Raw genomic sequence first — 48,162 nt, forward strand, 5'->3', positions numbered from 1 at the left:
GTCTCGCTGGCGGTCTGCGGTTCCGGGTCGGGACTCATCGGGACCTACAGGGGCGTCACGTAGTGGCCGCTGATGCCGCCGTCGACCAGGAAGCTCGACGCGGTGATGAAGGAGGCGTCGTCGCTGGCGAGGAACGCCACCGCGGCGGCCAGTTCCTCGGGTTCGGCGAACCGTCCGACCGGAACGTGCACCAGCCGCCGTGCCGCGCGTTCGGGGTCCTTGGCGAACAACTCCTGCAGCAGCGGGGTGTTCACCGGCCCGGGGCACAGCGCGTTGACCCGGATGCCCTGCCGGGCGTACTGCACGCCGAGTTCGCGCGACATCGCCAGCACCCCGCCCTTGGAGGCGGTGTAGGAGACCTGCGACGTCGCCGAGCCCATCACCGCGACGAACGACGCGGTGTTGACGATCGACCCCTTCTGCGCGGGCACCATGTGGCGCAGTGCGGCCTTGCAGCAGAAGAACACCGACTTGAGGTTGATGTCCTGCACCCGCTGCCACGCGTCGATGCCGGTGTTCTCGATCAGGTCGTCCTCGGGCGGGCTGATGCCCGCGTTGTTGAAGGCGATGTCCACCGAACCGTGGGTCTCGGCGGCGGTGTCGAAGAGGGCGTCGACGGCCACCTGGTCGGACACGTCCACCTGGACGAAGGTCCCGTTGAGATCGTCGGCGACGGTCTTGCCCGTTGCGGGGTCGATGTCGCCGATGACGATGGTGGCACCCTCGGCCCGCATGCGTTTGGCGGTGGCGAGCCCGATGCCGCTGGCGCCACCGGTGATGACGGCGACCTTGCCGGCCAGTCGCTGGGTCAGGTCCATCTAGCTTTCCTCCGATACGGCGTAGAAGACGTTCTTGGTCTCGGTGAACGACAGCGGGGCGTCGGGGCCGAGTTCGCGGCCCAGCCCCGATTGCTTGAAGCCGCCGAAGGGGGTGTTGTACCGGACCGAGGAATGCGAATTGACCGACAGGTTCCCCGCTTCCAGTGCGCGCGACACCCGCACCGCCCGCGACAGGTTCTCGGTCCAGATGGAGCCCGACAACCCGTAGGGGGTGTCGTTGGCGAGTGCGATCGCGTCGGCCTCGTCGTCGAACGGCAGGACGGTCACCACCGGCCCGAAGATCTCCTCGGTGACGGTGCGGTCGGTGCGCTGCGGGGTGAGCACCGTCGGCGCGAACCAGTATCCGCGGCCTTCGGGCGCCGCCCCGCGGAAGGCGACCGGCGCGTCGTCGGAGACGTAGGACGCCACCGATTCCCAGTGCTTCTTGCTCACCAGGGGGCCCATCTCGGTGTCCCGCGACGCCGGATCGCCGACCCGCACACCCTTGACCGCGGGTTCGAGCAGTTCCATGAACCGGTCGTAGACGTTGCGCTGCACCAGGATCCGGCTGCGCGCGCAGCAATCCTGACCGGCGTTGTCGAAGACTCCGTACGGCGCGGTGGCGGCAGCCTTCTCCAGATCGCAGTCGTCGAAGACGATGTTGGCGCTCTTCCCGCCCAACTCGAGCGTGACGCGCTTGACCTGGGCGGCCGCCCCGGCCATCACCCGGGTGCCCACCTCGGTGGAGCCGGTGAACACGATCTTGCGGACGTCGGGATGGGTGACGAACCGCTCGCCGACCACCGAACCGCGGCCGGGCAGAACCTGGAACAGGTCGGCGGGCAGCCCCGCCTCGACCGCGAGTTGCCCCAGCCGGATCGATGTCAGCGGCGTCCACTCGGCGGGTTTGAGCACCACGGCGTTGCCCGCGGCGAGCGCCGGCGCGAAACCCCACGCCGCGATGGTCATCGGGAAGTTCCACGGGGTGATCACGCCGACCACGCCGAGCGGCTCGTTGAACGTGACGTCGAGACCACCGGCGACCGGGATCTGCTTGCCCGACAAGCGTTCCGGGCTCGCCGAGTAGAACTGCAGGACGTCGCGGACGTGCCCGGCCTCCCATTCGGCGCTGCCGACGGGATGGCCGGAGTTCGCCACCTCGAGCGCGGCCAGCTCGTCGATGTGCGCGTCGACCACCGAGGCGAACGCGCGCAGCGCGGCCGCGCGTTCGGCCGGCGCGAGCCGCGCCCACCCCCGCTGCGCCGACTTCGCCCGCGCCACCGCATCGTCGACGCCGTCGACGTCGAGCAGGTCGACGGTCCGCAGCACCTCCTCGGTCGCCGGGTTGATCACCTCACTGGAGGTCACGTTCTCACCCTTTCCATCGCATAGTGGCTTGCCGCCTCCACCACGGCGGCGAACAGCCGCAGATCGTCGAGCCGCTCCTCGGGATGCCACTGCACCGCCACCACCCACCGGTCGGGATGGCGGTTGCGGTCGAGTTCGACCGCTTCGATCACCCCGTCGTCGTCCCGGGCGCTGACGATCAGGCCGTCGCCGACCCGGTCGATCGCCTGGTGGTGATAGCACTGCGCATCCGAGGTCTTCCCGATGAGATCCGCCAGCCGGGTGCCGGGTTCGGTCCACACCGCCGAAGTGCCGAACACCGCGTTGCCCTTCTGGTGGTGCGTGTGACCGATCACGTCGGGCAGGTGCTGGAACAGCGTCCCGCCCAGCGCGACGTTGAGCACTTGCGCGCCACGGCAGATCCCCAGCACCGGCAGACCACGCCGCAGCGCCTCGTCGAGCAGCGCGAACTCCCACGCGTCGCGGACCCGGTCGGGTTCGTCGGTGGTGGGATGGGGCTGGTGGCCGTAGCGGGCGGGGTCGACGTCCTTGCCGCCGGTGAGGATCAGCCCGTCGAGTCCGTCGAGAACGCGGGCCGCCGCGCCTGAGTCGGCCGGCTGCGGGGGCAGCAGCACCGCGACGCCCCCGGCGAGGTTCACGCCCTGGAAGTAGATCGCGGGCAGGAAACTCGCGTGCACGTCCCAGACACCGGTCTGCGCCTGCTGTAGATAGGTGGTCATCCCCAGCACCGGGCTGCGGAAATCAGAGCCGCTCAAAACCGCGCACCCTCTCCCAGTCGGTCACCGCGGCGTTGAAGGCGTTCATCTCCACGCGCGCGTAGTTCAGGTAGTGGTCGACGACGTCGTCCCCGAACGCCGCGCGGGCGATCTCGGAGCGGTCGAACAGGTCGGCGGCCTCTGCCAGCGTCGTGGGCAGGCGTTCGGCGCCGCTGGTATAGGCGTTGCCCGCCACCGGATCCGACAGTTCGAGCTCGTTCTCGATGCCGTAGAGGCCGCCGGCGATGAGGGCCGACACCGCCAGATACTGGTTGACGTCACCGCCGGGTGCGCGGTTCTCCATCCGCATGCCCGCGCCGTGCCCGACGACGCGCAGCGCGCAGGTGCGGTTGTCGAAGCCCCAGGCGATCGCCGTGGGCGCGAAGCTCCCTTCGGCGAACCGCTTGTAGGAGTTGATGTTCGGCGCATAGCACAGTGAGAATTCGCGCATCGTCGCGAGCTGGCCGGCGAGGAAGCTGCGGAACAGTGGCGACATACCGTCCTCGGCGTCGTCGTCGGCGAAGACGGTGCTCCCGTCGCTGCCCCGCAGGGAGATGTGAATGTGGCAGCTGTTGCCCTCGCGCTCATCAAATTTCGCCATGAACGTCAGGCTCTTGCCGTGCTGGTCGGCGATCTCCTTGGCGCCGTTCTTGTAGATCGTGTGGTTGTCGCACGTCACGCGCGCATGGTCGTAGCGGAAACCGATCTCCTGCTGACCGAGGTTGCACTCGCCCTTGACGCCTTCGCAGTACATCCCGGCGCCCTCCATGCCGAGCCGGATGTCGCGCAGCAGCGGCTCCATCCGGGTGGAGGCCAGCATCGCGTAGTCGATGTTGTAGTCCGTGGCCGCCTTGAGGCCCCGGTATCCCGCCGCCCACGCCGCGCGGAAGGAATCGTCGAACACCATGAACTCGAGTTCGGTACTGGCGTAGGGCACCAGGTCCCGCTGTGCGAGCCGGTCGATCTGGCGGTTGAGGATGCTGCGCGGCGCCTGCGTCACCGGGCGCCCGTCCGTCCAGGACAGGTCGGCCATCACCAGCGCGGTGCCCGGCAGCCACGGGATCAGGCGCAGCGTGTCGAAGTCCGGCGTCATCACCATGTCGCCGTAGCCGGTCTCCCAACTGGAGATCGCGTACCCGCCGACGGTGTTGTTGTCGACGTCGACGGCCAGCAGGTAGTTGCAGCACTCCGCGCCGTGCGCGGCGACGTCGTCGACGAACAACCGCGCCGAGATCCGTTTGCCGGTGAGCCGGCCCTGCATATCGGTGAAGGCGACGATGACGGTGTCGAGCTCCCGCTCGGACACCATGCGTTCGAGGTCGGCCTGCGCCAACATGCCGGTCTGGGTCCCCATGTGCGCACCTTTCCCATGGGCTCCGCTCGCGACGCGGAGCCGACCTTCGGCCAGCGATGTGCCGGATGTTCCCCATGAGGTCTACACGATCGCCACTCGTAAAGGTAGGACATCAGACCTTTGGAATCCTATGCGCCGTTCCGCGGCGCGCGCTGCCCGCCCCCGTCCCGTCGCGCGACCGGGTGTGAGTTGGGCCTCTATCACCGCATACCGGGACGCGATGGGGGTATGTACGCAGCCGTGAAGACGATGGTCACGGCACGGACGCGGTTTCGCTTCCGTCGAACACTGCAAGTCCGGTCGCGGTAGGGTCTAAGCGATGTGTGGAGCCACCGGCGAGGTACGCCTCGACGGCAGAAACCCAGACCTAGCCGCCGTCTCGGCGATGGCCGAGACGCTGACACCTCGCGGCCCGGACGGTGCCGGCGCCTGGTCGCAGGGCCGGGTCGCGCTGGGGCACCGCCGCCTCAAGATCATCGACCTGTCCGAGGCGGGCGCCCAACCGATGGTCGACTCCGACCTCGGCCTGGCCATCGCCTGGAACGGCTGCATCTACAACTACCAGCAGCTCCGCGACGAACTCCGGGGCCACGGATACCGGTTCTTCTCGACCAGTGACACCGAGGTCCTGCTCAAGGCGTACCACCACTGGGGCGACCGGTTCGTCGACCGTCTCTTCGGGATGTTCGCGTTCGCGATCGTCGAACGGGACAGCGGGCGGGTGTTGCTGGGCCGCGACCGGCTGGGCATCAAACCGCTCTACATCTCCGAGGACGCGCACCGGATCCGCTTCGCCTCGTCACTGCCCGCCCTGGTCGCCGGCGGCGGGGTGGACACCCGTATCGACCCGGTCGCGCTGCATCACTACCTGTCGTTCCACTCCGTGGTGCCGCCACCGCTGACGATCCTGCGCGGCGTCAAGAAGGTGCCGCCGGCGTCGCTGGTCGCCATCGAACCCGACGGCACCCGTACCACCACGACCTACTGGACCCCGTCGTTCACCCGCCACGACGACCGCGCCGACTGGTCCGAGAAGGACTGGGAGGACGCGGTGCTGGCCGCGCTGCGGCGTGCCGTCGAACGCCGGCTGGTCGCCGACGTGCCGGTGGGCTGCCTGCTCTCCGGCGGCGTTGACTCCAGCTTGATCGTCGGCCTGCTCGCAGAGGCGGGTCAGACCGGCCTGCAGACGTTCTCGATCGGCTTCGAGTCGGTCAACGGCGTGGCCGGTGACGAGTTCAAGTACTCCGACATCGTCGCGCAGCGCTTCGGCACCGACCACCACCAGATCCGCATCGACACCGCGCGCATGCTGCCCGCGCTCGACGGTGCGATCGGGGCGATGAGCGAACCGATGGTCAGCCACGACTGTGTGGCCTTCTACCTGCTCAGCCAGGAGGTGGCCAAGTACGTCAAGGTGGTGCAGTCGGGCCAGGGCGCCGACGAGGTGTTCGCCGGTTACCACTGGTATCCGCCGATGGCCGAACCGGGCGCCGCCTCGGTGGACGGTTCGGTGGCCAGTTACCGGGCGGCGTTCTTCGACCGCGACCCGGACGCCCTCGACAAGCTCGTCACCCCGCCGTACTTCGCCGACGGCGATCCCAGCGGCCGGTTCGTCACCGAGCACTTCGCGCGCGAGGGCGCCACGACCGGCGTGGACCGGGCGCTGCGCCTCGACAGCATGGTGATGCTGGTCGACGACCCGGTGAAACGCGTCGACAACATGACGATGGCCTGGGGTCTGGAGGGCCGCGTGCCGTTCCTCGACCACGAGCTGGTCGAGCTGGCCGCCACCTGTCCCCCGGAGTACAAGACCGCCCAGGGCGGTAAGGGGGTGCTCAAGGAGGCGGCGCGCCGGGTGATCCCCGCCGACGTCATCGACCGGCCCAAGGGGTACTTCCCGGTCCCGGCGCTCACCCACCTCGAGGGTCCCTACCTCGATCTGGTCCGCGACGCCCTGTCCGCGCCCGCCGCCAAGGAACGCGACCTGTTCCGGCCCGAGGCGGTCGACCGGCTGCTGGCCGACCCGAACGGCCGGCTCACCCCGCTGCGCGGCAACGAGTTGTGGCAGATCGCGCTGCTGGAGTTGTGGTTGCAGCGGCACGGGATCACGGGGCCGGCCGCATGACCGACCTCGGGTCCCACCTCGACCCCGACGCCGAGCACACCGAGGCGATCACCCTCGGGCTGCACGACGCGTCCCCGCAGCATCTGGTGGACGCGATGACCGACGACGTCGTGCTCGAACTCGGGTGGGGCCGGCTGATCTTCGGGCAGACCTTCGCCGACCCGGAGAAGCTGGCCAAGGTGCTGCAGCACGAGGGTCCGGGCCGGCGCGACATCTGCATCTACGCCCGCGAATCGCACGTGCTGGTGGCGCGCTCGCCCTCGGAACTGTTCATCGACCCGAGCCACACCTACCGGTTGCGCTTCACCGAGGGCGAGGAGACACCGGCCCCCACCCCGACGGGTTTCACGGTGCGGCCGTTGCGGAAGCCCTCCGACGCCGACGCGATGAACCGCGTGTACGTGCAGTGCGGGATGGTCCCCGCCCCGACCGACATCATCTGGGAGAACAACAGCGACGTCGAGGCGGTCGTCTACCTGGTCGCGGTGCGCGACGACGACGGTAGCGTCGTCGGCACGGTGACCGGCGTGGACCACAAACAGTTGTTCAACGACCCCGAAGACGGATCGAGCCTGTGGACGCTCGCGGTCGACCCGACGTCCAGCCTGCCGGGGGTGGGCGCCGCGCTCACCCGCGCGCTGGCCGGGTTGTTCCGCGAGCGCGGGCGCGCGTACATGGACCTGTCGGTGGCCCACGACAACTCCGCGGCGATCGCGCTGTACGAGAAGCTGGGCTTCCACCGCGTCCCGGTGCTGGCGGTCAAGCGCAAGAACGCGATCAACGAACCGCTGTTCACGCACTCCCCCGAGACCGTCGACGATCTCAACCCGTATGCGCGCATCATCGCCGACGAGGCGATCCGCCGCGGGATCTGGGTGGAGGTCCTCGACGCCGGCGCCGGAGAGATGCGGCTGAGTCACGGCGGGCGCAGCGTCATCACCCGGGAATCGTTGTCGGAGTTCACCTCCGCGGTCGCGATGGCGCGTTGCGACGACAAACGCCAGACCCGGCGCATCGTCTCGGAGGCCGGGATCACGGTGCCGAAGGGGCGGCTCGCGACATTCGACCAGCAGGACCACGACTTCCTCACCGAGGTCGGCGACGTCGTGGTCAAACCCACGCGCGGAGAGCAGGGCAAGGGGATCACGGTCGGCGTCGAGAGCCGGGAGGAACTCGACGCGGCACTGGCCCGCGCCCGTGAACAGCACCCGGAAGTACTGATCGAACAACGCGCGCCGGGCGACGATCTGCGCCTGGTGGTCATCGACGGCAAGGTGGTCGCGGCGGCGTTGCGGATGCCCGCGGAGATCGTCGGCACCGGCAAGCACACGATCCGAGAGCTCATCGAGACCCAGAGTCGGCGGCGGGCGGCCGCGACCGGCGGTGAATCGCGGATCCCCATGGACAAAGTCACCGAGGGCACGGTGCGGGAGGCGGGCTGGTCGTTGGACGACGTGCTGCCCGAAGGGGAACGGCTCCGGGTCCGCCGGACGGCCAACCTCCACCAGGGCGGCACCATCCACGACGTCACCGCGGACGTGAACCCGGAGCTGTGCCGGGTGGCGGTGGCCGCCGCGCAGGCCATCGGCATCCCCGTCACCGGGATCGACCTGTTGGTGCCCGACGTCACCGGTGTCGACTACGTGTTCGTCGAAGCCAACGAACGCCCAGGGCTGGCGAACCACGAACCACAGCCCACCGCAGCGGCTTTCGTGGATTTTCTGTTCCCCATGCAACCAGGTCTGCCGCAGGCGTGGACCCCGGAGGAAACGCCCTCCTAGTCACCAGGTGCTGGTGCGCAGCACAATCTCGGCGGCCAGCTGCGCCGTCGAGTCCGCCGCGTTGCGCCGGCCCAGCAGGTCGACCATCCGGTAGTCGCCGTAGACGAAACGCTGGCTGGCCTTGGCCACCGACCGCGAGGCCGGTGTGCTCACCAGTGCCGTGGTGTTCATCTCCACCGGCGGGCAGTGTTCGTCGCGCACCACGCCGGCCGGATCAGGGACGCGCGGATGGCCACGGTCGATCACCACCAGCCCGATGAAGCGGTCCAGGCGGGTGGCGGCCAGCTCCCATGCGAGTTCGCCGCCGTGCCGGTCGCCCACCAGCAGCGCCCACCGGACGTCGATGGCGTCGAGGATGCCGACGACGGCCTTGGCGGTGAGCCGGGGATCGGCGCCGATCACCACGGTGCGCAACGACGCGGTGTGCAGGCGCTGGCAGATCCCGTCGTAGGCCGCCGGCGAGTGCTGGGCCGCACCGAGCAGCACCACCGCCGAACCCTTCTCCGGGCCTGCCACGTCCACCGGCACGGGGAAGCCGTCGACGGTGACCATGGAGGAGAGCACTCGGCCACGCTACCGGCTCCGCCGACCCGGCGGGTGTGATTCTCCGTGTTGCGCCGGTCTCAGGCGGCGGCGACGCGCTCGGCCTGACGGGTGGCGATGTCGAGGAACGTCTCGGGGAGCGTGCCGTCGACCGGGATCTCTGGATTCGGTGTGGGAAAAGCGATTCCGAACACCGCCATCGTGCCGATGTTGTCGAAGCCGAAGTACACGCTGCTGTCGACACCGGCAAGTGTCATCGTCTGCCGATATACCAACGCGTCGGGCCGCGCGCCGTCGATCCGGGTGGTGGTCATCGGGATGCCCGCGTCGGTCAGGTCGAAGAAGGTCTCGAACTCCGCGCACCGCTGTGCGGTCTCGGCGAGGCGGTCGAGGTCGAGCCGCCAGGTGAGCACCGTCATCACGACGCGCGCACCGTCATAGGCGGCCACGTACTTCGCCGCACTGCCCGGGCCGCGCTGCGCAGTGCGCTCGATCACCCGGGTCAGCCCGTCGGAGCATCCCTCGGGGCGCGAGAGCATCGGCGGCGGACCGTCGGCCGCGCCCGCCTGACCGGGTTGGTCGACGATCCGGTCGTACTGCACGCCCGGCGGGAAGTCGGCCTCCGTCAGGAGCACCTTCTCCAGGCGGGCGCCGGGCCAGGTCGGGCTGCCCGCCACCGTGGTGGTGCAGCCGGTGAGCGCGCCGAGCAGCAGCAGCGCACCCGCCGCCGCACGCCACCCGGTCATCAGCTCAGGCTAGCCCCGTCGAGATGGTCGGGCGTGGCGGCGGTCCGGCATCGGCGAGGGCGAGGACGGCGTCGACGTCGAGGTGGTTCTCCAACAGATCGGCCATCACGTCGAATTGGGCGTCGCGACGCGCGGACACGTCGACGTCGCCGGCCACGACGAACCCGGACCGACCGGCCGCCGCGGCGGCGTGGGTGAGCCAGGCCCGCCGGAACTCGTCATTGTCGAACAGGCCGTGCCAGTGGGTGCCGTACACCGCGCCGCGCCGGACGCCGACTCCGGCCCAGTCGTCGGCGCCGGAGCGGGTGACCTGTCCGTGGTGGATCTCGTAGCCCCGCAGCGGTGTCGTCCAGTGCCGCAACGTCTTCTCGGCGGCGAAGGCGATGTCGGCGTCGAGCAGGCCGAGGCCGCTCACCCGCCCGGCCCGCGATTCGACGGGATCGTCGATGTGACGGCACAGCATCTGGAATCCGCCGCAGATCCCCAGCACCGGCCGGCCCGCCCGGGCGTGGGCGGCGATCGACTCCGCCACCCCGCCGGCGCGCAACCACTCCAGGTCCGCGACGGTGGCCTTGGTACCCGGCAGCACCACGACATCCGCACCGGCCACGTCGGCCGGATCGCTCACCCATCGCACCACCACCCCGGGTTCGCAGGCCAGCGCCTCGATGTCGGTCGAGTTCGAGATCCGTGGCAGCCGCACCGCCGCCACGTGGAGCACCTCGGTGCCGTGCGGCGGCGTCGGGCGCCCGATGGTGCGGCCCGCGACGACCGACACCGAATCCTCGGTGTCCATCCACAGTTCGTCGCTGTACGGGATCACCCCGTAGGTCGGGCGGCCCGTCAGCGCGCGCAGTTGGTCGAGACCGGGAGTGAGCAGCGTCGGGTCGCCGCGGAACTTGTTGACCACGAAGCCCGCGATCAGTGCCTGGTCGTCGGGATGGAGCACCGCGACGGTGCCGAAGAGGTGGGCCAGCACCCCGCCGCGGTCGATGTCGCCCACCACGACGACCGGCAGGTGGGCGCGCCGCGCGAGCCCCATGTTGGCCAGGTCGGTTCCGCGCAGGTTGATCTCGGCGGGCGATCCCGCGCCCTCGCAGAGCACGACGTCGAATTCCGTTCGCAGAGCGGCGAGTTCGTCTGCGACCACGTCGGCGAGCCGGTCGCGGTGGGTGATGTAGTCCTTCGCGCCGACGGTGCCGGCCACCCTCCCGCGCACGACCAGTTGCGAGGTGCGGTCGCTGCCCGGTTTGAGCAGGACCGGGTTGAACCGCACACTCGGGTCCAGGCCCGCGGCGCGCGCCTGCACGGCCTGCGCACGGCCGATCTCGCCGCCTTCGACGGTGACCGCGGAATTGTTGGACATGTTCTGGGCCTTGAACGGCGCGACCCGCACGCCCTTGCGGGCCAGCAGCCGGCACAGCCCGGCCACCACCATGGATTTCCCGGCGTCCGACGTGGTGCCGGCGACGAGCAGCGCCCCGTTCATCGCGTCGAGCGTGCGCTCACTGCGAGAATCCGGCCGAAAGATCGCGCTGGACGCACGCTCGCCGTAACGCTCACAGCTGGGTGAGGATCTCGGCGCCCGTGTCGGTGACCACCAGCGTGTGCTCGAACTGGGCGGTCCACTTGCGGTCCTTGGTGGCGACGGTCCAGCCGTCGTCCCAGATCTCGTAGTCCAGACCGCCGAGGTTGATCATCGGTTCGATGGTGAACGTCATCCCGGGTTCGATGACGGTCTCGACGCTGGGCTGGTCGTAGTGCAGCACCACCAGTCCGTTGTGGAACGTCGTGCCGATGCCGTGTCCGGTGAAGTCGCGAACGACGTTGTAGCCGAACCGGTTCGCGTAGGCCTCGATGACCCGGCCGACCACCGACAGCGCGCGGCCGGGTTTGACCGCCTTGATCGCCCGCATGGTCGCCTCGCGGGTGCGCTCGACGAGCAGACGGTGCTCCTCGGCGACGTCGCCGGCCAGGAACGTGGCGTTGGTGTCACCGTGGACGCCGTCGATGTAGGCGGTGACGTCGATGTTGACGATGTCGCCGTCCTCGATCACGGTCGAGTCGGGGATGCCGTGGCAGATGACCTCGTTGAGTGACGTGCAGCAGGATTTGGGGAAGCCCTTGTAGCCCAGCGTCGACGGGTACGCGCCGTGGTCGACCATGTACTCGTGGGCGATGCGGTCCAGTTCGTCGGTGGTGACACCGGGTGCGACGGCCTTGCCCGCCTCCGCGAGCGCGCCTGCGGCGATCCGGCCGGCGACGCGCATCTTCTCGATCACCTCGGGTGTCTGCACCCACGGTTCGTCGCCCTCGGCGGCGGTCGGGCGCCACGCGTACTCCGGGCGCGCGATCGACTTGGGTACCGGCAGCGTGGGTGACAGCTCGCCGGGACGGAGGGCGGTGCGCACAGACATGGACCCAGGATAGCCAGGAGAACGTCACTCTCCCGGAGTGAGAATGCTAAATTCTTAGCCATGCTCAGCGAGTCGACCCCGATGCGAACCACTCCTGACCACCTGCTCGGTCAGTTGGGCATCCACGACGTGCTCGAGAGCGACGAGCGGTTCGTCCTCGAGATGGAGAACCGGCCTGACCTCGCCAACACCCGCGGCGCCCTCCAGGGCGGGCTGGTGGCCACCCTCATCGACATCGCGGCGGGCCGCCTGGCCGAACGGCACGTCGCCGCCGGGCAGAGCGTGACGACGGCGGACATGACCGTGCACTTCCTCGCCCCCGTCGTGGTGGGGCCGGCCCGGGCCGAGGCGACCGTCGTGCGCGCGGGCAAGCGCATGATCGTGACGGCCGTCGACGTCATCGACGTGGGACGCGACCGGCTCGCGGCGCGTTCCACGCTGAGCTTCGCGGTCCTGGACCCCCGGTAGTCAGCCGCGTTCGCCGAGGAACCGCGGCCGCCGCAACCAGCCGGTCTGCGGGCCGCGGATGTCGACCGAACCCCACACCACCTTGCCGGTCAGCACCACGTGTGGCCGCCCCTCGGCCGGGACGTCCCTGCGGTGGTCGGTCGCGCTGCCGACGATCACCTCGACGTCGTCGATCGAGGCACTGGCCCCGTCGGGCAGCCGCAGGTCGAGCCCGCCGAACTTGAGATCCAGTTCGATGACGACCATCGGTCCGGCGAACCGCGCGCGGGTCAGATCGAGGTCGATCGACCCCATCCGGCGGTGCAGCGCCAGCCGCGTCGGCACGATCCACTCCCCCTGGCGCTTGAGGGATCCGAACACCCCGCGCAGTTCGACCCGGTCGGTCGCGGAGGTGACGATCGCCCCGGGTCCGGGGAGGTCGGTGACCAGCGCGTCGAGATCGGAGCGCAGCCGCGCCTGGGAGACGAGCGCCGAGCGTTCCTCGAACTCCTCGATGTCGATGAGGCCGAGCGCGACCGCGTTGTGCAGGCGCCGCAGTGTGCCGTTGCGGTCGGCGTCCGAGATGCGCATCGGCATCGGGCCGGATTGGGCGTCACCGTTGTGGGCCGGGGTCGTCATAGCCCCTCCAGGCTACTCAGGCGAGGTAGTCGGCGGGCAGTCCGTCGAGCATCCCGCGCAGCATCCGCACCGCGTACTCCGAACTGCCTCCGCCCACGATGAGCGCGGCGAAGGCGAGGTCACCGCGGTACCCGGCGAACCAGGAGTGCGAACCGCCGGCGAACTCGGCCTCACCGGTCTTACCGCGAACATCCCCGGAGCCGGCGAGATCCTCGGCTGTGCCGTTGGTCACCACCAGGCGCATCATCGGCCGCAGAGCCTCGACGACGTCGGGCCGCACGGGTCCGTGCTGACCGGTGACGACCGTGTCGCGCCCCTCGATCAGCCGCGGCACCGGGGTCTGGCCGGCGGCGACGGTCGCGGCGACGAGCGCCATCCCGAACGGGCTCACCACCACCTTGCCCTGGCCGAACCCGTCCTCGGTGCGCTCGGCGAGGTTGACCGTCGGGGGCACCGACCCGGAGACGGTGGGGATGCCCTCGACCACGTAATCGGGACCGATGCCGTACTGGGCGGCCGCGTTGGTCAGCCCGCGCGGCGGCATACGGCTGGCCAGTTCGGCGAACGTCGTGTTGCACGAGCTGGCGAACGCCCGTGACAGCGGCACGGTACCCAGATCGAATCCGCCGTAGTTCGGCACCGTGCGGTGGCCGATGTCCATGTGCCCGGGGCAGCCGAGCAGCGTGTTCGGGGTGGCCATGTCCCGTTCGATCGCCGCGCCCGCGGTGACGATCTTGAACGTCGACCCGGGCGGATACAGACCCATCGTGGCCAGCGGGCCCTCGGCGTCGGCGGCGGCGTTCTGCGCGACGGCCAGGATCTCGCCGGTCGAGGCCTTGAGCGCGACGATCATCGCCTGTTTGCCGGTGAAGTTCACCGCGTTCTGCGCGGCGGTCTGCACGGCACGGTCGAGGCTGATGGTCACCGACGGGGCGGGGTCTCCGGGCACCTCGTTGAGGACGTCGACGTCGACGCCGTTCTGGTTGACGGTGACCACCCGCCATCCCGCACGGCCGTCGAGTTCGTCGGAGACCTCCTTCTTCACCTCGTTGATGATCGCCGGGGCGAACCGGTCGTCGGTGGGCAGCATGTCGGGCTGGGGTGTGATCACCACGCCCGGTCGCGGGCCGAGGAGACCCGCCACCCGGTCGTGGTCGGCCTGGTTGAGCATGATCAGGCTCATCGGCTCGGCCATCGACGACGCCTGCTCGGCCAGGCGCTGCGCGTCGATCGCCGGAATGAACGGGCGCAGCGCGTCGGCGACCACCCGGGAGGTGGCCATCAGTTCGGCACCGGCCGCCTCGGCATCGAGCGCGAGGTGGTACCGGTACCCGGGTACCAGTACCTCGGTGCCGCCCCGTTCGTTGACCGAGGCCCGCGGCGGCGGGTCGGCGCGCAGCGCGAACGACTGGTTCTCGCCCAGTCGCGGGTGCAGACCCGTTGTGGCCCAACGCACTTCCCAGCGACCCTCATCGCGCACCATGTTGAGCCGGCCGTCGTAGGTCCAGGTGCGGTCCTTCGGCAGATGCCAGGTGTAGCGGTAGGTGACGCTGCCGGTGTCCTCGGCGTACTTGGACCCGATGATCTGGGCGTCGAGGTGGGTGGCCTGCAGACCGGCCCATGCCTCGTTCAGGGCGGCGCGCGCGGCGGCGGGGCGGTCGGCGAGTTCGGCGGCCGCCTCGGTGTCGCCGGTGGACAGCGCGGCGAAGAACTCCTCGGCCGCGGGCTCGGGACCGTTGGGCTTGGGGGTGCAACCACTGAGACCGAGGCTGCCGAGAACCGTGGCCACCGTGAGCAGACAGGTGACCCTTGTTGCTGCTGAGGTTTTAGTTGCCATTGAGGCAGATGTTAGGGAAGTGGTGAACGCTTACCGCGGAGGCGCACCGTGACACGGCCGTGATCTCGTCGCGATCGCGACCGTCACAGACCCAGGCCGCGCAGCAGGATCTCGAATCCGCGGCCGAACTCCTCCTCCGGCGGCACGTCCGCCGCCTGCGTCGCGGTCTGCCTCAGCAGCGGATACTCGTCCAACTGCGCGAGGATCCGAGTTCCCTCCCCCGCGAGCGGACCGTAGTGGTCGACTTCGAGCGCACCGAACACGTACGCCAGCACCGCCCGGAACGCGAGGACTCGCCGCCGGCCCGTGACACCCGCGTCGGTCAGCACACCGAGGACGGTCTCACCCCAGTCGAGGGACGCGGGGACCCGGTGCCGATGGACCAGAAGCAGGGGTACGGCCGCCGGATGACGGGCGGCCGCCGACCGGACCCGTTCGGCCAGCACGGCCAGGCGCCTTCCCGCGGAACCCCGCGGCAGACCGGTGTCCAGACCGCTCAGGACCTGGTTCACCACCAGTTCCTCGAGTTGTGCGCGGTCGCTGACGTAGCGGTAGAGCGACATGGTCCCGACACCGAGACGACGGGCGACGGTGCGCATCGACAGCGAGGGCAGCCCCTCGTCGTCGATCAGCGCGAGGGCCGCCTCGGCGACCTGGGTGGACGACAGCGACCGTGGGCGTGGCATGGCGTTGACAGCGTACACCGTACGACTACACTCGGTTGGCGTACACCGCACTCCTACCGAGGGAACCGTCGTGACACCATCGCGCGTCCCCGCCAGGCAACTGCACACCGTCACCGGTGACGCCGTTACACTGCCGGATCCGAATACGTTGACCCACCTTCAGTTTCGCCGCTTCGCGGGCTGCCCGATCTGCAACCTCCACCTGCAGTCGTTCGCCCATCGCCACGAGGAGATCAAGGCCGCGGGCATAAACGAGGTGGTGGTCTTCCACTCCCCTGCCGACGAACTCCGCCTGCACACCGACGCAATGCCGTTCGCCGTGATCGCCGACCCCGACAAACGCCTCTACCGGGAGTTCGGCGTCGAGTCCGGCCCGCGCGCACTGCTCGATCCACGCGCCTGGGGTGCCATCGTGCGCGGTGTCGCCGCGACGCTGCGCGGCAGGCTCCGGCCCCCGGCCGCGCGACCGACGGGCGGACGGCTCGGGCTGCCGGCCGACTTCCTGATCGGTGCCGACGGCGTGGTGCTCGCCGCGAAGTTCGCCCGCCACGCCGACGACCAGTGGTCGGTCGACGATCTGCTGGCTCAGGCCGCTCAGGCCCCGGCGGCGGGGGCCCGCACGACCAGGGGGACCGCGGGGAAGTAGGCGGCCATCTCCGATCGCGAGGCCCGCAGCGCCGCGGTGCCGTATCCGCGTTTGCGGTGCTCCGGGTGGATCCAGATGCGCACGCTCACCTCGCCGCCGGACAGTTCGCCGAACACCATGCCGATCTTGTCGGCGCCGACCGTGGCGACCAGCCAGACCGCTTCTTCGGCGTTCACCCGGCCGACGGCCGCGCTGATCTCGTCGTCCAGCGCGCCGGCGGGCGCACCGGAACCGTCCCCGGCGGCGCGCACGTCCGCGGTGCGCGCGGCGAAGACGTCGCGATCGTCGGTCGCCGAGAACGGCCGCAGCACAACCCGTTCCACGCGACGTGGCGACTGCTCGCCCATCGTGAAGCTGAGCTGGTTGTTGAGATCCTCGAGTTCGGCGGCGATGCGCCGCCGCGAGACCTTGGTCAACCGGTCGAACGACAGCCGCAGGACCGCCTCACCACCGATGGCCGACGTCCCGAGCAGCGCGGCGATCTCCTCGATCGCGGCGTCGTAGTCCTCTGAGGCCACGATCACGTCGAGCACCTCGTGGCGGCGTTCCAGGGCCCGCATCAGCGCGTCGGCGATCTCCCGGCGGACCACGCGGCGGTCACCGACGGCCTCGCTGTCGTGCCCGGGGTCGGCATCGGTCATGGCCGTCAGCGTAGCCGTCGCGGTCAGTCGAGCAGCACGGTGGCGAAGGTGCCGACCTGACGGAAGCCGATGCGCGCGTAGGTCGCCCGGGCCACCGTGTTGTAGCTGTTGACGTAGAGGCTCGCGATCCGCCCGCCGCGCACGACCGCGGCGGCCAGCGCCGCTGTGCCCGCGGTGCCCAGGCCGTGGCCCCGCCAGTCGGGATGAACCCACACCCCCTGGATCTGGCCGACGGCGGGCGACTGCGAACCGACCTCCGCCTTGAACACCACCTTGCCCTGCTCGAACCGGGCCCAGGCGCGGCCGGAGGCGATCAGCCCGGCGACCCGTCGCCGGTAGCCGCGGCCGCCGTCGCCGGCCCGGGGGTCGATCCCGACCTCACCGATGAACATGTCGATGGCCGCCACCAGGTAGGCGTCGAGTTCCTCGATCCGCACCGGACGCACCGCCGGGTCGACGGGACTCTGTGGTGCGGTGTCGAGGGCCATCAGCGGTTGGTGGTCGCGGACGTCGCGGGCGGGGCCCCAGGCCCGTTCCAGCCGCCGCCACATCGGCATCACGAGTTCGGTGCGGCCCACCAGCGACGAGCAGCGCCTGGCGCTACTGGTGGCCTTGTCGGCGAAGGCGTGCATGTCGGCGGGTTCGCCGCGCAGTGGGATGAGGTTCGCCCCGGCGTAGCAGAGCGAATCGGTGGCGCGCCTGCGGGTCCACAGTTCGCCGCCGATCGCGCTGGGTTCGACACCGTGATCCGCCACCCGCGACGCCACCATGCAGGCGCCGACCGGGTCGTCGTCGAGCACACGCTGGACCGCCGCGACGTCGCGCACCACCGAGACTCGACGGTCGTCGGCGAGGCGGAATAGCGGCGGAGCCGACATCGCGAAGCTGCTTTCTGCTGGACCGAGGCGGTGACACCACTCACCGCGTCGGTGTTCAGCTTACGGTCACAACCGGTGAACCGCTGGCACTTCCCTCGGTGCTGTCGCCGATCTCGGCCGCGATGCGCATGGCCTCCTCGATCAGCGTCTCGACGATCTGCGCCTCGGGCACGGTCTTGATGACCTCACCCTTGACGAAGATCTGGCCCTTGCCGTTGCCGGAGGCCACGCCGAGATCGGCTTCGCGCGCTTCGCCCGGACCGTTGACGACGCAGCCCATGACCGCGACGCGCAACGGCACGTCCATACCCTCGAGGCCCGCGGTGACCTCGTTGGCCAGGGTGTACACGTCGACCTGCGCGCGACCGCACGACGGGCACGACACGATCTCCAGACCGCGCGGCCGCAGGTTGAGCGACTCGAGGATCTGGTTGCCGACCTTGACCTCCTCGGCGGGCGGCGCCGACAGCGAGACCCGGATGGTGTCGCCGATGCCCTTGGACAGCAACGCGCCGAAGGCGACCGCGGACTTGATGGTGCCCTGGAAGGCGGGGCCGGCCTCCGTGACGCCCAGGTGCAGCGGATAGTCGCTCTGGGCGGCCAGCAACTCGTAGGCCGCGACCATCACGACGGGATCGTTGTGCTTGACGCTGATCTTGATGTCGCCGAAGCCGTGCTCCTCGAACAGCGAGGCCTCCCACAGTGCCGACTCGACGAGCGCCTCGGGCGTGGCCTTGCCGTACTTCTGCAGGAAGCGCTTGTCCAGCGATCCGGCGTTGACGCCGATCCGGATCGGGATGCCGGCGTCGCCCGCGGCCTTGGCGACCTCCTTGACCCGGCCGTCGAACTCCTTGATGTTGCCGGGGTTGACGCGCACCGCGGCGCAGCCGGCGTCGATCGCGGCGAAGATGTACTTCGGCTGGAAGTGGATGTCGGCGATCACCGGGATCTTGGACTTCTTGGCGATGACGGGCAGCGCGTCGGCATCCTCCTGCCGCGGGCACGCGACCCGGACGATGTCGCAGCCCGACGCCGTGAGCTCGGCGATCTGCTGCAGCGTCGAGTTGATGTCGTGGGTCTTGGTGGTGCACATCGACTGGACCGAGATCGGATGGTCACTGCCCACGCCGACGTCGCGCACCATCAGCTGGCGGGTCCTGCGCCGAGGCGCCAGCACCGGTGGCGGTGCGGGCGGCATACCAAGCCCGATGACGGGGCCGGAAGTCATGTGTTCTCCTATTGGAACAACCTGATCGGGTTGACCAGGTCAGCGGTCACGGTCAGCAGCATGTAGCCGACCACCACCACCAACACTACGTAGGTGGCGGGCATGAGCTTGAGATAGTTCACCGGCGCCGCGGCCACCATGCCGCGCGCCGACCGGATCATGTTGCGGATCTTCTCGAACACGGCGATCGCGATGTGCCCGCCGTCGAACGGCAGCAGCGGCACCAGGTTCACCGCGCCGAGGACGAAGTTCAGCTGGGCCAGGAAGAACCAGAACGCCACCCACAGCCCAGCGTCGACGGTGTCGCCGCCGATGATGCTGGCGCCCACCACGCTGATCGGCGTCTCGGGATCGCGCTCACCACCGCCGATCGACTCCACCAGTGCGCCCACCTTGGTGGGGATCTTGGCCAGCGACTTGCCCAGTTCGACGGCGAGGTCGCCGGTGAAGGCGAACGTGGCGGGCACCGCCGACAGCGCGTTGTGCTGAGTGGGCCCGAACTGCGCGGCGGCGATGCCGATGGCGCCGACCGTCGTCGGCTGGTCGCCCTCGCCGGTGAAGCGCTGGGTCTGGGTGACGTCGACCACCTTGGTGAGCTCTTCGCCGTCCCGCTCGATCACGATCGGAGTCGGGCCGGAGGACTTCTGCAGCGTCACCCTGGCCTCGTCGAAGGTGGCGACGTCGGTGTCACCGACCCGGACGATCACATCGCCGGCCCGGATGCCGGCCTCCGCCGCGGGTCCGAGACCCGTGCACTCACCCAGCTCGTCCTTGCTCAGCTGGGATGCGACACAGCCGGTTTCGCCGACGATGGCGGAGGTCGGGGGGTTCAGGTTCGGCAGTCCCCAGATCACCGCGATGGCGTAGATCAACACCAGGCCGATGACGAAGTTCATCCCCGGACCGGCGAACAGCACGGCGACGCGCTTCCACACCTTCTGGCGGTACATCGCGTACGGCCGGTCCTCCGGAGCGAGTTCCTCGACCGAGGTCATCCCGGCGATGTCGCAGAACCCGCCGAGCGGCACGGCCTTGACGCCGTACTCGGTGCTGCCGAGCCGGTTGGGCCTGCGGGTCGACCACAGGGTGGGACCGAACCCGACGAAATACCGCCGCACCTTCATCCCGGTGGCCCGCGCCACCCACATGTGGCCGCATTCGTGCAGGGCGACCGACACCAGGATGGCCAGTGCGAAGAGCACGATGCCGAGAGCAAACATCATCTGGTGACTAACCCTTTATTCGGAGGTATGGCGGCCTGCTCGACGACTCGCCCGGCGCGGTCCCGAGCCCAGCGCTGCGCATCGAGGACCTCTTCCACGGTAGCGGGTTCGGCGGCCCACTGGTCGGCAGCGCGCAGGACCTCGGCGACGGTCTCGACGATGCGCGGGAACCGGATGCGGCCGTCGAGGAATGCGGCGGCCGCCTCCTCGTTGGCGGCGTTGTAGACGGCGGTGAGGCTGCCGCCGCGCCGGCCGGCGTCGGCGGCCAGCTGCACCGCCGGGAACACCTCGTCGTCGAGCGGGAGGAATTCCCAGGTCGAGGCGGTGGTGAAGTCGCAGGCGAGGGCGGCACCGGGGATCCGGTCGGGCCAGCCCAGCGCGAGCGCGATGGGCAGCTTCATATCCGGTGGGCTGGCCTGGGCCAGCGTCGACCCGTCGGTGAAGGTGGCCATCGAGTGCACGATCGACTGTGGGTGCACCACGACCTCGATGCGGTCGTAGTCGATGCCGAACAGCAGATGCGTCTCGATGAGCTCGAGGCCCTTGTTCACCAGGGTCGCCGAGTTCAGCGTGTTCATCGGCCCCATGGACCAGGTCGGGTGTTTACCCGCCTGTTCCGGCGTGACGGACTGCAGGTCTGCCGCGGACCACCCGAGGAACGGTCCTCCGGAGGCGGTGAGCACGAGTTTGGCGACCTCGTCGGCGGTGCCGCCGCGCAGGCACTGGGCCATCGCCGAGTGTTCGGAGTCCACCGGCACGATCTGCCCGGGCGCGGCGGCCCGCAACACCAGTGGCCCGCCGGCGACCAGCGACTCCTTGTTGGCCAGGGCCAGACGCGCGCCGGTGGCCAGCGCGGCCAGCGTGGGTTCCAGGCCGAGCGCCCCGACGAGCGCGTTGAGGACCACGTCCGCCTCGGTGTTCTCGACCAGCCGGGTCACCGCATCGGGTCCGGTGTGGGTGACATCGCCGATCCGCTCGGCCGCAGCGGGGTCGGTGACCGCGACCGCGGTCGCACCGGTCTCGGCGCGCTGACGGGCCAGCAGATCCGGGTTCGCCCCGCCCGCGGCGAGTCCGACGACCTCGAAGCGGTCGGGATTCGCGGCGATCACGTCCAGCGCCTGGGTGCCGATCGATCCGGTGCTGCCCAGGATCAGCACCCGAAGTCTTGTGCCCACCGGGCCATTGTGCCGCCTGCTGCCCCGACGGCCCTAGTCGCGCGACGGATGTGACGTGAATCTGACACATCGCCCCGGCGGCCATCCGGGGGTGGGGCGCGCCCGAATCACCCGCGTCAGACGTCGAGGCGGCCCCACCGCTTCGAGCACGGCGGCACTCGGCCGCACCGGATGAAGGAGACAGTGTCGATGAAGACAACGTTCACGAGCAGGACCATGGCCGCCGCGGGCCTGAGCGCCCTGGCGATCTTCGGCGTTGCGGCGTGTTCGAGCGAAGAGGCAGGCGACACCGCCACGTCCGCGTCGAGCTCCGCGTCGTCGGCCGTGGAGTCGGCCACCACGTCGGCGCCGACGTCGAGTGCGGCCGCCGACCCGGCCGCCAACCTCGTCGGTTCGGGCTGCGCGGCCTACGCCGAGCAGGTGCCCAGCGGGCCGGGGTCGGTCGCCGGCATGGCACAGGAACCCGTGACCGTGGCGGCCTCGAACAACCCGATGCTCAAGACGCTGACCCAGGCGCTGTCCGGCCAGCTGAACCCGAACGTCAACCTGGTCTCCACCCTCGACGGCGGTGAGTTCACCGTGTTCGCCCCCACCGACGACGCGTTCGCCAAGCTCGACCCGGCCACCATCGAGACCCTGAAGACCGACTCGGACCTGCTCACCAGCATCCTGACCTACCACGTGGTGCCGGGACAGGCCGCGCCCGATCAGGTGCCCGGTGACCACAAGACCGTCCAGGGCGCCAACGTCACCGTCTCCGGCGAGGGCGAGGCGCTGAAGGTCAACGAGGCCGGGCTGGTCTGCGGCGGTGTGCAGACCGCCAAGGCCACGGTCTACATGATCGACACCGTCCTGATGCCGCCGCCGGCGAACTGACCCACACCTCCCCCACGAGCAGAAATCCCAACCCACACACAAGGAGTGAGAACCGATGACCGTCAACATCAATCGCGTACTGGGTGCAGGCTTCGCCGCGGTCGCCGCCGCCGGGTTGTCCCTCGGAGCCGCCGCCACCGCCCAGGCACAGCCGGCGGCTTCGCTGGTCGGCCCCGGGTGCGCCGCGTACGCCCAGCAGGTGCCACAGGGCCCGGGCTCGGTCGCGGGCATGGCGATGGACCCGGTCGCGACGGCCGCGTCCAACAACCCGCTGCTGACCACGCTCACGAAAGCCGTTTCGGGACAACTGAATCCGCAGGTGAACCTGGTCGACACCCTCAACGGGGGCCAGTTCACGGTGTTCGCGCCCACCGATGAGGCGTTCGCGAAGATCGATCCGGCCACCATCGAACGGCTCAAGACCGATGCACCGCTGCTGACCAGCATCCTCACCTACCACGTGGTGCCGGGCCAGGCGGGGCCCGACGCCGTCGTCGGGACGCACAAGACGGTCCAGGGCGCGGACGTCAACGTCACCGGTCACGGTGCGGAACTGAAGGTCAACGACGCCTCGGTGGTGTGTGGTGGCGTCAAGACGGCCAACGCCACGGTGTACCTCATCGACACCGTGCTGATGCCGCCCGCCAACTGAGAACAGAACCGCCCCGAGAGCAGCCCGTCCGGCACACCGGACGGGCTGTTCCGGTTCTCAGCGGGGTGGGAAACGCTCGACCCAGTGCCGCGCGATGTCGACCCGCCGGGTGATCCACACCCTGTCGTGCGACTGCACGTGGTCGAGGAAGCGCTCCAGGGCCGCGGTGCGGGCGGGACGGCCGACCAGCCGGCAGTGCAGCCCGACCGACAGCATCTTGGGGCTGCCCGCCGCCCCCTCGGCGTAGAGCACGTCGAAGGCGTCACGCAGATGCGTGAAGAACTCGGTGCCGCTGGGGAATCCGCCCGGTACGGCGAACCGCATGTCGTTGGTGTCCAACGTGTAGGGCACCACGAGATGATCGTGTCCGGCCACCGCCACCCAGTACGGCAGATCGTCGGCGTACGAGTCGGAGTCGTAGAGGAACCCGCCGTGCTCGACCACCAGCCTGCGGGTCTGCGGTGAGTCTCGACCGGTGTACCAGCCCACCGGCGCGCTGCCGGTCAGCTCGGTCAGCAGCGCGACCGCCTCGGCCATGTGCGCCCGCTCGACGTCCGGATCGGCGAGTTGGTAACTGATCCAGCGCAGCCCGTGGCAGGCGACCTCGTCACCGCGCTCGATGAACGCGGCGACCGCCTCGGGGTTGCGCGCCAGTGCGAGCGCCACCCCGAACACCGTCAGCGGCAGCCCCCGGCGCTCGAAGACCCGCAGCACCCGCCACAGGCCCGCCCGGGACCCGTACTCGTAGAGCGATTCCATGCTCATGTGCCGGTTCGGAAACGGCTGCGCCCCACTGATCTCCGACAGGAACGTCTCCGACGACGGGTCGCCGTGCAGGACCGAGTTCTCCGCGCCTTCCTCGTAGTTGAGCACGAACTGCACCGCGATGCGGGCGTCGCCGGGCCACCGCGGATCCGGCGGACGGGCACCGTAGCCGACCATGTCGCGCGGATAGTCTTCGGCGCCGGCAACCATGGGTGGGATTGTGGCAGGCGGTCCGCGGGTGTGCCGGTCATGGTTCCGTCACCGGTACGGGGTTTGCCGACACGGGCATCCGGGCAGATCCACCGTCATGCCCACGGTGCTGTGGTTCCGCCGCGATCTGCGGCTGCGTGATCTGCCTGCCCTCGTCGATGCGGCGCAGGGTGACGGCGAGGTGCTCGCCTGCTACGTCCTCGATCCGCGGCTGCACAGGTCGGCGGGCCCGCGGCGGCTGCAGTACCTGCACGACGCGCTGCGCGACCTGCGCGAGCAACTCGACGGCCGGCTGCTGGTGACCCGGGGCCGCCCGGAGGAGCGGATCCCCGCGCTCGCCAGGCGCGTCGACGCATCGGCGGTGTACGTCTCCGACGACTTCACCCCGTTCGGGCGGCGACGGGACGACGCGGTCCGCGAAGCGCTCGGCGACGTCGCCCTGGAGGCGTCGGGTTCGCCGTACCTGGTGTCGCCGGGCCGGGTGACCAAAGGGGACGGCACCCCGTACAAGGTGTTCAGCCCGTTCTACGACGCGTGGCGCAAACACGGGTGGCGCGCACCCGCCCGGAGCGGACCACGATCGGCCGCGTGGCTCGACCCGGAGGACGTGGACGGCCGCGATCTGCGGGCCGAGATCCCGGACGACGGCGCCACCCTCGACATCCCCGCCGGCGAGCGGGCCGCGGTGCAGCACTGGCGGGACTTCGTCGAGGACGGCCTCGACGGGTACGCCGACGACCGCAACCGGCCGGACCTCGACGTGACCAGCCGGATGTCGGCGCACCTCAAATTCGGCACCATCCACCCCCGCACGATGGCCGTCGACCTCGGGCGCGGCAAGGGCGCCCAGGCCTACCTGCGGGAGCTGGCGTTCCGCGACTTCTACGCCGCGGTGCTCTACGAGTGGCCCCGCAGCGTGTGGTGGAACTGGAACACCGGGTTCGACGGCATCCGCGTCGACGAGGATGCGGCCGCCGAGCAGCGCTTCGACGCCTGGAAACGCGGCCGGACCGGGTTCCCGATCGTCGACGCCGGGATGCGCCAACTCGCCGAGATCGGGTGGATGCACAACCGGGTGCGGATGATCGTGGCGTCGTTCCTGGTCAAGGACCTGCACCTGCCGTGGCAGTGGGGGGCGCGCTGGTTCCTCGAGCAGTTGGTGGACGGCGACATGGCCAACAACCAGCACGGGTGGCAGTGGACGGCGGGTTGCGGCACGGACGCCGCACCCTTCTTCCGGGTGTTCAACCCGTCGACACAGGGGGCGAAGTTCGATCCGGACGGGACGTACGTGCGGCGGTGGGTGCCCGAACTGGAGGGGGTGGCCGACGTGCACACGATGGGTGACGAGCGCCCAGCGGACTACCCCGCCCCGATCGTGGACCACGCCGCCGAGCGGGCCGAGGCGCTGCGCCGCTACGCCGAGATCTCCTAGGGCACGCCCGTTACGACACACCGTCGTATGCCAGAATGACGGCAGTTGCGGTTCGACTGTGAGGAGCACTCTGTGGCCAACACCGAGGTGGAACGACACACCGGCGTCGACGTCGAGGACGTGCCGTCCGCGCAGTGGGGCTGGAGCAGGGAGAACCCCCGGGTCATCCACATCTCACTGCTGCTGGGCGCCGTGTTCCTGCTGACGATGCTTCGCGGCAACCACGTGGGCCACGTCGAGGACGCCTTCGTCATCGGCTTCGCCGCGCTGCTGATCGGCTGGGTCGCGCGCGACTGGTGGATGCGCCGGCGCGGCTGGACCCGCTAGCGCCCCGCGGTCATCAGGTCGGAGTCGACGGGGCGGTAACCGCCGCACACCAGCGACTCCGTCGCGTCCACCCGGATCTGCGGACAGTCCGCAGCCAACAGCGCATGCCTCTTGAAGGTCCGGGCGGCCGCGCTGAGCCGGTATCGGACCGGTTCGGCCCGCCCACCCAACACCTCGGACCGGCGCCCGCCCCACAGCACCACCTCGGCGCGTCCCGCCGTCATCACGCTGCGCACCTCGTCGCGGACACGTCCGTCCGACTCCGCCAGGTCCGCCGACACCGCCAGTCCGCCGAGGAGTTCGTCACCGGTTCTGCCGATGCCGGCTTCGAGCCGGTGACCCCGCACGCCCAGCACCTGCAGCGGGCGCAGATCGTCCGCGTCCAGCAACCAGGCCTCGACCCGCCAACCGGCCATCGCCCGGTCGAACATCCACCCGCCGGCGAACCTCACCAGATCGGCGACATCGGTGCCCAGAACGTCGAGGCGGTACTCCAGGCGGGTCGCCGTCGCGCCGGCCACGCGTGCCGGGCGGTTGGATTCGTCGAGCGGAAGGGACTGGGTCACCACGGGCAGCTCCGTTCACCGTCGGATGATTGCCCCAGCGTGACATTATGAAGCGGATCTGTAAAGTCTCGATTCAGTTGCCGAACAGCACGGCGGGGTTGAGGTAGCCCGTCGGGTCGAGTGCGGACTTGATGGCGCGCATGGTCGCGATGTCGACCTCGGTGCGGGACATCGCGAGGAAGTCACGCTTGCGGGTGCCCACCCCGTGTTCGGAACTGACGTTGCCGCCCCGATCGTCGATCAGCGCCATCATCGCCGCGTAGAGATCGCGTTCGGCCTCGGGTGTACAGCGCAGGACGTTCAGGTGCAGATTGCCCTCGCCGACGTGGCCGAACAGCACGGGGACGGCGTCCGCAGCGTGTCGCCGCACCAGTGCCGCAGCGTCGCCGGCGAACGCGTTGATCTGGGAAAGCGGAAGCGAGACATCGAATTTGAGCGGAGGTCCGAACAGGCCGACGACGTCGGCGACCGCCTCGCGCACCTGCCACAACCGGCCGGCCGCGGCGGCATCCACCCCCACCGCGGGCTCGCCGCACAGCGGGGCGTCGGCCAGCGCGTCGGCCAGCATCTCGGTCGGATCGACGTCGGCGGCCAGTTCCACCAGCAGCAGCCACTCGCCCTCGACCGGCACCGGGGTGTCGAGGTGGTGGGCGGCCAGCGCGGCGGCACGGGCGTCGACGAGTTCGAGGGCGGCGATTCCCGACATGTCGCGGAAGGTACGGCCGGCCGACGCCAGCGCGTCGAGGTCGGAGAAACCGCAGAGCGCGGTGACGCGGTGGCGTGCGGGGGGATGCAGCCGCAGCTCCACCTCGGTGATGACGCCGAGCGTGCCCTCGGCGCCGACCAGCAGCGCGGCCAGGTCGTAGCCGGTGTTGTCACGCCGAACGTCGCTGTGCCGCACCAGGACCGATCCGTTCGGCAGCACCACCTCCAGGCCGAGCACCTGCTCGCCCATGTTGCCGTAGCGCACGGTGCGCAGACCGCCGGCATTCGTCGAGGCCATCCCGCCGATCGTCGCGGTGTCCCGCGCGGCGAGGTCGACGCCGAAGACCAGACCCGCCGAGGCGGCCGCCCGCTGCACCGCCGCCAGCGTCGCCCCCGCTCCGGCGCGCATCCGTCGTTCGATGTGGTCGACGTCGCCGAGGCGGGTCAGCCGCTCGGTGGACAGCAGCACGTCGCCGTGTTCGGGGACGGTGCCCGCGACCAGCGAGGTGCGACCGCCCTGCACCGTCACGCACCGACCGACCTCCCGGCAGGCCGTCAGCACCGCGGCCACCTCGTCGGTCGAGCCGGGCCGCACCAGCAGTGACCCGGTGCCGCGGTAGCGGCCGGTGTAGTCCACGCACCGACCGGCCAGGACGTCCGGGTCCGCGCTGACGTGGGCGGCGCCCACCAGTCCGGCCAGCCGGGCGGCCAGGTCGTGGGTCATGGGCGGGCGGCACCGGCCAGGGGCAGCGCGGCGGGCACGTCGGTCAGCGGCGCGCTGATGCCCGCTGCGGCGCGGATCTCGGCGAAGGACCGCACCATCGCGTCGGTCGCCTCGTGCGGGTCGTCGAGGGTCTGGTCGTCGGTGAGCACCGAGATGCTCAACTGGTCGACGTAGCTCCACACGGTGATGTTCATCCCGCTGCCGACCACCAGCGGCCCGACCGAGTAGATCTCGTCGACGGACGCCCCGGCGACCAGCCCGAGCTCACGCGGTCCCGGCACATTGGAGATGGTCAGGTTCATGATCAGGCTCGAGTCACGCCGCCGCGCCTGGTGCCGGAAGACCGGCGGGACCACGCGGGGCGGCATGTAGTTGAGCCACGACGCGATGAGGGTGGGCCCGAGGAGATGGTGGTTCTCCTTGGCGATCCCGGTCGCCACCGACGTCAACCGCACCCGCTCGAGCGGATCGTCGACGTGCACCGGCAGCGACGGTGTCATATACGAGAACTCGTTGCCCGACAAACGATCCGGCGAGGTGTTGAACGCGATCGGCACCCCCGCGATCAGCGGGGCGTCGGCCCGTCCGTCGTATCGCAGCAGCAGCTCGCGCAGCGCGCCGGAGGCGGTCGCCAGCACGATGTCGTTGAGCGTGACGCCGAGGGTGCGGGCGAGGTGTTTGGCGTCGGCGAGCGCCAACGGCGCGGTGGCGAAGCGGCGGGCCGGGGTGACGACGTGGTTGAGGAATGTGCGCGGGGGTGCGAAGTTGCGGGCCAGATCCGGATGCGCGCCGCGCTCCCTGCCCCTGCGGTACACCTGCGACACGCCCGCCGCGGTGTCGCGCATAAGCGCGGGCAGCCGGCTGATCTGGCGGAGGTGGTCCTCACCGGCCGCGCGCAACAGCCGCCCCCGCGTGTGGGCAGGGTGCGGCGACCGATCGTCGCCGTCGGCCTCCGGGCCCCTCGGTGAGATGGCCCGGGACATCTGGTTCGCCGACGCCACCCCATCGGCCAGGACGTGGTGCACCTTGTGCACGATCGCGATGCGATCGCCGGTCAACCCCTCGACGATGTACATCTCCCACAGCGGTTTCGACCGGTCGAGCGGGGTGCTGGCGATGCGGCCGATCAGCTCGTCGAGTTCACGACGACCCCCCGGAGCGGCGATCTCGACATGGCGCAGGTGGTAATTAAAGTCGATGGTCGGGTTCTCCACCCACATCGGGTGGTGCAGGCGGCCCGGGATGTCCACCAGCTGCTGACGCAGCGGGCGCAGCGCCTGCAGTCGTGGCGCCGCCACCGTCCGCACGAGTTCCCGGCTGTACCCGCCGGACACCCCGGACACGTCGAGCACGCCTACCTTGAGCGTGTGCATGTGGATCTCGGGCGTCTCGCTGTAGAGCATCAACGCGTCGACGCCGTTGAGTCGCTTCACCGTCACCCCGTTCGTCGCCCGTCCACTGTCACTGTGCCCAACCCGCGCGCGTCCCACACACTGTGTCACGTCAGCAGGCGTGCCGGGGTCTCGCGGTGCCCGAGGATCGCGGGGTAGGTTGTCGGTCCACCGGACAACCGCCCGAGGAGCGCGATGACACTCACCGCCGGACGCGGCCCGCTCAGCGCCGACCCCTCCGGATGGTTCATCCCTGCCCTGCCCGACGGCGCGGTCTTCGCCGAACCGCATCCACGGCGCGTCGTGGCGGTGGCCGGGGGCCGGACGGTGATCGACACCGAGGACGTGGTCCTGGTGCACCGGCGCGGCCATCCACTCAGCTACGCCTTCCGGCCCGATGCCGTCGGGGAGCTGCCCTCCACGCCCGCGACCGAGGCGCCCGGCTACGTGTATGTGCCGTGGGATGCGGTGGACGGCTGGTTCGAGGAGGGACGCGAACTGGTCCACTACCCTCCGAACCCCTACCACCGGGTGGACTGCCGGCGTTCGGGCCGCCTGCTGCGCGTCATCGTCGGGGGCGCCGTGCTCGTGGACACCTCGGACACCGTGGCGGTGTTCGAGACGGCGCTGGCGCCGGTGCTCTACGTCGCTCCGGCGCATGTGCGCGTCGACCTGCTCCGGCCGAGCACGACGACCAGCTACTGCAACTACAAGGGCTGGGCGTCCTACTGGTCGGCGGTGGTCGACGGCACGGTCGTCGACGACGTCGCCTGGTCGTACGGCGAGCCGTTCGACGAAACCCGCGCCATCGCCGGGTTTCTCGCCTTCGATCCGCAGCGCGCCGACGTGTCGGCCGAACTGCCGCTCAGCGCTGCGCGATGACCTGCGCGCCGAATCGCTCGATCGCCTCCCGCGCATGGGCGAGGCTGTCGCCGGGAATGGCGACCTGGATCCAGGTGACGCCGAGACGCTCGAGTGCCGCCACGCCCTCGAGGTAGCGGTCGGGTTCGAAGTCGTCGCTGCCCGGATCGCCGCCGCCGAGGTTGGTGAACGTGACGTCCACCGTGGCCGGGTCGCGACCCGCGTCATCGCACCGGCGGCGCAGATCGTCGATGGCCTCGCCGAGTCGCTCCACCGAATCGAGGGCCGCGGTGCGGGCGGTCTGCGCCAGCACGGCGGGCGCCGGGAAGGGACACCACCCGTCGCCGAACGTCACGGCCCGGTCGCGCGCCGCGGCGGTGTTGCCGCCGATCCAGATCGGCGGGTGCGGCGCGCTCAGCGGCCGGGGATGGGCGGTGATGCCTTTGGCGGTGAAGTGGCGACCCTCGAACGACACGTCGTCGGATGTCCAGACCGCGCGGATCAATGACAACGCCTCGGTGAACAGGTCGGTGCGTTCGTCGTAGTCGACTCCGAGCGCGGCGAATTCGCGTTTGAGGTAGCCCACGCCGACCGCGAGCGTGAACCGCCCGCCGGACAACAGGTCCAGCGTCGCACCGGATTTCGCCACCACGAACGGGTTGCGGTACGGCAGCACCACGATGTTGGGGATCAGGCGCAGCGTGGTCGTGCGGGCCGCCGCGTAACCCATCGCGACGAAGGGGTCGAGCGCGTCGTGACCGCCGGCGTCGAGCCAGCGCTGGCTGGGCGCCGGGTGATCGGTGAACCCGAACCCGGCGAATCCGGCGGCCTCGGCCGCCACGGCGACCGCGGCCACCCCGTCGCCGGTGACCAGTTCGGGGTTGTACGGATGGGTGTGCATGGGGTGGGTGATGGTGAACTGCATGCTCATCGAAGGGTGCGCTCCTCGCTCCTGGGGCAGACCGCCGGTGTCGTTGTGCCGGCCCGGCCATGAGAATACGATTCTCCGTGACGGCGAAGCCCACTTTCGCCGAGGTGGGAGTGTGCCGGTCATGTCGGATCTCGACGTCGGTGTCTACGTGCCCCAGATCGGGTTCACCTACGAGGACATGCTGCACCGGGCGGCGCGCTGCGAGGCCGCCGGCATCGGATCGCTGTGGCTGTACGACCACCTCTACGGACCGGGCGCGCCGGAATACCCGTCGATGGAGGCCTGGACGCTGGCGACGGCGCTGCTCGCCCGCACGGATCGACTGCGCGTCGGACACATGGTGCTGTGCAACCAGTTCCGGCACCCGGCCCTGCTCGCGAAGATGGCCACCACCCTCGATCACATCTCGGCCGGACGGTTCCAGTTCGGCATCGGCAGCGGATCGATCGAGGACGAACACCGGCGGGCGGGCCTGGACTGGGGCTCGTTCGCCGAGCGGTCCGAACGGCTCGCCGAGACGCTGGACGTCGTCACGCAGGCGTTCGATGCGGGCCGGATCACCCTGCGGGGCAGACATTGTCGTGTCCTGGACATGCCGGTGACGCCCAGCCCCGCCGACGGCGCCCGGCCGCCGATCGTCGTGGGCGGAGTCGGCGAGAAGTACACCCTGCCGCTGGTCGCGCGCTACGCCGATGTGTGGAACGTGCCGACGTACGCACTCGGCGACCTGCGGCACAAGGCCGAGGTGCTGCGCGGCATCTGCGCCGACGTCGGCCGCGACCCCGACACCATCGTCATGTCCGTCGAGGTGGTGATGGCGCTCGCCCCGGATGACGCGTCGCTTCCCGAGGTGCGTCGGGTCGCCGAGAAGCGGTTCGGTGGGCCGGGTTTCGGCCTGCACGACGGCGGCCTGATCGGCACCGCACCGGCGATCGTCGACCGGCTGCACGAACTCGCGGACCTCGGCTTCCGCCAGGTGGTGCTGTTCACCCACGACCGGGCCTCCGACCGGACGCTCGACCTGCTGGCCGAGCAGGTGATCGCGCGGCTGTGAGGTCAGCGGCGCGGCGAGTAGTGGGGTCGACCGAGATCGAGCGCGTGCTGGGCGATCATATTGCGGAACACCTCGAGCGTGCCGCCGTAGATGCCGGTGGGTCCGGCGAGCCGGAAGACGTATTCGGCTCCCCCGCCCGCCGCGGACCCCGCCGCGCCCGGCGGTAATGCACCGGCCTGGCCCGAGATGTCCATCAGATCCGGGGACACCTCTCGCATCGTCTGGGCGATCGCCACCCGGCCGAACATCTCGGGTGTGCTCATGGCCGCCTCCATGCGGGCGATGCCGCGGCCCAACCGGTACGCCACGGACGCGTCGGAGGGGTCGACGGTGGCCGCGACACCGTCCACCGCCTCGGCCATCAGCGTGATGTGCTCGGTCATGACCGCGATCTTCTGGAGGCCGTCGGTGTCGCGCTCCACCGTGCCGTGTTCGACGTCCAGGGCCCCCCTGAGCACGGACCACCCTGCGTTCACGTCGCCGACGCGGTACCGGTCGCTGATCCGGACGTCGCTGTAGTAGGTGATGTTCGTCCGGTCGCCGTCGACGGTGCGCAGAGCCTGGATCTCGACGCCCGGGGCGTCGAGCGGAACGAGGAACATGGTGAGGCTGCGGTGTTTCGGCGCCGTCGGGTCGGTGTTGGTGATCAGGAAGACGTAGTGCGCGTTGTGGGCGTTGGAGGTGAACATCTTCGAGCCGTCGATGACCCATCCGTCCGCGTCCCGCACGGCCCTCGTCTTGCAGGTCGCCACGTCCGAGCCGCCCTCGGGTTCGGTGTAGCCCAGGCACAACCGCAGACGGCCGGACAGCACGCCGGGCAGCACCTCGTCCCGCAGCTCCGGCGAGGCGAACCGTTCGACCGTGTGCGCCACCATCGCGGTGGTCCCCCAGTGGAACCAGGGGGTGTGCGCCCGGCCGATCTCCAGCTCCCAGATCCGCCTGCGCACCGCCGTGAACCCGCCGTCAGCCTCGCCCCGGTAGTCCGCGGCGAGATAACCCGCCTCACCCAGCGCCAGGTGCACCCCCTCGTCGAAGTTCTCGCCGGTTTCCCGGTCACGCGCGAGCACCTCGTCGGTCACGACGGCGCTCAGGAACTCCCGGAGTTCACGCTGGAAGGCGCGATCCTCCCCGGACAGTTCGACAACGGAGAAGTCCATCTCCGAAGCGTGACATTCGCTCAGCATTCTGTAAAGGTGAACCCACTGCGCCGGTGTGGGCGCCGCACAGGGAGGCAGGCCGTTGGGCATCGTCACCACCAGTTCGGACACCGCGTACGGCCATGCGCCGGAGGTGATCTACGACTTCGTCACCAACCCCGCGAACTGGACGAAGACCTACCCCGGCAGCAGCTACGTCGGCCGGCTCGAGAACCTCCCCCTTCAGGTCGGCGACACCTGGGAGGAGGGCGGACCCGACAGCGACCGCATCTTCACCTGGCAGCTGGCCATCGCCGTCCGTCCGCGCCAGTGGGTGTTCACCTCGGTCGGGCGCCTCGGCCACAACCGCGACGGCAACGGCGGGATGGACGGCCGGATCACCGTCGAGTACCAGTTCTCCCGCCCCGGTGTGGACGTCACGCTGTTCCGCCGGACGATGACCATCGAGGCGCCGAAGGACGCCCCGATGCCGGACGGCTTCTTCCGGATCGTCAACCCCGCCAACATCGACCGCTACCACGCCGCGGTCGCGCGCGAACTCAGCGGTGCAACGCCCGCCGCAGGGCCGCCCCCTGGAGTGCGAACAGCTGCCGGCTGATCTCCCAGTCCGGGAGCAGCGAGTCGAAGCCGTGGCAGGTGCCCGGGGACACGTGGAGTTCGGTCGCCACGCCGGCGCCGAGCAGCCGCTGCGAGTAGTGGAGCGCCTCGTCGCGCAGCGGGTCGAGTTCCGAGCAGCTGACGAACGCCGCAGGCAGCCCCGTGAGATCGGCACTGCGCGCGGGCGCGACTGCCGCAGGGTCCGCGCCGGCCGGGGCGTAGTGCCGCCACATCTGCTCGACGGCGGGACCGTCGAACCCGGGTGTGGTGGCGAACTCCCGCCGCGACGGTGTGGGGCGATCGTCGAGCACCGGCTGGTGCAGCAGCTGGAACGCCAGGGGCGGCGCGGCGCCGGCCGCCGACGTCTGCGCCAGCAATGCGGCCAGCGCTCCCCCGGCGCTGCTGCCCGAGACGGCGATCCGTGACGGATCCACCTGCAGCTCAACGGCTTCGGCGGCCACCCAGCACAGCACGGTCAACACGTCGTCGAACGCGGCGGGATGCCGGTGTTCAGGCGCCAGCCGATAGTCGACCGAGATCACGGTGCACTGCGCGCGCCGGGCGAACTCGACGCACTGCCGATGGTCGGTGTCGAGGTTGCCCAGCACGAAGGCGCCGGAGTGGCAGTACACCACCGCAGGCGCCGGGGCCGGGCCGCCGCGGTAGATCCTGACCCCGACCGACGCCCGTCCGAATCGTGCTGTCGTCCCGCAGATGTCGACACCCGTGGTGTCGAGTGCCGCCGCCGCTTCGGCGCGCCGGCTGTCCAGGGACTGCCGCACGGCGGGCAGTGTCTCCGGTGACAGGTCGGTGCGCGCGGTGACGAACCGCCGCAGCGCGGGGTCCAGGCGGGCCGCGACGTCGGGCGTCGTCATGTCACCGTGGCCCGCCCACACCGGTCAGTGCGTACGCCGCGGCCGTGCCGAACAGCGACGCGGTGACCGCGGTGGTGATCCGCGATCGCCGGTCCAGGGCGGGCGAGCGCAGACCGGTGATCACCTCGGCCGCGGTGAGACCGACGGTGGCCCCCAGCGCCGGCCTGGCGCCGCCGCCGCCGAGCAGGATCGCGCCCAGGGCGGCTTCGCGCATGGCGTACATCTGGGTGAGGTGGTTGCGCTCGGCGGCGCCCGCGCGCTCCCCTTTCGTCGGGGCGGAGGTGTTGCTCAGACGTTGCGGCGCCACCGTGCCGACGATCCCGACGATCAGCATGAGCAGGCCCATGGCGCTTTGGATGCGGCGGGACGTGTGGGCGGTGGCGGTCGTGGTCATTGGTGTGCTCCTCGTGTGGTCGGTCATCGGTCTGCCATCGTGTGGGTCCCCACTTCGATCGCCGGGACGTGTGCGGGTGGGTCGAAGGTGTAGTCGCCGGGGCGGAACCGCCGTGTCATCGCCCAGAACGCGCGCGCGCTGCGTGGCCACTGGGTGACCACACGACCGTTGGCGGCACGGAAGTAGTTGCTGCACCGCGTCGTCCACACGGTGCCCGCCATCCACCCGTCGATCCTGTCGATGAAGTCGACCATCGTCTGCGGTCGCACGGCGACATACGACCGCCGGCGTCGGCGCATGTGTCCGAGCGCCCGCACGATGTAACGGGCCTGGGCCTCGAGGATGAAGATCACGCTGTTGGACCCGACGTTGGTGTTGGGCCCGTAGAGCATGAAGAAGTTCGGGAAACCCGGTACGGCCATCCCCAGATACGCATACGCGCCGTCACGCCACTTGTCCCGCAGTGTCCCGTCCTCACCGGTGACCTCGATCTGCCCCAGGTAGTCGGCCGCGGCGTATCCGGTCGCGCACAGCACCACATCGACGTCGAGTTCGGTGCCGTCCTCGGTCACCAGAGACCGGCGCCGCAACGTCCGGGCCGGGCTGGACACCACCTCGACGTGCGGTCGGGTCAGCGCCTGGAGGTAGTCGGTGGCGAACACCAACCGCTTGCAGCCCAACGGGTGTGTGGGGGTCAGCTTGCGTCGCAACTCCTCGTCCGGCACCGTCGCCTCGAGGACGCGGGTGGCGATGGCCGTGAATTCCTGGGTCTTGTCGCTCCCGTTCTCGATCACCGAGATGTTGCGCTCACTGCGCAACCACAACCTGGTCCGGTACACCCGTTTGGCGAGCGGGACGTGGGCGAAGAGCCATTTCTCGCGGTCGGTGTACGGCCGGTCGGGTTTGGGCAGGATCCAGGTCGGTGACCGCTGCACCGAGTACACCGAGGCAGCGACCTTGGCGACCTCCGGAATCAGTTGCGCCGCTGTGGAACCGGTGCCCAGTACCGCCACCCGCGCGCCGGTCAGGTCCACCGAACGGTCCCACCGGGCGGTGTGCATCACCACGCCGGTGAACGGTTCCTCCTCCACGAGGTCCGGCATCACCGGCCGGGTGAACATGCCCACCGCGGAGACCACCACGTCGAAGCGGTACCGCCGCCCGTCAGCGGTGCGCAGGCCCCACGTCCTCGACGCGGCATCCCATTCGGCGGAGACGATCTCGGTGCCCAGTTCCAGGTGCGGCCCCAGTTCATGGCGACGCGCGCAGGTCTCGAAGTACTCGAGGATCTCCGGTTGCGCCGACCACAGCCGCGACCAGTTCGCGTTGAGGTCGAAGGAGTACGAGTAGAGGTGCGACTTCACGTCGCACGCCAGGCCCGGATAGGTGTTGATGCGCCAGGTGCCGCCGACGCCGTCCTCGCGATCGAAGATCGTGAAGTCGTCGAAACCCGCCTTCTTGAGGAAGATCCCGAGCGCGAGCCCGCCCGGTCCGGCCCCGATGATCCCCACGGACAACGATTTCGCCACGACACTCATCCGATCTGCAGGGTCTGGCCGCCGTCGACGACGAGCTCGGATCCGGTGATGAACGACGCCTGGTCCGAGATAAGGAATGCGACGGCGTCGGCGATCTCCACCGGTCTGCCGATCCGACCGAGTACCGCCCTGGCCGCGAGGCGGGTCTGGGTGTCCTGGTCGAGCATCGGCGTCTCGACCGGTCCCGGGAACACGGCGTTGACCCGGACACCGGAGCCGGCGAGTTCGGCGGCGGCGATCTGGGTCAATCCGCGCAGTGCCCATTTCGAGGAGCCGTACGCGGCGTGGTGCGGGAACGGCCGTATCGCCCCCGTGCTGCACGTGTTGACGATCGCCGCGCCGTCGGCGGCCCTGAGATGGGCCACCGCGGCCTGGATACCCAGGAACGGGCCGAGGCAGTTGACCCGCCAACTGTTCTCGAAGCCCGCCGGGGTCTCGTCGTCGATCGCTGCGCGGTGCAGGACGCCGGCGTTGTTCACCAGCGCGGTGAGTGCGCCGAACCGCTCGACGGTGGCGGTCACGGCGGCCGACCACTGCTGCGGCGAGGTGACATCGAGTTCGATGGCCAGCACGTTGTCCCCGAGATCGGCCGCATTCCGGCGCAGTTCGTCGATCAGGATGTCGCAGGCGGCCACCCGGAAGCCGTCGGCGTGCAGCCGGGCCACGATCGCCGCGCCCTGCCCGCGCGCGGCACCCGTCACCAGGGCCACCCCGGTCACAGGTAGCCCCCGCTGCCCGCCGGGGACCCCTGCGGTCCGGTGGACCTGGCCTCCGCGAGGTGCGCCGCAGCGCCGCGCCGCAGGGCCTGTGATTCGGAGGCGAGCGTGATCATCCGGAATCCCATTCCGACCGCGTCCTTCCCGACCGTGCCGCTACCCGCGTGCACACCGGCGACCACCCCTGCGGCGGTTGCAGCGGCGGCGATGTGCGCCATCGCCTCCCGCACCTCGGGCTCGCGCCACGCCGAGGCCGGACCGTACCCCATCGAGATGGCCAGATCGGCGGGCCCGACGTACAGGCCGCGCAGACCGGGCACCGCGCAGATCTCGTCGACGGCCGAAACCCCCCGCGTCGTCTCGATCATCGCGAATACGCTCGCCCTGTCCTCGAGGCCGGCCGTGTCGTGTCCGAGGCTCGGGCGCAGCGGTCCGTAGCTGCGCACCCCCGCGGGCGGATACCGGGTGGCGGCGACCGCGGCCGCCGCCTCGCCCGCCGACTCCACCATCGCGACGACGACGGCGTCGGCGCCGGCGTCGAGTACCCGCCCGATCGGCGCGGGGTCGGCGGTGGGCAGCCGCACCACGGTGGCGATCGGCACGTGCTCGAGCCCGCGCAGCATCGACGCGGCGTCGGCGTCGCCGAGATAGCCGTGCTGACAGTCGATGCCGATGTAGTCGTAGCCGGTGGTGGCGAACGCGTCGGGTCCGGTCGCGGTCGGGCCGACGACCCAGCCGCCGAACAGGGGCGCCCCCTCGTCGAGGGCGTCGCGCAGTCTGCCGTGGGGGTTCATCCGGTGATCGCGATCTTGACCCGGCCGGGGGTCGGACGGCAGGCCAGTTCGAAGGCGGCCTGCACGTCGGCGACGTCGAAGGTGTGGGTGACGTAGGCGGGCAGCAGATCGGGGTGCTTACGGACGAATTCGCCCGCCGCGCTGAGCATCCGGCGCCGTTCCAGCGTCACCCCGGATTTGAGCGTGAGGTTGTTGCGGAGCATCAGGCGCATGCTGATCGGATAGGTGTCGTCGTCGGCGACCCCGAAATAGAACACGGTTCCGCCGAACGCGGCCGCCTCGATCGCGTGGTTGAGGGTGGCCACCTGATGACCGACGGCTTCGATCACCACATCGGGCCGGTCCGCGGCGCCGAGGTGGCTGACCCACCGGTCACTGGTCGCACGGACGACGGTGTCCACACCGAACGCGAGCCCCACCGCGGTGCGGTCGACCGGGTCGACACCGGTGACGCGCTGCGCGCCTGCGGCTTTCGCGAGATAGGAGAACAGCAGACCGATCGACCCCTGGCCGATCACCGCGACATGCCTGCCGCCGAGGTCGGGAAGTTGTTCGACCGCGTAGAGCACACAGGCCAGCGGTTGCAGCGCGACGGCGTGATGCGGCGGCAGCGCGGGGTCGTACGCGGCGAGTCCGTCGCCGTCGGCCACGACGAACTCCATCAGACCGTCGAACCCCGACGCCCACCCGACCACCAGGTCACCCGGGTGGTGTGCGGGATGCCTGCTCCCGAGTACCTCTCCCACGACCTCGTGGATCGGGAAACCGTTCATCTCCGCGGCACTCAGTCCCGTGTCTGCGGGCAGGCGGCCCTTGGCGCCGCGGAATCCGGGCAGATCGCTACCGCATATCCCGGCGCACATGAACCGCAGGAGCACCTGTCCGTCGCCCAGTCCCTCCGCGGACGGTGCGGGCAGGTCCAACCTCTCGAAGGTGTACGGAGCCACCAGCCGATACGCCCACACCTCAGGCGCCCCCCGCCTGAACCACGACGGGCAGCCGGTTCCAGCCCCACTGGAAGCTCGACGGCGGCCGCGCGGCGTGTTCGGTGTCGACCGCGAAATCGGTCACCCGCCTGAGCCATTCGGTCACCATGATGCCGATCTCCAGACGTGCCAGGTGCACCCCGAGGCAGAAGTGCTGTCCGCGTCCGAATGCCAGCAGGCGGTCGATCCGCCGGTTCCAGACGAATTCGTCGGGATCGGGGTACTCGCGCTCGTCGCGATTGGCCGACGCCAGCAGGGTGATGATGCGCTGCCCGGGTGCGATCGTGGTGTCGTGGATCGTGAACGGTCTGCGCACCGTCCGCGCGAACCATTGTGCGGGTGCGCAGTACCGGATCATCTCCTCGCGCACCACCGGAACGGTGGTCGCCGGATCGGCGCGCACCTGCGCCAGCTGCTCGGGCCGCCGGCTGAGCTCCCACAGGCCGTGCGCGACGATCTTGGGCACCGTCTCGGTCCCGCCGATGAAGACCCCGAGCATCTGGACGGCGGCCTCCGTGTCGGTCAGGGCGGTGCCGTCGGGTTTGCGGTAGTCGAGCAGCGAATCGACGATCGGCATGTCCGCACCGGACCGGTCGGCACGTCTACGCTCGACGAGCGGTGTCAGGTACTCGAGGTAGCCGGGCCTGGCGTTGGCGACCTCGACACCGCTGCCCGGCTCGGCCAGGCTGCCCGCGTTGACGGTCGCCAGCACGTCGGCGGCGAGTTCGGTGGGCAGTCCGAGCAGTTCGCACACCATGGACGCGGCGACGATCCCGCCGTAGTCCTGTGTGAGGTCGAACCGGCCCCTCGGCAGCAGTTCGTCGAGCCGCTCGTTGGCCAGTTCGCGGATCCGGTCGGCCAGTCGGCTCACCGATTTCGGGCGGAACGGACCCGACGTGCACCGCCGCACATCGGTGTAGACGGGGGCGTCGAAGTTGGCGTGGAACGGCATGGGCGACAGGGGCGGATCCGGTACCGGCCCGGTGTTGTGGGAGGCCAGCACGGCGGTCGACGGCAGGGTGCCCTCCGACGCCACGAACGTCCCGTCGTTGACCTCCAGGACCCGCCAGATGTCCTCGAACCGGGAGAGCGCGTACGTGTCCCACGTGTCGACGTAGTAGAGCGGGTGGTCGTCGCGCAGGGTGCGATAGAACGGCAGCGGGTCGGCCATCACGGCAGCGTCGAACGGATCGTACGAGAATTCGTGTCTCACTGGTGTCTTCCGGCCGGCGTTCACTGCAGCGGAGACGGCGGTAGCGCCTGCAGGATCGAGTCCTCCCAGCCGTCGCGCAGCGCCGGGGCGACGCTCATCCAGGTGACGATCTCGGCGGGCGGACTGTCCTTCCAGGACGGGTAGTGGTTCTCGAAGCAGTCCCAGTCCCCCTCGAGCGCCCAGTAGTGGATGACCTCGTTGAACCGGAACGTGGTGATGAACGATCCGAGCCAGCGTTTGCCGGTGCGCTCCGACCACGGCACATAGAGGCGTTCCAGCTCGCGGATGTAGTCGTCCTGGCGGCCGGGTTTGGTCTGCATGATCTCCTGAATCACCAGTCCGGCATCCACTTTCGCCTCCCGCAGTTCGGCGAGCGTGCGGTTGGCGCGGCCGGCGTACATGATCCGGCCCTCCCCGGAGGCGCCCGTCTGGGACAGGAACCGCGCCCATGCCGCGGCGGCGTCGGCGTGGCTGCCGCCCGTCCGCTGCGCCTTGCCGATGCGCGCGTAGTCGGCGAACGCGTCGATCTCCCAGATGATCGTCACCTGCGGCCAGTGCCCGTTGTAGGGCGTGGTCTCCCAGATCGCGAACAACCGGGCTCCGAGGTCGCTCATCATCGGGTGATAGACGGCGTCGAACACCTCGAGGAACTGTTCGCTTCGTCCCGTACCCAGGGAGATCGTCTCGTGGAGATACAGCAGCGTATGGCTGTAGTACTTCTTCATGGCGCGCCAACGCCGCAGGTGGTTGACAGTGGCACCTAGGGAGCGTGACACTTGTCGCGTGTTTTGTAAAGGCGTGAGGTGACGGCCCGCGAAATCGCCGAGGGTGGGCTCGCCGCGCCCACTCTTCTGACGGGCGAGTTCTGCTTCGGGGAGGGCCCGCGATGGTTCGAAGGGCTGCTGTGGTTCTCCGACATGTTCGGCGAGGCGGTGCACACCGTGGACCTCAGCGGTTCGGTGACCACCCTGGCGCTCCCCGGCCACGCACCGTCGGGCCTCGGGTTCCGCCCGGACGGTTCGCTGCTCATCACGTCGGTCGAACGCAGGCAGGTGCTGCGCTATGACGGCGACGCCGTCACCGTCCTGGCCGATCTGAGTGACATGGTGCCCGCCAACCTCGGCGACATGGTGGTCGACGATGCGGGCCGCGCCTACATCGGATCTCAGCAACGCGAGAACGGGGTGATCGTCCGCCTCGACCCCGACGGCGCCGCAACGGTGGTCGCCGACGGACTCGACTTCCCCAACGGGATGGCGATCACCGAGGACCGCTCGACGTTGATCGTCGCCGAGTCGACCGGGCGGCGCCTGACGACGTTCACCGTCGCAGCCGACGGCGGTCTGCGTGACCGCCGGGCCTTCGCCGAGGGACTCGAGGGGCCGCCGGACGGGATCGCGGTCGACGCCGAAGGGGGTGTCTGGACCGCGATGACACTGGCGCACGAGTTCCAGCGCGTGACCGGCGGCGGCGTGGTCACCGACCGGATCGACATCGACGACCGCATGGCGATCGCCTGCGCGCTGGGCGGACCCGAACGGCGCGTGCTGTTCCTGGTCTCGGCCACCGACGCCTATCCGGAGCGGCTCGTCGGCACGAGGAACTCCCGCATCGACACGACGATCGTCGACGTTCCCGGCGCGGGGCTGCCCTGATGTCGGATTCGTATTACGAACTGCTCGACCAGGATTCGCACGGCGAGAGGTTCCTGGCCACCGACCTGGTGCGCAGCACGTGGTCGGCGGCCATCCAGCACGCCGCCCCGGTGTCCGCGCTGCTGGTGCGGGCGCTGGAACGCTGCGAGCAGCGCGACGACACCCGACTGAGTCGGGTGATGGTCGATCTGCTGGGTCCGGTGCCGGCCGAAGGGGACCTGTGGGTGAGCGCGCGGCGCGAACGGGCGGGCAAGCAGATCGAACTGGTCAGCGCGCAGATGTCGGCGCCGGGACCCGACGGCGCACCGCGGCCGGTGGCCCGCGCGAGCGGGTGGCGGCTGCAGACACTGGACACCACCGGCGTGGCGCACGCCGGCGCTGCACCGCTGCGCCCGCTGTCGGAGGCCCGCGGTCGGGACATGGCCAAGGACTGGGACCGCAACTACGTCCACAGCCTCGACTGGCGCTGGCTGACCACGCCTCTGGGCGACGGCCCGGGGGAATCGTGGATCACCCCCACCGTCGACCTCGTCAAGGGCGAGACGATGACGCCACTGGAGCGGTTGTTCGCCGTCGCCGACGACGCCAACGGCATCGGGGCGAAACTCGACATCCGCACGTGGACCTTCCTCAACACCGACCTGGTCGTGCACGTCCACCGGATCCCGGACGGCCGGTGGATCGGCATCCGCGCCGACACCAGTTACGGCCCCGACGGGATCGGCACCACCAGCGGCACCCTGTTCGACGAGTCCGGGCCCGTCGGGGTGATCCAGCAGTCGGTGCTGGTCCGGCCGCGCCCACCCCGGCGGCATCTACCCTGACCGGATGCGGTGGATCGTCGACGGGATGAACGTCATCGGCTGCCGCCCGGACGGGTGGTGGCGTGACCGCCGCGGCGCCATGGCCGTCCTGGTGCGGGCGCTGGAGCGCTGGGCGGTGGCCGAGGGCGCCGAGGTGACGGTGGTGTTCGAGAAGCCCCCGAGCCCACCGCTTCTCTCCGCGGCGGTGACCGTCGCCCATGCGCCGGCCGCGGCGGCGAATTCGGCCGACGACGAGATCGTCCGCCTGGTCTGCGCGGCCGACGACCCCGGCGGAATCGTCGTGGCGACGTCGGACCGCGCACTCGGCGAGCGGGTCCGCGCCGCAGGGGCGGTGACCTATCCCGCCGAGCGCCTCCGCAACGACATCGACCCGCGCTGAGGGTTCAGTCCGTCAATCTCAGTGCGGCAGCGGGACACTGGGTGACGGCTTGGCGCATCCTGTCGTGGTCGGAGGCGGGCCGTCGCTCCCCGTGGATCGTCACGGTGCCGTCGTCCTGCACTTCGAACACGTCCTCGGCGATCGACTCACAGATCCCGTGACCGGTGCACCTGGTAAGGTCGACTTCGACGCGCATATCGGCTCCGTATCTCAGCGGACGATCGCCGGCAGGCGTTTGACGCCGTGCACGAACGTGCTGAACAGCAGGTCGGGTTCGCCGAACTCGACGTGGCTCAGCCGGGTCAGCAGCTCCCGGAACAGATGCCGCAGTTCGGTCTTGGCGAGCTGGTTGCCGAGGCAGAAATGCGGTCCGCCGCCGCCGAAGCCGAGGTGCGGATTCGGTGACCGGCTCAGGTCGAACAGGTGCGGCTCGTCGAAGACCGCCTCGTCACGGTTGGCCGAACAGTAGAACAGCCCGAGCTTGTCGCCGGCGCGCACGGGGGCACCGTTGATCTCGGTGTCGGAGGTGGCGAACCGGGCGAACTGCAGCACCGGTGTCGACCACCGGACGAATTCCTCGACGGCGGTGCCGATCCTGCCGTCGAAGTCTGCCATCAGCCAGTCCCGCTGCGCGGGATTCTCCGACAACGCCAGCATCGCGTGCGTCGTGGTCTGCTTCGTGGTGTCGTTGCCCGCCGATGCAAGCAGGATGAGGAAGGCGCCGATCTCCTCGTCGGTCAACCGTTTCCCGTCGACCTCGGCGTTGACGATGCTGGTCATCAGATCGTCACCGGGGTGGCTGCGCCGGAACTTGGCCAGTTCGACGCCGGTGGCCGACAGCAGCATGATCTCGTTGACGGTGTCGGCGGCCCGCTCCTCGAGCGTGCTGTATTCGTCGTCGCTCATCGCGAACAGCTTCTCCGCGGCCGCGGCCACGGCGGGCTGGTCGGCCGTCGGCACGCCGAGCATCTCCATGATGGTCAGCATCGGCAGCCGTGCCGAACACGCTGCGACGAAGTCGATCTCACCCGCACCGACGAGATCGTCGACGACCGCCACGGCGTTGTCGTGGATCTGCTGTTCGATCCGCCGGACGTTGCGGGGCGTGAACGCCGAACTGATCAGCCGCCGGTACACCGTATGTTCGGGCGGGTCCATTGTGAGGAAGAACGACGCGAACCTCTGCACCTCGGCGGGCATGGGATCGAGCGCCACGCCGCGCTCGGAGGTGAACAACTCCGGGTGCTGGCTCACGAAGACGATGTCGGAGCGTCGGGTGACGGCCCAGAACCCGTCTTCTTCCATCGGGAACAGCGACGACAGCGGGTGATGCCAGGTCAGCCCGTCGTGCGCGCGCAACTGCGCGAACACGGTGTCGCGTTCGGCGAAGGTCCGCTGCCAGAACGACGCCGAGGTGATGTCGACCGAACTGTATTCGCGGGCCGCCGCCGCTGTGGACGTCACGAGGTTCAGCGTGACAGTAGCCGCAAAATTTGTAAAGCTATATCGGTGACGCCGGTGTTGAGCGACGGGAACCGGACCCGTGAGCGGATCCTTGCCGCCACGGCAGAGGTGCTCGGCCGCAACGGGATGACGAAACTGAGCCTGTCGCAGGTCGCCGCGCAGGCCCGCGTGTCACGCCCCACCCTCTACCGCTGGTTCCCCTCGAAACAGGATCTGCTCTCGGCGTTCGTGGTGTGGGAGCGGTCCCTGTACGAGCGGGCCGTCGCCGAGGCCGCCGAGAACCTGCCCGTGGAGCAGCGGCTCGAGGCCGCGCTGCGGATCATCGTCGACTACCAGCACTCGTACCCGGGTCTGCGCATGGTCGACATCGAACCCGCGCAGGTCATCGCCCGCCTCGCCCACATCCTGCCGCGCATGCGCGATCGGCTGGAACGCGGACTGCCCGGCCCCGATGCGGCGGTGGCCGCGTCCACGGCTGTGCGCGTGGCGATCTCGCACTATCTGGTGCGCAGCGATGACGACGACGACTTCCTCGCGCAGCTTCGGCACGCGGCGGGGCTCAGCTGAGGCGGTCACGCCCGCCACCCCGCGGCCGGATCGGCCAGCACCTCGTCGGTGTGCTCACCGAGGCGCGGTGCGGCAGAGCGCGGCGCGCACGGGGTGCCGTGGAAGTCCGCCGGGGTGGCGACCATCGGGATGCTCCCGTCGCCGTCGGGGACGTACACCGCTCCCCCCGCGGCGTGGAACTGTTCGTCGCCCACCACGTCCTCCAGCGAATTGATCGGCGACCAGAAGAGATCCGGTTCCGCCGCGAAGGCCCCCGCCCACTCGGCGAGCGTCCTGGTGGCGAACAGCGCGTCCAGTTCTGCGATCAGTTCACGGGCGTTGACCGCGCGCGACCTGCCCGTGGCGAACCGGTCGTCGGTGAGCCACTCGTGGCGCCCGACGCTTCGGCACAGCGCCGGCCAGTGCCGCTCCCCCTCCAGCCCGACGATCCAGAACCGGCGCCCGTCGCCCGCGGCGTAGTTGTTCATGCAGGGGTTGCCCATCGACTCCCGCCGGCCGATGGCGATCTGGTGCCCGGTCAGCAGGAAGGTGTTCAGGTCGAAGCTGATCGTGTAGACGCCCTGCCGGTACAGCGAGGTGGTGACCAGTTGACCGGCTCCGGTGCGCGCACGCGACACCAGGGCCGCACACACCGCCGCGGCCAGCGTCATGCCGACCGAGTGATCACCCATCCCGCCACGCTGGAACGGCGGATCCTCGCCCGGCCGAGTCAGCAGATGCGCCAGGCCTGCGCGGGCCCAGAATGCGGCGACGTCGTAGGCCGCGCGGTCGGCATCCGGTCCGGTGGCCCCGTACCCGGTGATGAGCCCGTAGACCAGCCGAGGGTTCTGCGCGGCGAGCGTCTCGAAGTCCAGCCCCAGGCGGCGCAGCGCGGACGGCCGCACATTCGTCACGAAAACGTCTGCCGCGCTGAAGAGTTCACGGATGGCGTTCCGGCCCGGATCGGATGTCAGGTCCACCGCGACGCTTCGTTTGGACCGGTTGTCCATCTCGAAGGGCGGGTTCACGCCCGTGTCGATGCCGAGCATGCGCCCGAACATCCGGGCGGGATCCCCGGACGGTGGTTCGACCTTGACCACGTCCGCTCCCCAGTCGGCGAGGATGCCGCCGGTGGCCGGCGCGGCGACCCACACACCCAGTTCCACGACCTTCACGCCGTCCAACGGTCCGGACATCGACCCTCCTCTTGGTGTGGGCGCGTGGACTGGTTTACAGTCTCAACGCTATTTGTAAACCGTCCTCAGATGGCGCCCGAGGAGGCTCGCACCGGTGACGATCAAGTCGAGTATGTCGCCCGCCGTCGGCCTGGCCGCGCACCTCGGCCGCGGGGTGCAGCGCGTGGCGACGGACGCCGTCCTCCGGGGGCGGTGGCCGTTCCCGCGTTCGGTGGCAGACCTCGACGCGCGGGCGGTGTCACGGTTGATGGGCCGCACGGTCACCTCGGTCTCCGTCATCGGCGGTGACGCGGGCACGTCCTCGCGGGCCCGGCTCGCGCTGACCGGCCGGGATGTCCCCGACACGGTGTTCGTCAAGCTGCCCGCGGAGACGGCGGCGACCAGGCTGATGGGCGAACTCGGGCGACTCGGCGACACCGAGGTGCGCTTCTACCGCCAGTTGCGGCCGGAGTTGAGCGGCGCACCGACCGCCCACGGTACGGCCTTCGACCCCCTGACCGGCCGCTACGTGCTCCTCCTGGAGGATCTGCCCGCAGCAGAATGCCTGTTCCCCGACACCCTCCACCCGCTCGACCGCGCTCAGGCCGCCCTCGTGGTGGAGCTGTTGGCCCGTCTGCACGCGACGTTCTGGGGCAGGCTGCCCGCACCCGGGCAGAACGGACCGTTCGACTGGGTGTACTCGCCGTCCGGCGACGACACTTCCCTGCTCACCGGAACCCTGCTGAAGACCTCGGCCCGTCGGCTCGCCGAGCACAGCGACATCCCGGTGCGGGCCGGCCGCTTCATCGACGAGAACTACCGGGCGGTCGCCCGGCTGATCGACGAGCCACCGCACACGATCATGCACGGCGACGCCCACCCGGGGAACCTGTACTTCCGCAACGGTGCGGCCGGCCTGTTCGACTGGCAGGCGGTCCGGCGCGGACATCCCAGCCGCGAACTGGCCTACACGTTGGTCACGAGCATGACCCCGGCCGACCGGCAGGAGTCCCAACGCGACCTGCTCGACGCCTACCGGGACGCGCTCGCGGCCGCGGGTGGCCCCGCGCTCGACCGTGACGACCTGTGGCACCGGTACCGCCAGGCCGCGCTCTACGCCTATGTCGCCGCGCTCATCACCGCGGGGATGGGCGGTATGCAGAACGAGGACATCGCGTACGAGGGGTTGCGCCGCGCGGTGGCCGCTCTGCAGGATCTCGACACCGTGGCGCTGCTGAAGAAGTCGCTGTGACCGGGACGCCGAACGGCGCGAATTCCCCGGCGAGGCGTTACAGGCTCTACCATCTGTGAAACACCCCGTCACTCGAGGCCCTGAATGTGAACGAACCACTGACCGCCCGGCGCGATCCCGCCGAGTTCGACGATTCGTCGACGCAGCACCGCATCCTGGCGGCCACCGCCGAGGTGCTCGGGCGCAGCGGTCAGACGAAACTGAGCCTGTCGGAGGTCGCGCTGCAGGCGGGGGTGTCACGGCCGACGCTGTACCGCTGGTTCGCCTCCAAGCAGGAGTTGCTCGACGCCTTCGGCCGCTACGAGCGGTCGATGTTCGACCAGGGCATCAGCAAGGCGACCCAGGGTCTGCGGGGTAACGAAAAGCTCGACGCCGCCTTGCGTTTCATCGTGTCCTACCAGCAGTCGTACTCGGGTGTCCGGCTCGTCGACATCGAACCCGAGGTGGTGATCGCCCAGCTGGCGCGCATCATCCCGCTGATGCGAGCCCGGCTGGAGAAACTGCTCTCCGGCCCCAACGCCTCGGTCAAGGCCGCCACCGCCATCCGCGTCGCGGTGTGTCACTACATCGTGCGCAGCGACGACGGCGACGAGTTCCTCGCCCAGTTGCGCCACGCGGTGGGCCTCAAGAACCACGACTAGACGTCTCGACCTTCTCGATGCGCACCGCGACCCCGTTGAGCACCGACATCCCGGCCAGGGTCTCGAGATCCTCCGACCGGTTCGAGGTCAGCTCGTTGACGTTGACACCCGGCACGCTGTTCGCCAGACGCCACCCCCCGCCCCGATGCCCC

At 70.0% G+C, this 48,162-nt stretch carries 51 protein-coding genes (1 of these 51 cut by a window edge); 17 read left to right on the plus strand and 34 right to left on the minus strand.

Going from position 1 to position 48,162, the window contains the following annotated elements; translation table 11 throughout:
• The 5 genes in view from AU196_RS20315 to AU196_RS20335 are tightly spaced (at most 6 nt apart) and all read right to left on the minus strand, a layout consistent with a single transcriptional unit that may run on beyond the window.
• A protein-coding gene (locus AU196_RS20315; protein ID WP_059096854.1) for a FadR/GntR family transcriptional regulator crosses the window boundary here: on the minus strand, positions 1-38 show its 5' portion. It extends 685 nt beyond the left edge of the window; only the first 38 of its 723 coding nucleotides appear in the window; its start codon is at positions 36-38; the stop codon falls past the left edge of the window.
• A 6-nt stretch (positions 39-44) separates the two neighbouring features.
• Positions 45-818, minus strand: a complete 774-nt coding sequence (locus AU196_RS20320; RefSeq protein ID WP_059096855.1) for a 3-oxoacyl-ACP reductase — start codon at positions 816-818, stop codon at positions 45-47.
• The gene (locus AU196_RS20325; RefSeq protein ID WP_059096856.1) at positions 819-2,186 is read right to left on the minus strand and encodes an aldehyde dehydrogenase family protein; all 1,368 of its coding nucleotides are present in this window, start codon (positions 2,184-2,186) and stop codon (positions 819-821) included.
• Positions 2,183-2,941 (minus strand): gamma-glutamyl-gamma-aminobutyrate hydrolase family protein, encoded by a 759-nt coding sequence (locus AU196_RS20330; protein ID WP_231737656.1) that lies wholly within the window; start codon positions 2,939-2,941, stop codon positions 2,183-2,185. The genes AU196_RS20325 and AU196_RS20330 overlap by 4 nt, the downstream gene beginning before the upstream one ends.
• Complete coding sequence (locus AU196_RS20335) at positions 2,928-4,295, minus strand: glutamine synthetase family protein (protein WP_059096858.1); 1,368 nt, start codon at positions 4,293-4,295, stop codon at positions 2,928-2,930. The genes AU196_RS20330 and AU196_RS20335 overlap by 14 nt, the downstream gene beginning before the upstream one ends.
• 319 nt (positions 4,296-4,614) lie before the next feature.
• Here AU196_RS20335 and AU196_RS20340 point away from each other — a divergent pair, with 319 nt between their 5' ends.
• Positions 4,615-6,420: an N-acetylglutaminylglutamine amidotransferase gene (locus tag AU196_RS20340; RefSeq protein ID WP_059096859.1), complete on the plus strand. Its 1,806-nt coding sequence runs from the start codon at positions 4,615-4,617 to the stop codon at positions 6,418-6,420.
• Complete coding sequence (gene ngg / locus AU196_RS20345; RefSeq protein ID WP_059096860.1) at positions 6,417-8,201, plus strand: N-acetylglutaminylglutamine synthetase; 1,785 nt, start codon at positions 6,417-6,419, stop codon at positions 8,199-8,201. Before AU196_RS20340 ends, ngg begins: the two co-directional genes overlap by 4 nt.
• Here ngg and AU196_RS20350 read toward each other — a convergent pair whose 3' ends face one another.
• The 4 genes from AU196_RS20350 to map all read right to left on the minus strand — a co-directional run bounded on the left by AU196_RS20350 (position 8,202) and on the right by map (position 11,907).
• Complete coding sequence (locus AU196_RS20350; protein ID WP_059096861.1) at positions 8,202-8,753, minus strand: alpha/beta fold hydrolase; 552 nt, start codon at positions 8,751-8,753, stop codon at positions 8,202-8,204.
• A gap of 71 nt (positions 8,754-8,824) precedes the next feature.
• Positions 8,825-9,490, minus strand: a complete 666-nt coding sequence (locus tag AU196_RS20355) for a hypothetical protein (RefSeq protein WP_059096862.1) — start codon at positions 9,488-9,490, stop codon at positions 8,825-8,827.
• A gap of 4 nt (positions 9,491-9,494) precedes the next feature.
• Positions 9,495-10,979 carry a cobyric acid synthase gene (locus AU196_RS20360; protein WP_059096863.1) on the minus strand — a complete coding sequence of 495 codons (1,485 nt, stop codon included), beginning with the start codon at positions 10,977-10,979 and terminating at the stop codon, positions 9,495-9,497.
• Positions 10,980-11,049: 70 nt separating this feature from the next.
• On the minus strand, positions 11,050-11,907 hold the full coding sequence (map, locus tag AU196_RS20365) for a type I methionyl aminopeptidase (protein ID WP_059096864.1): 858 nt from the start codon (positions 11,905-11,907) through the stop codon (positions 11,050-11,052).
• Between the two features lie 81 nt (positions 11,908-11,988).
• Here map and AU196_RS20370 point away from each other — a divergent pair, with 81 nt between their 5' ends.
• Positions 11,989-12,375, plus strand: a complete 387-nt coding sequence (locus AU196_RS20370) for a PaaI family thioesterase (RefSeq protein WP_059096925.1) — start codon at positions 11,989-11,991, stop codon at positions 12,373-12,375.
• On the opposite strand, the gene AU196_RS20375 is transcribed toward AU196_RS20370, so the two are convergent.
• From AU196_RS20375 to AU196_RS20385, 3 genes are all read right to left on the minus strand, one after another.
• Positions 12,376-12,993, minus strand: coding sequence for a DUF1707 SHOCT-like domain-containing protein (locus AU196_RS20375; protein ID WP_059096865.1), 618 nt, complete (start codon positions 12,991-12,993; stop codon positions 12,376-12,378).
• 16 nt (positions 12,994-13,009) lie between these two features.
• A complete protein-coding gene (locus AU196_RS20380) occupies positions 13,010-14,830 on the minus strand; it encodes a penicillin-binding transpeptidase domain-containing protein (protein WP_059096866.1) in 1,821 nt (606 codons plus the stop codon).
• 83 nt (positions 14,831-14,913) lie between these two features.
• Positions 14,914-15,516: a TetR/AcrR family transcriptional regulator gene (locus AU196_RS20385; protein WP_059096926.1), complete on the minus strand. Its 603-nt coding sequence runs from the start codon at positions 15,514-15,516 to the stop codon at positions 14,914-14,916.
• 70 nt (positions 15,517-15,586) lie between these two features.
• Between AU196_RS20385 and AU196_RS20390 the strand changes: the two genes are divergently transcribed.
• Positions 15,587-16,162 (plus strand): peroxiredoxin-like family protein, encoded by a 576-nt coding sequence (locus AU196_RS20390; RefSeq protein WP_059096867.1) that lies wholly within the window; start codon positions 15,587-15,589, stop codon positions 16,160-16,162.
• Here AU196_RS20390 and AU196_RS20395 read toward each other — a convergent pair.
• The 5 genes from AU196_RS20395 to dxr are packed head-to-tail and all read right to left on the minus strand — an operon-like array spanning position 16,111 to position 21,307.
• Complete coding sequence (locus tag AU196_RS20395; protein WP_059096868.1) at positions 16,111-16,803, minus strand: GNAT family N-acetyltransferase; 693 nt, start codon at positions 16,801-16,803, stop codon at positions 16,111-16,113. The two genes, AU196_RS20390 and AU196_RS20395, sit on opposite strands and share 52 nt — an antisense overlap.
• A gap of 23 nt (positions 16,804-16,826) precedes the next feature.
• Complete coding sequence (locus AU196_RS20400) at positions 16,827-17,681, minus strand: GNAT family N-acetyltransferase (RefSeq protein WP_059096869.1); 855 nt, start codon at positions 17,679-17,681, stop codon at positions 16,827-16,829.
• A 55-nt stretch (positions 17,682-17,736) separates the two neighbouring features.
• Positions 17,737-18,909 (minus strand): flavodoxin-dependent (E)-4-hydroxy-3-methylbut-2-enyl-diphosphate synthase, encoded by a 1,173-nt coding sequence (ispG, locus tag AU196_RS20405; protein ID WP_059096870.1) that lies wholly within the window; start codon positions 18,907-18,909, stop codon positions 17,737-17,739.
• A gap of 8 nt (positions 18,910-18,917) precedes the next feature.
• Positions 18,918-20,132, minus strand: a complete 1,215-nt coding sequence (locus AU196_RS20410; protein ID WP_059096871.1) for a M50 family metallopeptidase — start codon at positions 20,130-20,132, stop codon at positions 18,918-18,920.
• The gene (gene dxr / locus AU196_RS20415) at positions 20,129-21,307 is read right to left on the minus strand and encodes a 1-deoxy-D-xylulose-5-phosphate reductoisomerase (protein WP_059096872.1); all 1,179 of its coding nucleotides are present in this window, start codon (positions 21,305-21,307) and stop codon (positions 20,129-20,131) included. The genes AU196_RS20410 and dxr overlap by 4 nt, the downstream gene beginning before the upstream one ends.
• A 189-nt stretch (positions 21,308-21,496) precedes the next feature.
• On the opposite strand from dxr, the gene AU196_RS20420 reads away from it, so the two are divergent.
• The gene (locus AU196_RS20420) at positions 21,497-22,183 is read left to right on the plus strand and encodes a fasciclin domain-containing protein (protein ID WP_059096927.1); all 687 of its coding nucleotides are present in this window, start codon (positions 21,497-21,499) and stop codon (positions 22,181-22,183) included.
• A gap of 55 nt (positions 22,184-22,238) precedes the next feature.
• Positions 22,239-22,835, plus strand: coding sequence for a fasciclin domain-containing protein (locus tag AU196_RS20425; RefSeq protein ID WP_059096873.1), 597 nt, complete (start codon positions 22,239-22,241; stop codon positions 22,833-22,835).
• Positions 22,836-22,892: 57 nt separating this feature from the next.
• Here AU196_RS20425 and puuE read toward each other — a convergent pair whose 3' ends face one another.
• On the minus strand, positions 22,893-23,810 hold the full coding sequence (gene puuE, locus AU196_RS20430) for an allantoinase PuuE (protein WP_059096874.1): 918 nt from the start codon (positions 23,808-23,810) through the stop codon (positions 22,893-22,895).
• A 97-nt stretch (positions 23,811-23,907) separates the two neighbouring features.
• Here puuE and AU196_RS20435 point away from each other — a divergent pair, with 97 nt between their 5' ends.
• A complete protein-coding gene (locus AU196_RS20435) occupies positions 23,908-25,245 on the plus strand; it encodes a cryptochrome/photolyase family protein (protein WP_059096875.1) in 1,338 nt (445 codons plus the stop codon).
• Between the two features lie 72 nt (positions 25,246-25,317).
• Positions 25,318-25,572 carry a DUF2631 domain-containing protein gene (locus tag AU196_RS20440; protein WP_059096876.1) on the plus strand — a complete coding sequence of 85 codons (255 nt, stop codon included), beginning with the start codon at positions 25,318-25,320 and terminating at the stop codon, positions 25,570-25,572.
• Here the strand turns inward: AU196_RS20440 and AU196_RS20445 are convergent.
• The 3 genes from AU196_RS20445 to AU196_RS20455 all read right to left on the minus strand — a co-directional run bounded on the left by AU196_RS20445 (position 25,569) and on the right by AU196_RS20455 (position 29,000).
• The gene (locus AU196_RS20445; RefSeq protein ID WP_059096877.1) at positions 25,569-26,141 is read right to left on the minus strand and encodes a hypothetical protein; all 573 of its coding nucleotides are present in this window, start codon (positions 26,139-26,141) and stop codon (positions 25,569-25,571) included. The two genes, AU196_RS20440 and AU196_RS20445, sit on opposite strands and share 4 nt — an antisense overlap.
• A gap of 70 nt (positions 26,142-26,211) precedes the next feature.
• Positions 26,212-27,567 (minus strand): FAD-binding oxidoreductase, encoded by a 1,356-nt coding sequence (locus AU196_RS20450; RefSeq protein ID WP_059096878.1) that lies wholly within the window; start codon positions 27,565-27,567, stop codon positions 26,212-26,214.
• Complete coding sequence (locus AU196_RS20455; protein ID WP_059096928.1) at positions 27,564-29,000, minus strand: WS/DGAT/MGAT family O-acyltransferase; 1,437 nt, start codon at positions 28,998-29,000, stop codon at positions 27,564-27,566. Before AU196_RS20455 ends, AU196_RS20450 begins: the two co-directional genes overlap by 4 nt.
• Before the next feature lie 153 nt (positions 29,001-29,153).
• Here AU196_RS20455 and AU196_RS20460 point away from each other — a divergent pair, with 153 nt between their 5' ends.
• The gene (locus tag AU196_RS20460; protein WP_059096879.1) at positions 29,154-29,840 is read left to right on the plus strand and encodes a DUF427 domain-containing protein; all 687 of its coding nucleotides are present in this window, start codon (positions 29,154-29,156) and stop codon (positions 29,838-29,840) included.
• On the opposite strand, the gene AU196_RS20465 is transcribed toward AU196_RS20460, so the two are convergent.
• Positions 29,824-30,744: an LLM class F420-dependent oxidoreductase gene (locus AU196_RS20465; RefSeq protein ID WP_059096880.1), complete on the minus strand. Its 921-nt coding sequence runs from the start codon at positions 30,742-30,744 to the stop codon at positions 29,824-29,826. The two genes, AU196_RS20460 and AU196_RS20465, sit on opposite strands and share 17 nt — an antisense overlap.
• 127 nt (positions 30,745-30,871) lie before the next feature.
• Between AU196_RS20465 and AU196_RS20470 the strand changes: the two genes are divergently transcribed.
• On the plus strand, positions 30,872-31,804 hold the full coding sequence (locus tag AU196_RS20470) for an LLM class flavin-dependent oxidoreductase (protein ID WP_197415857.1): 933 nt from the start codon (positions 30,872-30,874) through the stop codon (positions 31,802-31,804).
• Positions 31,805-31,806: 2 nt separating this feature from the next.
• On the opposite strand, the gene AU196_RS20475 is transcribed toward AU196_RS20470, so the two are convergent.
• Complete coding sequence (locus tag AU196_RS20475; RefSeq protein ID WP_059096882.1) at positions 31,807-32,961, minus strand: acyl-CoA dehydrogenase family protein; 1,155 nt, start codon at positions 32,959-32,961, stop codon at positions 31,807-31,809.
• 82 nt (positions 32,962-33,043) lie between these two features.
• On the opposite strand from AU196_RS20475, the gene AU196_RS20480 reads away from it, so the two are divergent.
• Complete coding sequence (locus AU196_RS20480; RefSeq protein WP_059096883.1) at positions 33,044-33,559, plus strand: polyketide cyclase; 516 nt, start codon at positions 33,044-33,046, stop codon at positions 33,557-33,559.
• Here AU196_RS20480 and AU196_RS20485 read toward each other — a convergent pair.
• From AU196_RS20485 to AU196_RS20520, 8 genes are all read right to left on the minus strand, one after another.
• Positions 33,501-34,433: an alpha/beta hydrolase gene (locus AU196_RS20485; protein WP_059096929.1), complete on the minus strand. Its 933-nt coding sequence runs from the start codon at positions 34,431-34,433 to the stop codon at positions 33,501-33,503. The genes AU196_RS20480 and AU196_RS20485 overlap by 59 nt on opposite strands.
• A gap of 1 nt (position 34,434) precedes the next feature.
• The gene (locus AU196_RS20490; RefSeq protein WP_059096884.1) at positions 34,435-34,827 is read right to left on the minus strand and encodes a hypothetical protein; all 393 of its coding nucleotides are present in this window, start codon (positions 34,825-34,827) and stop codon (positions 34,435-34,437) included.
• A gap of 23 nt (positions 34,828-34,850) precedes the next feature.
• Positions 34,851-36,365 carry a flavin-containing monooxygenase gene (locus AU196_RS20495; protein ID WP_059096885.1) on the minus strand — a complete coding sequence of 505 codons (1,515 nt, stop codon included), beginning with the start codon at positions 36,363-36,365 and terminating at the stop codon, positions 34,851-34,853.
• A complete protein-coding gene (locus AU196_RS20500) occupies positions 36,362-37,084 on the minus strand; it encodes an SDR family NAD(P)-dependent oxidoreductase (RefSeq protein WP_059096886.1) in 723 nt (240 codons plus the stop codon). The genes AU196_RS20495 and AU196_RS20500 overlap by 4 nt, the downstream gene beginning before the upstream one ends.
• The gene (locus AU196_RS20505) at positions 37,081-37,875 is read right to left on the minus strand and encodes an HpcH/HpaI aldolase family protein (protein ID WP_059096887.1); all 795 of its coding nucleotides are present in this window, start codon (positions 37,873-37,875) and stop codon (positions 37,081-37,083) included. Before AU196_RS20505 ends, AU196_RS20500 begins: the two co-directional genes overlap by 4 nt.
• The gene (locus AU196_RS20510) at positions 37,872-38,840 is read right to left on the minus strand and encodes a zinc-binding dehydrogenase (protein WP_059096888.1); all 969 of its coding nucleotides are present in this window, start codon (positions 38,838-38,840) and stop codon (positions 37,872-37,874) included. The genes AU196_RS20505 and AU196_RS20510 overlap by 4 nt, the downstream gene beginning before the upstream one ends.
• A 1-nt stretch (position 38,841) precedes the next feature.
• Positions 38,842-40,032, minus strand: coding sequence for a cytochrome P450 (locus tag AU196_RS20515; protein ID WP_059096930.1), 1,191 nt, complete (start codon positions 40,030-40,032; stop codon positions 38,842-38,844).
• A 62-nt stretch (positions 40,033-40,094) separates the two neighbouring features.
• Positions 40,095-40,799, minus strand: a complete 705-nt coding sequence (locus tag AU196_RS20520) for an NIPSNAP family protein (RefSeq protein ID WP_157546539.1) — start codon at positions 40,797-40,799, stop codon at positions 40,095-40,097.
• A gap of 78 nt (positions 40,800-40,877) precedes the next feature.
• On the opposite strand from AU196_RS20520, the gene AU196_RS20525 reads away from it, so the two are divergent.
• The 3 genes from AU196_RS20525 to AU196_RS20535 are packed head-to-tail and all read left to right on the plus strand — an operon-like array spanning position 40,878 to position 42,932.
• Complete coding sequence (locus tag AU196_RS20525) at positions 40,878-41,729, plus strand: SMP-30/gluconolactonase/LRE family protein (RefSeq protein ID WP_059096890.1); 852 nt, start codon at positions 40,878-40,880, stop codon at positions 41,727-41,729.
• Positions 41,729-42,553: a thioesterase family protein gene (locus tag AU196_RS20530; protein ID WP_059096891.1), complete on the plus strand. Its 825-nt coding sequence runs from the start codon at positions 41,729-41,731 to the stop codon at positions 42,551-42,553. The genes AU196_RS20525 and AU196_RS20530 overlap by 1 nt, the downstream gene beginning before the upstream one ends.
• Positions 42,554-42,557: 4 nt before the next feature.
• Complete coding sequence (locus tag AU196_RS20535; protein ID WP_059096892.1) at positions 42,558-42,932, plus strand: NYN domain-containing protein; 375 nt, start codon at positions 42,558-42,560, stop codon at positions 42,930-42,932.
• A gap of 4 nt (positions 42,933-42,936) precedes the next feature.
• Here the strand turns inward: AU196_RS20535 and AU196_RS20540 are convergent, their stop codons facing one another.
• Positions 42,937-43,128: a ferredoxin gene (locus AU196_RS20540; RefSeq protein ID WP_059096893.1), complete on the minus strand. Its 192-nt coding sequence runs from the start codon at positions 43,126-43,128 to the stop codon at positions 42,937-42,939.
• Between the two features lie 14 nt (positions 43,129-43,142).
• Entirely contained in the window at positions 43,143-44,396 is a 1,254-nt protein-coding gene (locus AU196_RS20545) for a cytochrome P450 (RefSeq protein ID WP_059096894.1), read from the minus strand.
• Between the two features lie 45 nt (positions 44,397-44,441).
• Here AU196_RS20545 and AU196_RS20550 point away from each other — a divergent pair, with 45 nt between their 5' ends.
• The gene (locus AU196_RS20550; RefSeq protein WP_059096895.1) at positions 44,442-44,963 is read left to right on the plus strand and encodes a TetR/AcrR family transcriptional regulator; all 522 of its coding nucleotides are present in this window, start codon (positions 44,442-44,444) and stop codon (positions 44,961-44,963) included.
• 5 nt (positions 44,964-44,968) lie between these two features.
• Here AU196_RS20550 and AU196_RS20555 read toward each other — a convergent pair whose 3' ends face one another.
• A complete protein-coding gene (locus tag AU196_RS20555) occupies positions 44,969-46,138 on the minus strand; it encodes a CaiB/BaiF CoA transferase family protein (protein ID WP_059096896.1) in 1,170 nt (389 codons plus the stop codon).
• 112 nt (positions 46,139-46,250) lie between these two features.
• On the opposite strand from AU196_RS20555, the gene AU196_RS20560 reads away from it, so the two are divergent.
• On the plus strand, positions 46,251-47,369 hold the full coding sequence (locus AU196_RS20560; protein ID WP_197415858.1) for a phosphotransferase: 1,119 nt from the start codon (positions 46,251-46,253) through the stop codon (positions 47,367-47,369).
• An 86-nt stretch (positions 47,370-47,455) separates the two neighbouring features.
• Positions 47,456-48,010: a TetR/AcrR family transcriptional regulator gene (locus tag AU196_RS20565; protein WP_059096898.1), complete on the plus strand. Its 555-nt coding sequence runs from the start codon at positions 47,456-47,458 to the stop codon at positions 48,008-48,010.
• The last annotated feature ends 152 nt before the right edge of the window (positions 48,011-48,162 follow it).

The sequence above is a fragment of the Mycobacterium sp. IS-1742 genome, assembly GCF_001500125.1.
Lineage (GTDB): Bacteria > Actinomycetota > Actinomycetes > Mycobacteriales > Mycobacteriaceae > Mycobacterium.

Coding starts and splice junctions, on each gene's coding strand:
- AU196_RS20515 (WP_059096930.1), bottom strand. CDS start 40,032: ATGGCCGACCCGCTGCCGTTCTATCGCACCCTGCGCGACGACCACCCG.
- AU196_RS20540 (WP_059096893.1), bottom strand. CDS start 43,128: ATGCGCGTCGAAGTCGACCTTACCAGGTGCACCGGTCACGGGATCTGT.
- AU196_RS20355 (WP_059096862.1), bottom strand. CDS start 9,490: ATGACCGGGTGGCGTGCGGCGGCGGGTGCGCTGCTGCTGCTCGGCGCG.
- AU196_RS20560 (WP_197415858.1), top strand. CDS start 46,251: ATGTCGCCCGCCGTCGGCCTGGCCGCGCACCTCGGCCGCGGGGTGCAG.
- AU196_RS20485 (WP_059096929.1), bottom strand. CDS start 34,433: ATGACGACGCCCGACGTCGCGGCCCGCCTGGACCCCGCGCTGCGGCGG.
- AU196_RS20420 (WP_059096927.1), top strand. CDS start 21,497: ATGAAGACAACGTTCACGAGCAGGACCATGGCCGCCGCGGGCCTGAGC.
- AU196_RS20400 (WP_059096869.1), bottom strand. CDS start 17,681: ATGTCGGCTCCGCCGCTATTCCGCCTCGCCGACGACCGTCGAGTCTCG.
- AU196_RS20465 (WP_059096880.1), bottom strand. CDS start 30,744: ATGCAGTTCACCATCACCCACCCCATGCACACCCATCCGTACAACCCC.
- ispG (WP_059096870.1), bottom strand. CDS start 18,909: ATGACTTCCGGCCCCGTCATCGGGCTTGGTATGCCGCCCGCACCGCCA.
- AU196_RS20320 (WP_059096855.1), bottom strand. CDS start 818: ATGGACCTGACCCAGCGACTGGCCGGCAAGGTCGCCGTCATCACCGGT.
- AU196_RS20335 (WP_059096858.1), bottom strand. CDS start 4,295: ATGGGGACCCAGACCGGCATGTTGGCGCAGGCCGACCTCGAACGCATG.
- AU196_RS20470 (WP_197415857.1), top strand. CDS start 30,872: ATGTCGGATCTCGACGTCGGTGTCTACGTGCCCCAGATCGGGTTCACC.
- AU196_RS20450 (WP_059096878.1), bottom strand. CDS start 27,567: ATGACCCACGACCTGGCCGCCCGGCTGGCCGGACTGGTGGGCGCCGCC.
- AU196_RS20435 (WP_059096875.1), top strand. CDS start 23,908: ATGCCCACGGTGCTGTGGTTCCGCCGCGATCTGCGGCTGCGTGATCTG.
- AU196_RS20460 (WP_059096879.1), top strand. CDS start 29,154: ATGACACTCACCGCCGGACGCGGCCCGCTCAGCGCCGACCCCTCCGGA.
- AU196_RS20505 (WP_059096887.1), bottom strand. CDS start 37,875: ATGAACCCCCACGGCAGACTGCGCGACGCCCTCGACGAGGGGGCGCCC.
- AU196_RS20385 (WP_059096926.1), bottom strand. CDS start 15,516: ATGCCACGCCCACGGTCGCTGTCGTCCACCCAGGTCGCCGAGGCGGCC.
- AU196_RS20370 (WP_059096925.1), top strand. CDS start 11,989: ATGCGAACCACTCCTGACCACCTGCTCGGTCAGTTGGGCATCCACGAC.
- AU196_RS20495 (WP_059096885.1), bottom strand. CDS start 36,365: ATGAGTGTCGTGGCGAAATCGTTGTCCGTGGGGATCATCGGGGCCGGA.
- AU196_RS20555 (WP_059096896.1), bottom strand. CDS start 46,138: ATGTCCGGACCGTTGGACGGCGTGAAGGTCGTGGAACTGGGTGTGTGG.
- AU196_RS20380 (WP_059096866.1), bottom strand. CDS start 14,830: ATGGCAACTAAAACCTCAGCAGCAACAAGGGTCACCTGTCTGCTCACG.
- puuE (WP_059096874.1), bottom strand. CDS start 23,810: ATGGTTGCCGGCGCCGAAGACTATCCGCGCGACATGGTCGGCTACGGT.
- AU196_RS20535 (WP_059096892.1), top strand. CDS start 42,558: ATGCGGTGGATCGTCGACGGGATGAACGTCATCGGCTGCCGCCCGGAC.
- AU196_RS20530 (WP_059096891.1), top strand. CDS start 41,729: ATGTCGGATTCGTATTACGAACTGCTCGACCAGGATTCGCACGGCGAG.
- AU196_RS20520 (WP_157546539.1), bottom strand. CDS start 40,799: ATGAAGAAGTACTACAGCCATACGCTGCTGTATCTCCACGAGACGATC.
- AU196_RS20375 (WP_059096865.1), bottom strand. CDS start 12,993: ATGACGACCCCGGCCCACAACGGTGACGCCCAATCCGGCCCGATGCCG.
- AU196_RS20360 (WP_059096863.1), bottom strand. CDS start 10,979: ATGAACGGGGCGCTGCTCGTCGCCGGCACCACGTCGGACGCCGGGAAA.
- AU196_RS20425 (WP_059096873.1), top strand. CDS start 22,239: ATGACCGTCAACATCAATCGCGTACTGGGTGCAGGCTTCGCCGCGGTC.
- ngg (WP_059096860.1), top strand. CDS start 6,417: ATGACCGACCTCGGGTCCCACCTCGACCCCGACGCCGAGCACACCGAG.
- AU196_RS20490 (WP_059096884.1), bottom strand. CDS start 34,827: ATGACCACGACCGCCACCGCCCACACGTCCCGCCGCATCCAAAGCGCC.
- AU196_RS20410 (WP_059096871.1), bottom strand. CDS start 20,132: ATGATGTTTGCTCTCGGCATCGTGCTCTTCGCACTGGCCATCCTGGTG.
- AU196_RS20350 (WP_059096861.1), bottom strand. CDS start 8,753: ATGGTCACCGTCGACGGCTTCCCCGTGCCGGTGGACGTGGCAGGCCCG.
- AU196_RS20475 (WP_059096882.1), bottom strand. CDS start 32,961: ATGGACTTCTCCGTTGTCGAACTGTCCGGGGAGGATCGCGCCTTCCAG.
- map (WP_059096864.1), bottom strand. CDS start 11,907: ATGTCTGTGCGCACCGCCCTCCGTCCCGGCGAGCTGTCACCCACGCTG.
- AU196_RS20395 (WP_059096868.1), bottom strand. CDS start 16,803: ATGACCGATGCCGACCCCGGGCACGACAGCGAGGCCGTCGGTGACCGC.
- AU196_RS20340 (WP_059096859.1), top strand. CDS start 4,615: ATGTGTGGAGCCACCGGCGAGGTACGCCTCGACGGCAGAAACCCAGAC.